We start from the raw sequence: 57,671 nt of genomic DNA on the forward strand, positions 1-57,671 counted from the left end.
AGGCGCCCCCAGGTGCGGACGTCGCTCGCTCCAGTCCGGGCAGGCACAAGCGGTGCGGGCGTTGCGGTGGGCCAGCGCCTGGATGAACAGGCCGTGCCCGGCCAGCTCATTGGCACCTTTGTGAGTCACGATCACCCGCTGGTCGCCCTGCTCGATCCATCCGGCATCCAGCAGGCGCTGATACAGGTCGGCCGCCAGGGTGCCGCCCAGATGGTCTTCGCAAAAGCCTGGCCCGCATCAACGAAGCGGGAGCCGACGGGGCCTTGCCCGGCATGACTCCGCGCTTGAAGACTTCCGGAAGCTGGCGCGGCGTACTGGCCAGGGTCGCGCTGGCCAGCGCTTCGACGGCAGCGCCGATCTCGGGTGCCGCCAGGCGGAAAAACCGTTTGCGGCCACGGGCTTCGACTTTCAACAGGCCACCGGCGGACAGACGGCCCAGATGAGCGCTGGCCGAAGACGGCGACAGCCCGGCCAGCAACGCCAGCTCTTCAGCCTGCCGCGCAGTGCCGTCCATCAAGGCCCACATCATTGCGCTGCGTTTTGGGTCGGCCAGCAGCGTGGCGATCTGGCTGATGCAAGGTGCATGTTCCATGTATTCACTCCCTGTTGAATCATTCGTCTACTGCTCTGGCGCTAGTGACCAGCAATGGGGCCGCCCAAAGCGGCTCGACCGCCGCAAATCGCGCGCCGCTTCAGGCGGCCGCTAGTATAAGCGTGCGGATCGAGGTTTCCTGTCCTCCGGAAACCTTTGGAGGCGATTGTTCGTGAGGGAAAAGTCTCTATTTACGCGCGACTAATGGTCGTCCCCCGTCGAGAGGGCAAATTGTGCCGTCAACCGGCCACAACGCAGCTTGAGCATTTCCCGCAGCAGATTGATGGGTTTGCTCAGTTGCGCTCGGTGAGCACACAGCAGATTGAGCGGCGCGCGTTCGCATTGCAGATGCGGCAGAAGGATTTTCAAACGTCCGGCCAACACATCGGTTGAAACGTCCAGCCAGGACTTGTAAGCGATCCCCGCGCCTGCCACCGCCCAGCGACGCACCACATCGGCATCGTCGCTGAAGCGGTCGCCGCTGACGGTCAGGCTCATTTCCCGTTTGCCGTCATGAAAACGCCAACGGTCATGAACCCGCGTGCCGAGCATGTACAACAGGCAATTGTGCTGGACCAGTTGCTCCAACTGAACAGGTTCGCCATGCCGAGCCAGGTAACTGGGCGATGCACACAGCACCCGGCGGTTATCCGGCGCGACCGGCAGGGCCACCAGGCTCGAATCTTCCGGCTCGCCATAACGCAACGCGACGTCCACCGGCTGCTTGAACAGATCAGCGATGCGATCACCCAGCAGCAGTCGCACGGTCAGCCCCGGATGCTCCTCCTGGAACGCGTCCAGCCAGGGCAGCAGCAGGTTGCGTCCCAAGTCCGAGGGGGCGGACAACTGCAACACCCCGCTGACCTGATCCTGGCCGCTGGTCAATAACCTGCGTCCTTCGTCGAGGCTGCTCAGCGCCGCACGGGCATACTCAAGGAAGCCTTCGCCCTCGGCCGTCAGGCGCAAACTGCGGGTAGAGCGCGCCAACAGCCGGGCGCCCAAGTGTTGTTCTATCCGCTTCAATGCGGCGCTGGCCACCGCCGCCGACAGGTCCATGACCCTGGCCGCGGCAGACAGGCTGCCCAGGTCTGCGGCCCGGACGAACAACTGCAAGTCGTCGAATCGAAGCATGACGGCCTCATTATCAAAAAAACATTGAAAGAGCCTGTTCTTTTAGCCGGTTTTATCTCGGCGATAAATAGCTAACCATTGGCTTCATCGAACTCACTTCAAGGAGCCGCCCTATGAAAGCCATCGCCTACTACCATTCGTTACCGATCACCGACCCGCAATCGCTGCAGGACATTGAACTGCCGGAACCCACCGCCGGCCCTCGGGACCTGCTGGTGGAAGTCAAAGCCATTTCGGTCAACCCGGTCGACACGAAAATTCGTCAGAACGTCCAGCCTGAAGACGGCGCAGCCAAAGTGCTGGGTTGGGACGTGGCCGGCGTGGTCAAGGCGGTGGGCAATGAGGTCACGCTGTTCAAGGCCGGTGACAAAGTGTTCTACGCCGGCTCCATTGCCCGCGCCGGCGGCAACAGCCAATTGCATGTGGTGGATGAACGTATCGTCGGCCAGATGCCCAAGACACTCGGTTTCGCCGAAGCCGCTGCCTTGCCGCTGACGGCCATTACCGCGTGGGAATTGCTGTTCGAGCGCCTGCAAATCCAGGAAGGCCAGGAGGATCAGGGGCAAAGCCTGTTGATCGTCGGCGCTGCGGGAGGTGTCGGCTCGATACTGACGCAACTGGCCAGCCAGCTCACCGCACTGAAAGTGATTGGCAGCGCTTCCCGGCCGCAGACTCAGGACTGGGTAAGAGGCCTGGGTGCCGATCTGGTCGTGGACCATAGCCATCCGCTGAGCGATGTATTAAAGCAGGCAGGCCAGGCTCAGGTGACCCATGTCGCCAGCCTGACCCACACCGATCTGCATCTGGATCAATTGGTGGAAGCCCTGGCGCCCCAAGGCAAACTGGCGCTGATCGATGATCCCAAGGCGCTGGATGTGACCAAACTCAAGCGCAAGAGCCTGTCGTTGCATTGGGAGTTCATGTACACCCGCTCACTGTTCGAAACGGCGGACATGATTGAGCAACATAACCTGCTCAACCGCGTCGCCGCGCTAATCGATGCCGGCACATTGCAGACCACCGTGGGCGAGCACTTTGGCACCATCAACGCCGAAAACCTGCGCCGGGCCCATGCCCTGCTGGAAAGCGGAAAAGCCAAAGGCAAGATTGTGCTTGAAGGTTTCTAACCACCGATAAGGGGGCGGTTTTTGTAGAGGCAAAGCTTGCTCGCGATGAAGGTCGCGCGGTTCCCCGTCAGGCCAAGTCGTCGCGTATCGCGAGCAAGCTTTGCTCCCACAAAAAAAACCTGCACCGTCAGTCTGAGAATTGACCCTTGTCACAATTACGATCGCATTCAGGTCTACACTCGAGGCCTTTGCAGCACAATCTTTTACGTGAGGAGGTCAGCAATGAAGATCCTGATAAAAGAAGTGGCAAAATCCCAGTGGCAAGTGCGTCTTGACCAACACGTCGTGACCTTCCGCACCGAGGCCGAGGCCCAGGCTTTCGCCACCACCCTGCAAGCGCGTATTCACGCACCTCACCGCTACCCTGAACAGCAGCAGCGAGCGGCCGGCTGAATCAGTCCTGGCCACTGGCTTGTGCCAGTGTCCGGGCCTGTTGCAGGCGGCGGGTCAGCATCGCTGCACCCACCACCAATAACCCGCAAAGGCTGATGACCATCGCCATCGGCACGGCACTGCCATCGTGCAGCGCCGCCACCAATGCGGCGGCACCGGCGGCCACCGAAAACTGCAGGCATCCCAGCATCGCCGACGCGCTACCGGCACGAGCACCCTGTCCACTCATGGCACAAGCCGAGGCATTGGGCAGGATGCAACCCAGGCTGGCGATGCAAATGAACAGCGGAATCAATAACGGCCACAACCGCTCAGGGTGCAAGGAACTGACCGCCAACAAACACAGCCCGGCGGCGAGATAGACCCACACCGCGCGCGACAGCAGGAATGCCGGCCCACGTTTGGACAACAACCGGGCGTTGACCTGTGCCACCAGGATAAAACCCGCCGCGTTGGTTCCGAACAGCCAGCCGAAGTGTTCGGCCGGCACACCGTAGAGCTTGATGAAGACGAAAGGCGAACCGGCAATGTAGGCAAACATCCCGGCGATAGCGATGCCTCCCGTCAAGGCATGCCCGAGGTAGACCGTGTCGGTCAACAGTCGACCATATTGGCGCAACGCCCCGGACAATGGTTGACGCGGCACATGGGCCGGCAGACTTTCCGGCAGCCACAATGCCACGGCCGTCGCCGCCAGTGCGCTGAACAGCGTCAGGGCAATGAAGATCGATTGCCAGCCATGCAGGTTCACCAACAGCCCGCCAAGCATTGGCGCGAGGATCGGCGCCAGCCCCATCACCAGCATCAGTTGCGAGAACACCTTGGCCGAGCCCACCGCGTCGCATTTGTCGCTGACCACCGCCCGGGAAATCACCATGCCGGCGCATCCGCCCAGAGCCTGGACGAAACGGGCACCGATCAGCCATTCCAGACTCGGCGCATAGGCACAGGCCAGAGAAGCCAGGGTGAACAGACCGACGCCCGTCAGCAATGGAATGCGCCGGCCGAAGCGATCCGCCACCGGCCCATAAGCCAGTTGCCCGATGGACAATCCGAGGAAATAAGCCGCCAGGGTCAGTTGGATGTGATTTTCGTCGGTGCCGAAGGCAGTCGCCATGGCCGGGAAAGCCGGCAGATAGAAATCGATCGCCAAGGGACCGAATGCGCTCAAGGCGCCAAGAATCAGAATGGTACGGAAGTTCATCGGGCGTCCAGGTTCAGGCGTCAGTCAGCAGCCCGACAGTCTAGCCCTGCCGGGCGCTCTTGAACATTCCGATAGGTCGCTAACTATTAAAAAATCTCAGGCGGGACTGGCCTCGTACCCCTCCTCTTTAATGGCTTGGAGCACGGCATCGACCGACAACGAACTCTGGACCTGAACGGTCCTGGCGCCCAGATCGATCTGCACCTGCGCCGCCGGATCCTTGGCCTGCACAGCCTGGGTGATGGCCTTGACGCAGTGACCGCAGGACATTCCCTGAACATTGAATGTTTGCATGAGATGACTCCTTGGGATTGAGGTTGCCAGCAGTTTCAAGCTTGCCATCATGGAAAGGTCAAGTTCTGACGAAAACTGCCGGGCTGGCAATCGCTGCCAAGCTCGGCCAAGCTGCACACATCAAGGATTTCACACCGGAGGTTCAGCCATGCGCTGGTCAGCGTTCAGCCTGTTTTGCATGCTCGGTTTGTCAGCGGTGAGCCCTCAGGCGTTGGCCGTCGGCGAAGACTACGGCGTGCTGATCATTTCCCGCGAGCGCCTGGAAGTGCCGACTTCCTGCGAAATCGGCATCTATATCGGCGATCAGCTCTCGGGGCGTTTGTTCCAGGAACAGAGCACCTCCTTCAACCTGCCACCCGGAAAATTCTCCTTGCGCTTGAAGCTGCTGCCAGGCCAGGCGCCGGGCTGCAGCCCGGGCATGCTTGCGCCGGGGTCGCAGGATGTGACGCTCAAGGCTGGCGACATACTGAAGTTCCGCATTGCCATGACCCAGGAAGGGATGTATCTCAAGCCGGCTGAGCTGGGTTATTGACCCCTTAGATAAAAAGTGGGAGCAAGCCCGCTCCCACAAAGTGTGTGTGCAAGCGTTTGGATTAGCGCTTGACCTTCCCGGCGTGGCAAGGTTGATCCTGTAGTCATTCACTACAGGGAGCCTGTCCGATGTCTGAATCCACCCTTTTCGATCTGCCGATTGCCGGGATGACCTGTGCCAGCTGCGCCGGGCGGGTCGAGCGCGCCTTGAGCAACGTCACAGGGGCCAGCGCCGTCAGCGTGAACCTGGCGACCGAACAGGCGCGGATCCAGGCGCCCGAGGGCAGCCTGCCAGCCTTGATGCAGGCCGTCGAACAGGCCGGCTACAGTGTCCCCGTCCAGACGCTGGAACTGTCCATCGAGGGAATGACCTGTGCCTCATGCGTCGGCCGGGTCGAGCGTGCCCTGAGCAAAGTCGCCGGGGTGAACCGTGTCAGCGTCAACCTCGCCAACGAACGGGCCCACCTGGACTTGCTCGGCCGGGTCGACCCGCAAACCCTGATCAATGCGGTCAAGGGCGCCGGTTATGACGCCAGTGTCTGGCAGGCCGAGCAACCCCATGACGCACAAAGCAATCGCCTGAATCGCGAGCGCCTGGCCTTGGTGCTGGCGATTTTGCTGTCCGTACCGTTAGTGCTGCCCATGCTTTTGCAACCGTTTGGCGTGCATTGGATGCTGCCGGCCTGGGTTCAATTCGCTTTGGCGACGCCGGTGCAGTTCATTTTCGGTGCGCGTTTCTATATCGCGGCTTACAAGGCCGTGCGTGCCGGGGCCGGGAACATGGATCTGCTGGTGGCCCTGGGCACCAGCGCGGGTTATGGCTTGAGCATTTATGAATGGGCCATTGCCCGCCCTGGCAGCATGCCGCACCTGTATTTCGAGGCCTCGGCCGTGGTGATTGCCCTGGTATTGCTCGGCAAATACCTGGAAAGCCGCGCCAAGCACCAAACCGCCAGTGCTATCCGTGCCCTCGAAGCTTTGCGACCGGAGCGGGCGATTCAGGTCATTGACGGGCAGGAGCGGGACGTCGCCATCAGCGCCCTGCGCTTGAATGATCGGGTGCTGGTCAAACCCGGCGAACGCTTCCCGGTGGATGGCGAAGTGCTGGAAGGCCAGAGTCACGCTGACGAAGCCTTGATCAGTGGCGAAAGCCTGCCGGTGCCCAAACAGCCCGGCGACAAGGTGACGGGCGGTGCCATCAACGGCGAAGGCCGCCTGCTGGTGCGCACCCAGGCCCTGGGCACGGAAACCGTCCTGGCGCGCATCATCCGCCTGGTGGAAGACGCCCAGGCGGCCAAGGCCCCCATTCAAAAGCTGGTGGATAAAGTCAGCCAGGTCTTCGTGCCGGTCGTGCTGGTGCTGGCATTGGCGACGTTGATCGGCTGGTGGTTGTATGGCGCCCCCCTGGAGACGGCACTGATCAACGCTGTCGCCGTGCTGGTGATCGCCTGCCCGTGCGCCCTCGGTCTGGCGACACCCACGGCAATCATGGCCGGCACCGGGGTGGCTGCCCGCCATGGAATCCTGATCAAGGATGCCGAGGCCTTGGAGCGCGCCCATGAAGTCGACACCGTGGTGTTCGACAAGACCGGAACCTTGACTTCCGGCACACCACGCATCGCCCACTTGAGCGCTCTGGACGGTGACGAAGACAAGCTGCTGCAAATGGCCGGCGCACTGCAACGCGGCAGCGAACATCCCCTGGCCAAGGCGGTGCTGGATGCGTGTGCGGAGCGCGGCCTGGTTGTCCCGGACATCAACGACAGCCAGTCGCTGACCGGACGCGGTATTGCCGGCAGCCTGGACGGGCAGCGCCTGGCCCTCGGTAACCGACGTTTGCTGGACGAACTGGGCCTGGCCCCCGGTTCGCTGAGCGAGTCGGCCCAGGCCTGGGAGACCGAGGGCCGAACCCTGTCCTGGCTGATTGAGCAAAACGCCACGCCACGGGTGCTGGGCCTGTTCGCTTTCGGCGACACACTCAAGCCCGGCGCCCTGGCGGCCGTACACGCCCTGAATGAACGCCATATCGGCAGCCACCTGCTGACTGGCGACAACCGCGGCAGTGCCCGGGTGGTGGCCGAGGCATTGGGCATCGCCAACGTTCATGCCGAAGTACTGCCGGCCGACAAGTCCGCCATCGTCCAACAGTTGAAGACCCATGCGGTGGTGGCCATGGTAGGCGACGGTATCAACGACGCCCCGGCCCTCGCCGCCGCGGACATTGGCATTGCCATGGGCGGCGGCACCGACGTGGCAATGCACGCCGCCGGTATTACCCTCATGCGCGGCGATCCACGGCTGGTGCCCGCGGCGCTGGAGATCAGCCGCAAGACCTACGCCAAGATCCGTCAGAACCTGTTCTGGGCATTCGTCTACAACTTGATCGGTATTCCCCTGGCGGCATTCGGCTTCCTCAACCCGGTGCTGGCCGGCGCGGCCATGGCCTTGTCGAGCGTCAGCGTGGTGAGCAACGCGTTACTGTTGAAACTCTGGACACCCAAACACCTGGAGGACAAGCGATGAACATCGGCCAAGCGGCCCGCCAGAGCGGCCTGAGTGCGAAGATGATCCGGTACTACGAATCCATTGGCCTGCTCAAGGCAGCTCATCGCACCGACAGCGGCTACCGGATCTACGGTGCCGATGACCTGCACACCCTGGCCTTTATCAAGCGCTCCCGGGACCTTGGGTTTTCATTGGAAGAGGTCGGCAAATTGCTGACCCTCTGGCAGGACCGCCAACGCGCCAGCGCAGACGTCAAGGCCTTGGCCCGGCAACACATCGACGAACTGAACCAGAAAATCCGCGAACTGGCCGAACTGCGCGACACCCTCCAGGACCTGGTGGAACACTGCCACGGCGACCACCGCCCGGACTGCCCGATTCTCAAGGAACTGGCGTCGGGGTGTTGCGAGAAGACAGTGCATGCTTGAGCGAAGGTGAGAGTGAGCCTGCTCGCGATGACGCCAGCACATCCTACATCCATGCAAGCTGATACATCGCTATCGCGAGCAGGCTCGCTCCCACAGGGGATTTGTGCAGGACGCAGGATCCATATACCCCCGAGAACCAATGTGGGAGCGAGCCTGCTCGCGATGACGCCAGCACATCCTACATCCATGCAAGCTGATACACCGCTATCGCGAGCAGGCTCGCTCCCACAGGGGATTTGTGCAGGACGCAGGATCCATATACCCCCGAGAACCAATGTGGGAGCGAGCCTGCTCGCGATGACGCCGGCACATCCTACATCCATGCAAGCTGATACACCGCTATCGCGAGCAAGCTCGCTCCCACAGGGGATTTGTGCAGGACGCAGGATCCATATACCCCCGAGAACCAATGTGGGAGCGAGCCTGCTCGCGATGACGCCGGCACATCCTACATCCATGCAAGCTGATACACCGCTATCGCGAGCAAGCTCGCTCCCACAGGGGATTTGTGCAGGACGCAGGATCCATATACCCCCGAGAACCAATGTGGGAGCGAGCCTGCTCGCGATGACGCCGGCACATCCTACATCCATGCAAGCTGATACACCGCTATCGCGAGCAAGCTCGCTCCCACAGGGGATTTGTGCAGGACGCAGGATCCATATACCCCCGAGAACCAATGTGGGAGCGAGCCTGCTCGCGATGACGCCGGCACATCCTACATCCATGCAAGCTGATACACCGCTATCGCGAGCAGGCTCGCTCCCACAGGGGATTGGTTCCGAACGCAGGATCCATATACCCCCGAGAACCAATGTGGGAGCGAGCCTGCTCGCGATGACGCTGGCACATCCTACATCCATGCAAGCTGATACACCGCTATCGCGAGCAAGCTCGCTCCCACAGGGAGTTGGTGGCGGACGCAGGTGTTGAGGGCCTCACAAAAAACAGTGTGGGATTTTTTGGGCAGCCACAAAAAACCCGGCCTGGGCCGGGTTTCTGGTCAAGCGCTCACTGCATCCAGGGCGGAGGCGGTTCTTCGGTTTTGCCGGGTGGAGCGTCGTCAGCGGCGCGGACGGCCTGGCGGCGTTCCTCGTCCAGACGGGCAGCCTCGATTTCACGCATGATCCCGCCGACATCCGCCAGTTCTTCCGGCTCATCGAACTCGCCGGTCAGCACGCTGGCCGGGTGCAAGGTGCCGGCCTCATACAACGCCCACATTTCCTTCGCGTACCGGGTGCGCTTGAGCTCCGGGGCAAACCGGCCGAAGTAGGACGCCATGTTGCCCACATCCCGCTCCAGCATGCTGAAGGCGTGATTGTTGCCAGCGGCGTCCACCGCCTGCGGCAGATCGATGATCACCGGGCCCGTCGGCGTAAGCAGCACGTTGAACTCCGACAGGTCACCGTGCACCAGACCGGTACACAGCATCAACACGATCTGGGAGATCAGGAACGCGTGATACTCACGGGCCTGATCCGGCTCCAGTACCACATCGTTCAGACGCGGTGCCGCATCGCCGTATTCGTCTGCCACCAGTTCCATCAGCAGCACGCCTTCGAGGAAGTCGTACGGCTTGGGCACTCGCACGCCCGCGCCGGCCAACCGGAACAGCGCCGCCACTTCGGCATTCTGCCAGGCGTCTTCAGTTTCCTTGCGCCCGAACTTGGAGCCCTTGGCCATGGCCCGGGCCTGGCGGCTGTTACGCACCTTACGGCCTTCCTGGTATTCGGCCGCCTGACGAAAACTTCGCTTGTTCGCCTCCTTGTAGACTTTGGCGCAACGTAACTCGTTGCCGCAGCGCACCACATAAACAGCTGCTTCTTTACCACTCATGAGTGGGCGCAGCACCTCGTCGACCAGACCGTCCTCGATCAGGGGTTCAATGCGTTTTGGAGTCTTCATCAGCTTTTATTGTGGGTCCTTTATTACCGAACACGCGAATGACAGTCGTTATACGGCAATCCTCCCTCCACGGGGAGGGGTTGCCGACTTATGAACCCTTCGATGCACACAATGTGCCGGATTAATCGACCGAGCCGAATCATAGCCGAGACAGCGCATAGCGTTGGCAACTGAATGCAAAGGCATTTGCGACAAGAGCTGACAGCCATGCCCAGTGCAGCTGATTCAATGTTTAAACAACTCCCCCGGGGTCAATCCAAACATCCCCTTGAACGCCACTATGAAAGCGGACGTGGAATCGTAGCCACAGGACAACGCCGCGCCGGTCACGCTATCGCCTTTTTCCAACGACCCCAAGGACGACAACAACCGAGTGCGCTGGCGCCAGGCGCGAAAGCTCAGGCCGGTTTCGCGCTGGAACAGACGCATCAGGGTTTTTTCCGATGTGCCCAGGCGCTCGGCCCACACTTGCAAAGTCACGTTCTGGTCGGGCTGTTCGATCAGCTCGTTGCACAACGCCAGCAGACGCGCATGCCGGGGAAGTGGCAGGCAAAAGCCAACCTCCGGCAGTGTTGCCAACTGGTCCAGCAACACTTGCACCAGTCGCGCTTGCTGGGTATCGCCCTGAGCGTAATCGGCCGGCAACTGACAAAAAGCCTTGATCAGCTCCCGCGCCAGCGGCGTGACCTCCAGCACTCGGCAGCGTTCATCGGCCCACGGACAGGCTTCGCGACGGACATAAAGGCTGCGCATTTCTGCCCGGGTGGAGGTCACCACATGATGCTCCAGGTCGGCAGGAATCCAGATGGCCCATTGTGGCGGGGCGAAAAAACTGCCTTCGGCGGTGTGCACACCCAGCACGCCACTGATGGCGTAGGAAAACTGCACCCAATCATGACGATGGGCCTGGGTCCACGAACCGGCGCTCAAGCTTTCGACACGGGCATAAAGCGGCCTGGGCAATTCCGTCAGGTCGGGAATGCGTCTTTCGAGTTGTTGGTGTCCGTTAGTCGGCATGGATTGGCCTTATGTCGCAAGACGGCTGCAAGTGCCGACGTTAGGCTAAGTCGACTTTTCTTACAACTTGCGGTGCCGTATGCACATTTTCAGACACCTCAAACGCCTGGTAACCGACTGGTTCCTGTGCGGCATGCTGCTTGCCACGTTGCTGGCGTATCTGTTTCCCAGCTTTGGCGCCACGGGTGGCGCCATGCATGCCGAGTGGGTGGTCAATATCGGCATCTTTGTCGTGTTCTTCCTGCACGGGATAAACCTGTCCGGCGAGCAGATCCGCCACGGTCTGAGAAACACCCGACTGCACGTGATGGTGCAGCTCTTTACCTTCGGCGTGTTTCCGTTGATCTGGCTGGTCAGCGATTGGCTTCTGGGCCGCCATGTGCCGTCACTGCTGATGCTGGGGTTCTTCTACCTGTGCGTCCTGCCCTCGACCATTTCATCCTCGGTGGCCCTGACCGGCAGCGCCGGCGGTAACGTACCGGCGGCGATTCTGAACGCGAGCCTGTCCAGCGTGCTGGGGATTTTCCTGACGCCACTGCTGGTCAGTTTCGTGGTCGGCAGCGGCGCCGGGGGTATCGATCTGGGTGCGACTTTGCTCGACCTTTGCCTGATGTTGCTGCTGCCGCTGGTGCTCGGACAGTTACTGCGGCGCTGGCTGGCCGGTTTTTTCGGGCGGTACAAACGCTACACCAGCATCATCGACAAACTGGTGATCCTGCTGCTGGTCTACGCGGCGTTCTGCAATTCGATGGTCTCCGGGATCTGGCAACAACAAGGCAACACTGTGCTGCTCAGTGCATTGCTTGGCAGTGCCGTGTTGCTGGCAATCATTTTGTGGATGACCACCCGCACCGCCCGGGCCCTGCGGTTCAGCAACGCCGATGAGATTGCCGCGGTGTTCTGCGCCAGCAAGAAATCCCTGGCGGCCGGGGTGCCGATGGCCGCGTTGATTTTCGGCAACAACCCCGGCCTGGGGCTGATCCTGTTGCCGATCATGATCTATCACCCGTTGCAGCTGATCGTCTGTTCGATCCTGGCCGAACGCTACGCCAACCGCCAACGGGAACTCATTCATCAACAACGCGAGGCGTCCCTCAACGCTCAATGATTGCCGTCACACCCTGGCCACCGGCCGCGCAGATGGAAATCAGACCGCGGCCCCGCCCCGCCGCGTCCAGCAACTTGGCGAGGTTGGCGACGATTCTTCCACCCGTGGCGGCAAACGGGTGGCCGGCGGCCAGGGAGCTGCCTTTCACGTTCAGCCGGCTGCGGTCTATGCTGCCCAACGGAGCGTCGAGGCCCAGTCGCGTCTTGCAATAATCCGGGTCTTCCCAGGCTTTGAGTGTGCATAACACTTGAGCGGCAAATGCCTCGTGGATCTCGTAGTAATCAAAGTCCTGTAACGTCAGGCCGTTGCGCGCCAGTAACCGAGGCACGGCGTAGGCCGGCGCCATCAACAACCCTTCTGCTCCGTTGACGAAATCCACCGCTGCCGTTTCGCCGTCGCGCACATACGCCAGGATCGGCAACCCCCGGGACTTGGCCCACTCTTCGCTGCCCAGCAACACCAGTGACGCGCCATCGGTCAATGGTGTGGAGTTGCCCGCCGTCATCGTGCCCTTGGCGCTTTTTTCGAAGGCCGGCTGGAGGGCGGTGAGTTTTTCCAGGGTCAGGTCCGGACGCAGATTGTTGTCCCGTGTCAGGCCGAGAAACGGCGTCATCAAATCGTTCTGCCAGCCTTCGGCGTAGGACGCGGCCATTTTCTGATGACTTTCCAGGGCCAATTGGTCCTGCTCCTCCCTGGGAATCTGCCAGGTCTGGGCCATCAGTTCGCAGTGCTGGCCCATGGACAGGCCGGTTCGTGGCTCGCCATTGCGCGGCAGTTCGGGAACGAGGTGCTGGGGACGCAGTTGCAGGAAGGTCTTGATTTTCTCAGCGGTGGTTTTGGCGCGATTGGCTTGCAGCAGGATTCTGCGCAGCCCTTCGTTGACGCCAATCGGCGCATCCGAGGTGGTGTCTACGCCGCCGGCAATGGCACTGTCGATCTGCCCGAGGGCGATCTTGTTGGCCGTCAACAGCACAGTCTCCAACCCCGTGCCGCAAGCCTGTTGCAGATCGTAGGCCGGGGTGGTGGGCGATAGCCGCGAGCCGAGCACGCATTCGCGGGTCAGGTTCAGATCCCGGGAAAGCTTGAGCACCGCACCGGCGGCCACCTCACCGATGTGCAGGCCATGCAGGTTATAGCGCTCGATCAGCCCCTCGAGCGCGGCGGTCAGCATCGCCTGGTTGCTGGCGGTGGCATAGGCCCCGTTGGAGCGGGCGAAGGGGATGCGGTTACCACCAATGATCGCGACGCGGCGTAGCTGTGTCATGAAGAACTCCCTGTGTATGTCCGGATGCGCCAATGGGCCTGCGGAAACCCGGCTCCCGCACAAGCTTAGGCTTTATCTGGCCAATCGAACGACTGATTGCCAATCATGGTCCACACTTTGAACCTCATCAGCCGGAGTGTGTTCCATGTCAGACCGTTATATCGACTTCGCCAATTCGCCCCTGGGCCTGCGTCTGGTCGGTGCGCTGGGCCTGCCATCGCCGGCCCGCCTGGAGCGCTGGCAGGCCGGGCGGCTGCGGCCGATCGAAGGTGCGTTGCTGTTGGGCGGCGGGCCGTTGACCGAACAGATCGGCGCATTTGCCAAGCGCCTGACCGATGCGATCTTCATCTACGGGGGCGAACCGACACTGGCCACCGAATGGATCCCCGGTCACGGTCCGAAAATCAAGGCGGTGGTGTACGACGCCAGTCATCTGGCGCAGGCCGACCAGCTCAAGCAACTGCGCGAGTTCTTCCAACCCCTGATGAAGAACCTCGACCACAGCGCCCATGTCGTCATCCTCGGCCGCGCTCCGGAAGGTCTCGCCGATCCGTTTGCCGCCAGCACGCAGCGGGCCTTGGAGGGCTTCAGCCGTTCCCTGGCCAAAGAGTTGCGCCACGGCGGGACGCTGCAATTGCTGTATGTGGGTGACGGCGCCGAGGCCCAACTGGAAGGTGCGCTGCGGTTTTTCCTGTCGCCCAAGAGCGCCTACGTTTCCGGGCAGGTCATTCGCCTTGATGCCTGCCAGGCCCAGGTCCAGGACTGGACGCGTCCACTCACCGGCCTCAAGGCTCTGGTCACCGGCGCGGCCCGGGGGATCGGCGCCTCCATTGCCGAAACCCTGTCCCGCGATGGCGCCGACGTGATCCTGCTGGACGTCCCGCAGGCCAAGGCCGATCTCGAAGCCCTGGCTGCACGCCTTAGCGGGCGCAGCGTGACGCTGGACATTTGTGCTGAAGACGCCGCTACACAGTTGACTGAACACCTGCCCGACGGCATCGACATCGTGGTGCACAACGCTGGCATCACCCGGGACAAGACGCTCGCCAACATGACCCCGGAGTTCTGGGACGCGGTGCTGGCGGTCAACCTCAACGCGCCGCAGGTGCTGACCAAGGCCCTGCTCGACAGTGGCACCCTGCGGGACAATGGCCGAGTAATTCTGCTGGCGTCCATCAGCGGCATCGCCGGCAATCGCGGCCAGACCAACTACGCAGCGAGCAAGGCCGGATTGATCGGTCTGGCCCAGGCCTGGGCGCCGGTCCTGCAACCTCGGGGGATCAGCATCAATGCCGTGGCCCCGGGTTTCATTGAAACCCGCATGACCGCCGACATCCCTTTCGCCCTGCGCGAAGCCGGGCGGCGCATGAGTTCCCTGGGCCAGGGCGGCCTGCCACAGGACGTCGCCGAAGCCGTGGCCTGGCTCGCCCAGCCGGGGACGGGCGCCGTTACCGGCCAAACGCTGCGGGTGTGCGGGCAAAGCCTCCTGGGAGCATGACCATGACGATCCAATGGCATGAAGTAAACGCCGCGCCCGGTATGTCCTCGCTGTACGTGAAAGCCGCGACACGGCGCAAGGTCACTGGAAAAACCTTGCCCCAGGACGGACTGCGCCAAGTGATACAGGTCGATCCGCAACGCCTGGCGGCCTATCGCAAGGTCTGCGGTTTTGCCGAAAACGGACTGCTGCCGCCGACCTACCCCCACGTACTGGCGTTTGCCCTGCAGATGCAATTGCTCACCGCCCGGGACTTTCCGTTCCCGTTGCTGGGGCTGATCCACTTGAGCAATCGCATCCGTGTACTGCGGCCCATGGGCGGGGTCAGCCAAGTGCAGGCTCGCGTCAACGTGCAGAATCTGCAAGCTCACCCCAAGGGCGCGGTGTTCGACCTCGTGACACGCATCGATGATCAATTGGGGCCGTTGTGGGAGGCTGAGAGCCAGATGCTTTGCAAGGGCGTCCAGCTTGACGGCGCGTTGGTGGAAGAGCCGCTGCAAGAGATTCAGGCATTGACTGAAGTGGCGCACTGGACCGCGCCGGCTGACATTGGCCGGCAATATGCCAAGGTGTCCGGCGATTACAACCCGATCCACCTGAGCGGCCTCAGCGCCCGGCTGTTCGGCTTCCCTACCGCCATCGCCCACGGCCTGTGGAACAAGGCCAGGACCCTGGCGGCGCTGGACGAACACTTACCCGATGCCAACGTCGAGATCGATGTCACCTTCAAGAAGCCGGTGCGCCTGCCCAGCGAAGTGACACTGCTGGCGAGTGCCGCGGGGTCCAGTGGGGACTTGCGATTGATCGGTTCGGGGGAGTTGGAGCATATGGTGGGGAGCTGGCGGCCGGCTGGCTGAGGACCGGCATCTTTGTTGAATGTGCGATGGCTATCGCGAGCAGGCTCGCTCCCACATGGGTTCTCGGGCGTTCATGGGGCCTGCGTTCGAAACAAATCCCCTGTGGGAGCGAGCCTGCTCGCGATAGCGGTGGGTCAGCTTGCATCGATGTTGAATGGGCCGCCGTCATCGCGAGCAGACTCGCTTCCACATGGGTTCTCGGGCGTTCATGGGGCCTGCGTGCGACACAAATCCCCTGTGGGAGCGAGCCTGCTCGCGATAGCGGTGGGTCAGTTGGCGTCGATGCTGAGTCCGCCTACCGCGGCGGATAGTTCGCCAGGATCCGCGCAACCGTCTCACGCACTGCGGTGCTGCGATCCGTCGGATTGGGCGAGTTGCTGAGCATTCGTTCATCACTGCCACGCCACACCAGCTTGCCGTCCTTGCCATCGAGCAGGTCAATCTGCACCGTGGCGACCTTGTAGCTGATGTTGCGGGTTTCGTTGTACATCGGCCCGCCCCAATAGCCATTCCAAGGGCTGCCCCAACCACCGCCGTAGTTGGTCGTAATCTGTTGCTGGCGATCCTCGACGATCAGGTAGGCCTGGACCATCACATCCCCTCGCCCGCCAGCCTGGGCCGGGCGCAGACCGCGCTGGTCGAGTTGATCGGCAACCGCCTGGCGGATCCGCTGTTCGGTCAGGTCGCTCTTGATGCGCGGATCATCGGGACGATATTGCAGCGCCGGCTCTTTCCAGCTCCAACTGCGGTAAGCCGAGAAATCCCGGCTGGTGTCAAAGTCGTGGTTGACCGGGGTACCCGCACAGGCGCCGAGCAACAGGGTAAAAGCCAGTAGAGCGATACGGCGAAACATGGTTTTTCTCCGTTGCGTAATCAACTTGGAGGATAAGCCGACAGGGCTTTTTCCACCGCTTCGCGAATGGCATCGGTGCGCGCGCTCTGACTGCCGCGCTGGCTGGTCTCGGCGCTGGCGCTCCACACCGGCTGACCATTACGGGCATCGAACAGGTCCACTCGCACCACCACGACCTGCTCCCGATAAGTGCGCACCACCGGCACCGAGTGATACATGCCATAGCCGGGGCCGTAGCGGTCGTAACGGTTATAGCCGCCGTAGTAACCGGAATCATAGTCGTCCCGAACCTGACGCACGCGCGTTTCCAGGCGCAGGTCGGCACTGACGAACAGGTCGGCCGGGCGGTTGTCATGCAATGGACGCAGGCCGCGTTGATCCAGGGCGTTGCTCACCGCTTCAGCCACCTGGGCCGAGTCCGCCCAAGCGGTGCCCGGTGGCAGTCGCCCGTTGAGCCAGGCCCAACTGCGATAGCGCCCGTAGTCACGGGGTGGCGCGGGGTAAGCGCTGCGGTCAAACACCGTGGCGGCCTGCGGCGGCGCCGGTGGCAGCGGGTTAGACGTGGCGACATACGGGTTGCTGCCCTGGCAGGCAGCCAGTCCCAGGCACAACACCAACAACCCTGAACGACCTTTCATTTCGCGCTCCGATTGCTCTTTCAGATCAGAGGGGACGGCAGACCCAGTGCAGATAACGCCCCAACCCGGCAAACGCCGGATGGCGGCGGTGAGCCAGCTCCATCTCCAGCAACTGCGCCAGCTCCACGCGGCCCTGGAACTCCACCGGCATGTAGTCATGGAAAACCCGCACGCCACTTTGAGTTTCGACCTGCCACACGCCTTCAAGTTGCGCCGCCAATTCCCGCGGATCAAGGGGTTGTTGCGGGGTCAGGCTCTGTTTTTCACCGGCCATGTCATTTTTGCGCAACTTGCGAAAATGCCCCTTGAGCAGGTTGCGATAAACCAGCGCGTCGCGGTTGTAGAACGCCAGGGACAACCAGCCGCCCGGGACCGTGAGTTGATGCAGCACCGGCAGGATCGCATGGGGTTCGGCCAGCCATTCCAGCACCGCGTGGCACAGCACCAGGTCGTAAGGCTCAGTGAGCTGGTCAGGCAGCGCCTGCCACGGCGCCTGGATGAACGTTGCGCTCTGACCGGCATCGGCGAATCGCTGACGGGCACCTTCGAGCATGGGCTCGGCTGGCTCGGCCAGGGTCACTTGATGGCCGCGCTCGGCCAGCCACAACGACATGTGGCCCAAGCCGGCGCCTATGTCCAACACACGCAACGGACGCTCAGGCAAGGCTTCAAGCAGATCGGCCTGCAGCACCGCCAGGCGGATCGCACCTTTGGCCCCACCGTAGATTTTTTCAGCAAAGCGCGTGGCGAGCTGATCGAAATGGCGATCGCTCATTGGCCGAACCGCCGCTCGCTGTCGGCCAGCTTGCTGCGCACCACAGCCTCCATATCCAACCCCAGCTCGCTGCACAGCAGCAACAGGTACAACACAATGTCACCGACTTCCTGCCCAGCGTGGGCCAGCTTGTCCGCCGGCAACTGGCGCGACTGGTCCTCGGTCAGCCACTGGAAAATCTCCACCAGTTCGGCCATTTCCACACTGGCGGCCATGGCGAGGTTTTTCGGGCTGTGAAATTGCCGCCAATCGTTATGGTCACGAATGGCATGCAGGCGTTCGGTCAGTTCAACAAGGTTCATCGGGGTCTCCTGAATGCGCATAGCTTCGGGGGGATGACGAGGGAAGGCAAGCGTCTCGGTACGAAGCGGCGTTTTGCCCCATAATCGAACGATCTTGGCCTTCAGCCGCTCTTACAACCAGAAGCCCAAGGCTCGATTCCGATCTCTCTCATCAGGATGTACACATGCAGGTAGAAAGCTTTTTCGAATGGCTCGGCCAGGCGCTCGGTTCGGTGATCCGGTTTATCGTCGACCTGCTCAGCGGCCTGTTCAACACCCTGGCCAATGCTGGCGGCAACTTTGTCGATGGCCTGTCGCGCACACTGGGCATGGACACCTCGATCATCAGCATCATTGCGCTGATCCTCGGGCTCATGCTGCTGTACTCGGCAATCCGCGCCTTCATGCGGGCATCGATCATCCTGGGCATTATCTGGTTGGTGCTGGGGTTGTGGTTGTTGAGCTGGATCATTCACTAGGGCCGAGAGCACTGTGTGGGAGCAAAGCTTGCTCGCGATACAGGCGCCTCGGCGCCCTGAAAGACCGCGTCATCTTCATCGCGGGCAAGCCTTGCTCCCACAGAGTTTTTTGAGATCGAACGTGGAGCGTCCCTAGAGGCATTCCCACGCGGAGCATGAGAACGATCATGCTAGAACCCGCTACAATCGCGCTCCGCCAAGGAGCTCGCATGTCCAACCTGATCACCGACTGGCGCGACCGTCTTACCCACCGCCGGGTATGGGCGCTGGCCGCGCCGATGATTCTCTCGAACATTTCCGTGCCGCTGGTGGCGCTGGTGGACAGCACCGTCATCGGCCACTTGCCCCATGCCCATCAGTTAGGCGCGGTGGCGGTCGGGGCGAGTTTGTATACGGTGCTGGCCTGGGCCATGGGTTTCTTGCGCATGGGCACCACCGGGTTCGCCGCCCAGGCAGCCGGGCGTGGGGATGGAGCGGCGTTGCGGCAGGTGCTGCTGCAAGGTCTGCTGCTGGCGATGGGGTTGGCGCTGGTGCTGGGGGCGGTCGGCGTGCCGTTGAGTGGCGTGGCGTTGCATTTCATGCAGCCATCCGCCGAGCTTGAGCTGCTGACCGGGGACTTTTTCCACACCCGGCTGTTTGGCTTGCCAGCGGCGCTGGCCAGTTATGCGCTGGTGGGCTGGTTTCTCGGTGCTCAGAATGCCCGGGCGCCGTTGGCGATCCTGCTGGTGACCAACCTGGTGAACATCGCCCTGAACCTGTGGTTCGTGATCGGCCTGGACTGGGGCGTGACCGGTTCGGCCCGGGCGTCGGTGATTGCCGAGTGGACCGGCGCCCTGGTCGGTCTGATCCTGGCGCGCGACACGCTGCGGGCCTGGCCGGGGCAGATCGCCTGGGCGGCCCTGGGGGTGTGGCAAAGCTGGCGTCCGTTGCTGGCGGTGAACCGGGACATTTTCATTCGCAGCCTGGCGCTGCAAGCGGTGTTCTTCCTGATCACGGTGCAAGGCGCGCGTCTGGGGGATGCGACCGTGGCAGCCAACGCGCTGCTGCTCAATGGTCTGCTGCTGACAGCCCACGCCCTGGACGGTCTGGCCCATGCCGTCGAAGCGCTGTGCGGTCACGCCATCGGCGCCCGCGACCGCCTGGCCCTGCGCCGCTCGCTGGTGGTGGCCTGCGGATGGTCATTGATTGCCAGCGTAGGGTTTGCCCTGCTGTTTCTGCTCGCCGGCCACCTGTTCATCGATATGCAGACCGATATTCCGGACGTGCGCGACACCGCTTACCGCTACCTGCCTTACCTGGCAGCGCTGCCGTTGATTGCGGTCTGGAGTTATTTGCTCGATGGCCTGTTCATCGGCGCCACTCGTGCCAGGGAAATGCGCAACGGCATGCTGTTGACCCTGTTGCTGGTGTCGCCGTTTGCCTGGGTACTGCAAGCGCTGGGCAACCACGGGCTGTGGATCACTTTCCTGCTGTTCATGGCTTTGCGCAGCCTGACCCTGGGTGCTTTCGCCTGGCGCATGCAACAGCGCGATAGCTGGTTCGGTGCCGGCGCCCATTGACCTTTTCAACCTTGATTGTCCTGCCACAGCCGCCGCAGGTGATCCAGGCGTTCGCGCTGCGAACCGCCTTTGAGCCCCGGCACGGGTCGGGCATTGGGGTACTGCAGGCGCAGCCATAACCAGTCGTCGAGTACCGGTCGTTCGGTGAACCCCAGGGTCAGCCCTTGCTGCAAGTCCTCCCAGAGCAGGCGGAAATCCCGTCCGGTAGAACAAGACCACTGCCAGACGTGGCGTTCCAGCAGACATCGCTGCAACTGACTCTGCTGCCAATGGCTGAGACTGTGTTCATTTTCCAGTGCCGGTACTGCCAGCCCCGGATTGCAGAGTTGCTGCCAGCCTTGGCTGCCGATGGTCCTGTCGCCCCAGGTCCCGCCGAACCAGCGCACCAGGCTGATCGGCCCCAGCCAGCAAGTGAGTTCCCGAGGATCGCAACCGTCGAAGAAATAACTGGCCGTGTGAGGGTTGTAATAGTTCAGCAAGGCCTTGTGATGCAGGCCTAACGTCACCGTCAACATGCGCCGCAGATGCGCCAGTAATTGCGCCTCTGACGCTCCGCTGACCAACAACAGCCCCGGCCAGGCGCCGGCATCCAGGTGACACAGGCTGGCCAGTGCCGGCGATTGCTGCAAATCCACCAGCAACGGACCATGCTCCCTCAGCCCGTGCAATTCGGTGCCTTCGAACAAGGCAAAGCGCCGGATCTCGGCGAACTGCTCCTGCAAACGCTGCGCGGTGTCCGGCGCACCGGGTACGTCGAGCAGCAGCCATTGCGGCGCTGATGCAGACATGGCGGCAGCACTCATGGAGCAGCGCCCGCGCCAAGCTGCGTGAGCATGCGGCAGGTGCACAACGGCTGGCTACAGGGGTTGAAGCTGCCGCCTCCGGGCAACAGACACAACAACACCAACGGCTCGGCACTCTGGATCGCCGCCAACAGAAGCGGGTCGAAGCCAGAGCCCTCATGGACTGGTTGGGACGTTTCACTCAGGGGGGATTCATCCGCGTCTTCCCGAGATGCCGGCGCGTCGAGCAATGCGCTGATCAATGGACGGTCCGGGTCGCCCTCGATAAAACTCACCAGCACCTCGGTACCCTTGCCAATGGCGTGCCCCCAAGCGGCCAGCTCAGGGGCCAACGGCAGCCAGCAATGACTGGGACTGGCTCCCTCCCCCTGATAGACCCAGTCGAACTGCACCGCCACTCGCCCCGCCACCTGCATCTGCGGCTCATCGACCGTGACCACCCAGCCGCGCTGCCGACTCAGCATGCGAGGTTTTGCCGCAACCCCGGTCGCCACGAACGGCCATCCCGCAGGAATGGCGCGAAAATGGTTGCCATATACGCCGGCCTGCGCGCGATGCTCGACTTTCGTCAACAGCCAGGGCTGGTTCCAGCCTTCGACAGGGTGCCCTGCCAGCGACAGCGTCCGGCCACAATGCAGCCCCATCAGATCGCTGCGGCCCAAGGCTACCTGCTCCCCCGAAACATCGCTTTGTACACGCCAGTTGCGCACCGCCGGAGCCGTTCCCTCGAGCCTGTAAAGCGTCTCGCCATCGGGCAGGGAATCGTCCGTGCTGTCAGCAAAAACCAGACAATGCCCATCCCGAGCCTGCTCGAAATGGAAGTAAATGCCCGCCTCGGCGCACACGCGTTGGAGAAATTGCAGATCTGACTCCCGATATTGGGTACAGAAATCGCGCAGCGGATAATCACCACTCAAAGCCAGGCACACCTGGCGTCCGGCAATGCCGTGGGCCTTGAGCACCTGGCGAATGATTTGCGGCACTGAGCGGGCACTGAACACCCGCTGGCTGAATCGTTGCGCCAGGCACGCCAGCTTCGGCCCGATGCGTACCCGGCAAGCAGCGCCCTGACGATGCTGGACAAGCTCGTGAATCTGCCCATGGATGCCCCGCCCTCCAGCGTCGAAACTCAACCAGACGCTGCGGTAGAGCAACCCGGCAAGGTCCAGGGGCGTATCGCCGATCAACAACTCCACATCAAAGACAAAGGGTTCGCTGATGGCTTCGCTGCCCGTGAAGGCCACGACAACAAAGGATTCGGGCAGACCGGCTATCTCCAGACGAAATGACGGCTCGCTGGCTGGATCGGACATCGGCGTTTCTCTACAGGAGGGGCGGCTGAGGATTCTCGCTGAGAGCCATGGCCGAGTAGAGAGCCCAAGTACAAGTTAGGAAAGGGACTACACGAAATAAGGACACCACCGGTTAAATGCACCAGTGTTCGGAAATAACAGCGGCACAAATAAAAACGCCCTCCGGGACTATCCGAAAAAACCCGCAGCACACGGTGTATTTTCTGACAGTCCCGGAGGGCGTTCAGGCCGCCATCAGGAAGACAGGTAGGACGACCGCGTCAACCCCAGGCGCAGGGCATCCAGGAACTGGGTGCGTTCGGCGGCGCTGATACGGGCGCTGGCGCATTTGTCGCGGTAGTGGGTCATCAACTCCTCCGGCGACAGGTGCACGTAGCGCAGCATGTCTTCGATGGTGTCGTGGGTTTCGATACCGGCGTGGTACACGCTGCCGTCGGCATTCTGGTAGATGTTCACCGAGTCGGTGTCACCGAACAGGTTGTGCATGTCGCCAAGGATTTCCTGGTAGGCACCCACCAGGAAGATGCCCAACAGGTAATCTTCGCCCGGATTGAGGGAATGCACCGGCAGGCTGGTTTCGATGCTCTGCTCGTCGACGTACTGCTTGATCTTGCCGTCGGAGTCGCAGGTCAGGTCTTGCAGCACGGCGCGGCGCAACGGCTCTTCATCGAGGCGATGCAGCGGCAGGATCGGCAGCACCTGACCGATGGCCCAGGTGTCCGGCAGGCTCTGGAACACCGAGAAGTTGCAGATGTACTTGTCGGCGAGCTTGTCGTTGAGCTCATCCAGCACCTGACGGTGGGAGCGCTGGCGGGCCTTCAACGAGTTATGCAGGCGACGGCACACCGCGAAGTAGCACTGCTCGGCCAGGGCTTTTTCCGCCAGGGTCAGCTTGCCGTCGGCGTACTGGGCGGCCACGTCACTCATGTAGTGGGTGGCGCGCCAGTAGGTCTCGGTGACCATCTCGATATCGGTCGGGCCCAGCAGGTCAACCAGCCACTGCACGGTCTCCGGCAGGCTTTCCTTGTTTTCGATCACCGGCACGTCGTCGTGGTGCTTCTCGACGTCGGTCACCTGCACCACCAGCATCGCGTGGTGGGCGGTCAGGGAGCGACCACTTTCCGAGAAGATGTGCGGATGCGGCAGGCTCTGGGCATCGCAGAACTCCTTGAGCATGCCAACCACGACACCGGCGTAATCGTCCATGTCGTAGTTGATCGAACTGGCATTGCGCGAGTGCGTACCGTCGTAGTCCACGCCCAGGCCACCGCCAACATCGATGTGATCCACCGGCAGGCCGAGGTTGCGCAGCTCACCGTAGTAGCGGATCGCTTCCTTGAAGCCATGCTGGTAGTCCGCCAGGTTGGCGATCTGCGAGCCCATGTGGAAATGCAGCAGGCGGATGCCCTGATCCAGGCCAGCGGCGCGGAAGCGCTCGACCACCGACAGCAGTTGCGCGGCAGACAAGCCGAACTTGGACTTTTCGCCACCGGTATCGGCCCACTTGCTCGACGCCAGGGACGACAGGCGTACCCGCAGGCCGACCTGTGGCTTGACCTTGAGCGACGCGGCTTCTTCGATCACCAGGCCGACTTCGGATTCTTTCTCGATCACGATGAAGACGTTATGGCCCAGTTTCTGGCCCATCAGCGCCAGGCGAATGAACTCGCGGTCCTTGTAACCGTTGCAGACGATAGTCCCGCCCTTGGGCGCCAGGGCCAGCACCGCCAGCAGCTCGGGCTTGGAGCCGGCCTCAAGACCGATGGAAACGTTCTGGGTGGCGATGATGTTTTCGATCACCGCTTCCTGCTGGTTGACCTTGATCGGATAGAGCGCGGTGTACTGGCTCTGGTATTCCAGGCGCGCGATGTTGCTGTCGAACGCTCCGGTGAGCTGGCGCACGCGGTCTTGCAGGATGTCGGGGAAGCGCACCAGCAAGGGCAGCGACAGGCCGCTCTGGCGCAACTGGTCGACTTGCTCGAACAGGTCGATGGGCGAACTGCCTGGACCGTTCGGACGGACTTCGACGCGACCGGCGTCATTGATCGCGAAATACCCGGCCCCCCAATGGCGGATCCCGTAAACACTGCGGCTGTCCGCAACTGTCCATTGGCTGCCATCGTCTTTGCGTGTGCGTCGTACGGACATCGAAGTCCCCTATAAAGAAGTCAAAATGCACCATCCGGTAGGAGGCTGGAGCAGTCTAGAGAATGGAAATGACGATTTGCCTGTAAGCAAGGTAGACCCTGCTCACAGCGCTGAGTTTAGAAACCCGTTCAGAACAGGCTCTGTGAAAACCATGTGGGCGACTTCGAACCGTGCTTCGTAGAAAGGGTTCGAATCAAGCCGAGGGTGGTTTTCACAGAGGCTGCTAGCCGCCGGACTTTTTCGCCTTGAAGCCGTGTCGGGTCAGTTCCGCCAGCAGCAGCTCGACGTGATCGCCCTGGATCTCGATGATGCCGTCTTTCAAAGCACCACCGGTGCCACAGCGTTTCTTCAACGTGGTGGCCAGTTCCTTGAGCGCGTCCTCGGCCAGCGGCACGCCAGTGATCGTGGTCACCGTCTTGCCGCCGCGACCTTTGCTTTCACGGCGCACGCGAGCGATACCGTCACCTTCCGGGATGGTGGTCTGTTTGCAGATGCAGGCATCCACCGGCTGGCGGCAATCAGGGCAATGACGACCGGCGTCGGTAGAAAATACCAGGCCGCCCAAGGCGGCGAAGGATGCGGCTTTTTTGGCCACCGGCAATCCTCTTGGGAGGACAAAGACTGGCCGGGCAAAAGTAAGTGCCCCGACCGCGAAGCCCCACTCAGGCAGGGGCAGCGCTACTGGATCGCAGACAGCGATTCAGCTTGAAAAGTCGCGCAGTGTAACGGCAAAAAGCTAACTTGCTAAGGGCCAATCGGCGCCAATTTAGCGCTTCTTTGCGACATCATCGCCATGGGCTCGCAAATAGCGCTCCAGTGCCGCCAGAGAGTCCGGGCAGTAAGGCTTGTGCTGGATTTCATCGAGCACCTGGTCGACCGCCAGGAAACGCGCCTCGAGTACCTCTTCAGGTTGCAGAATCAGCGGCCCGTCCCACACGGCCGAGAACGCCGAGCACCACAGGCGACTGCCGCTGTCTTCGAAATAAAAATGGTCATGGGCCGTCAGTTCGACGCCGCTCACGCCCAACTCTTCCGCCAGCTCTCGAGCCGCCGACTCGGCATAGGTCTCGTTGGCCTGCACCATCCCGCCGGCCGCCACGTCCCAGAAACCCGGATAGATTGCCTTGCTCAGGGTCCGCCGATGAACGCACAACTCACCGGCCGAGTTGAACAGCATGATGTAGGTGCCGCGCCCGATCAGACCGCGCTCACGCAGGTCCGAACGCACCAGGCTGCCAAGCAGGTTGTCGTCTTTATCGACCCAAGCGATAAGCTCGGCATCCGAGGCCACTCGATGAGCGACCTCCCGCGGACTTTCTTCCATCTGTCAGCCCTGGTTCAGCAGTTGCCGCAAGTCGATCACCGCCGCGTTGGCGCGGGAAATGTAGTTGGCCATCACCAGCGAATGGTTCGCCAATACACCGAAGCCGCTGCCATTGAGGATCATCGGGCTCCAGACCGGCTCCTGGGAGGCTTCGAGTTCACGAATGATCTGCCGCACGCTGACCGTGGCGTTTTTCTTTGCCAGCACATCGGCGAAATCCACTTCGATTGCGCGCAGCAAATGCGACAGCGCCCAGGCCTGGCCGCGAGCTTCGTAGAACACGTTGTCGATTTGCATCCACGGGGTTTCGACCACCTCCTCGTCCACTTGCGGTACCTGGCCCGGGGCCGTGACTTCGGTTTTCAGCGAGGTGTTGAGCTTGACCCGGCCCACGCTGGCCGACAGGCGCTGGGACAGCGAACCCAGACGAGTGCCGACATCGCCCAGCCAATTATTCAGGTTATCGGCGCGGGCATAGAACAGCGCGCTTTTCTGGTTCGGATCGGACAGGCGCGCCTGATAGCGGCTCAGCAGAGTGATGCCTTCCTGGTACTCCGACTCACTGGAGGGCAGCACCCAGCTGCGGTTATCGAAGTTGAAGCGCGGCTCGGCCTTGGCCAGGTCGGCGTCCTCGGCGGACTGGGACTGGGATCGGGCGAAGTCCTTGCGCAGAGCGCGGCTCAGGTCGCGTACCTGCACCAGCACGCCATATTCCCAGCTCGGCATGTTGTCCATCCACAGGCCCGGCGGGAACCGGTCGTTGGAAATGTAGCCACCTGGCTTGGTCAGCAGCGTTTCGGCCACGGTCTTGAGGGTCTCGACGGTGGTGTAGCCGATCACCATTTGCCGGCCTTCCTTCTCCGCGGCCGCCTGGGCGTTCTGCTGCACGGGGAACAGGGCGGGCTCCTGGCTCCAGTACCAGCCGACGGCAATGGTCACCAGCAAGTACAGGCCGACCAGGGTGGCCAGTGCCCGGCTGAAAAAAAGCCCACCCAGGTAGCTGCGGGTGGCCGATTTCGGCTCGGCGGCACGTTCAGGCGCGCTGCCCGCGCGGTTTTTCCAGTCCAGCATGGCGATGTCCCTTCAATCACTTGAGTTCACGGTTCGACCACAACCCTACGCCATCGTGCCTGATTTGAAACGCGATAATGCGGCGCAAATCATGCCGACCACGACAGGGCAATCGAACGGCCACTATAAAGGAAGCGCTGTCACCAGCCTACGAAACTGACCGGTCATAAACTGAATACCCTCCCAAGACAGATTATTGACGTATGACACTCATGCGAATGAAAAGAGGTGCTAGCATAGAGCCACCAGTCGATCTCAGCATGCACCCTAACTAGTAGTCAGGATATGACCGAGCCAGAAGACCCCAGCCGTGAGCGCCTCAAGCACCACTTTGCCCAGCGGGTAATTCACCAGGCTCGTCAGATCCTGGAGATCTGGCAGCGCCTGCAACGCAGTGAATGGTCAGGCATCGACCTGTCGGAGCTCAGCGAAGCCAACCTGCGTCTGCTGCGCTTTGCCGAGCGCTTCGAGCAACCGGAGCATTGCCAGCTCGCCCAGGGCATCAGTCAATCGCTGCAAGCGGTGGAAGCCAATCGCGGGCGTCTGAGCAGCCACCTGATCACTGAAATCAATCGACTGATGCAGCGCCTGTCCCGCACCGGCCTGCGCCATGGCGATCAGCTCGAACAGACCTTCCTGCCGCCGCTGCGCAAACCCATCTACGTGATGTTGCAGGACCATGACCGCGCCGAGCGGCTGGCCAAGCAGTTGGAGTTCTTCGGCCTCAGCGCCCAGGCGCTCGACAGCGTGGCGGCGTTTCGGGCTTCGATGGTCGAGCGCCTGCCGGCCGCGATTGTCATGGACGTGGACTTCAGCGGCCCCGGCATCGGCCTGAAACTGGCCGCCGAAGCCCAGGAAGGTCTGGAGCAGCCGTTGCCGCTCTTGTTCTTCAGCCTGCTGGAAACCGACACGCCGACACGCCTGGCGGCGGTGCGCGCCGGCGGGCAGGAGTTCCTCACCGGCACCCTGGAAGCTTCGAGCCTGCTGGAAAAGATCGAAGTGCTGACCTGCGTTGCCCAGTACGAACCCTACAAAGTGCTGATCATTGATGACTCCCGTGCCCAGGCCCTGCACACCGAGCGCCTGCTCAACAGCGCCGGTATCGTCACCCGCACGCTGATCGAACCGATCCAGGCCATGGCCGAGCTGGCGGATTTCCAGCCTGATCTGATCATCCTCGACATGTACATGCCCGCCTGCACCGGCACGGAGCTGGCGAAGGTGATCCGCCACAATGACCGCTATGTCAGCGTGCCGATCATTTACCTGTCCGCCGAAGACGACCTGGACAAACAGCTCGACGCCATGAGTGAAGGCGGCGACGACTTCCTGACCAAACCGATCAAACCCCGGCACCTGATCACCACCGTGCGCAATCGCGCGGCCCGGGCGCGCAACCTCAAGGCGCGGATGGTCCGCGACAGCCTCACCGGTCTTTACAACCACACCCATATCCTGCAATTGCTCGAAGACTGCTGCTTCCGCGCTCGCCGCGAAGGCAAGCCGTTGAGCTTTGCCATGCTGGACATCGACCATTTCAAACGGGTCAACGACAGCCACGGCCACCCCATGGGCGACCGGGTGATCAAAAGCCTGGCGCTGTTTCTCAAGCAGCGTCTGCGCAAGACCGACTTCATCGGCCGTTACGGCGGTGAAGAGTTCGCCATCGTCATGCCGGACACGGATATCGATGCGGCCTACAAGGTACTGGATGAAATCCGCCAGCGTTTTGCCGAAATTCACTACCCGGCGCAGCCCCAGGACCTGTGGTGCACCTTCAGCGCGGGCGTGGTGCAGATGAGCGAAGAGTCCGACAGCCTGATGATGGCCAGCCAGGCGGACGAAGCGCTGTACCGCGCCAAGCACGCAGGGCGCAATCGGGTACAAAGCGCGCGGCAGTCAAAGCAAAGTGCCACCTTTTCATCGGAATCCACCGATTCAGTCATAAACCTGTAACCCAAACGCAATAACTTCAAGCACTTACGATTCTGCCCTTGGTAGACCCTTGATGCGCCTGAAGCTGCTGACCAATCTCAATACCCTTCTTTTAGTTGCCGTGTGCCTTGGCCTGGCTTGCACCCTGTGGTGGTCGCAAATCGCCCTGGAGCGCCCCTATCTGTTGATGGAGCGCTACCTGAGCCTGTCGCGGCAGTTCCAGGGCGAGGTGGCGCGCAACATCGAAGATTACCTGGCCAGCGGCGACGCCTTGCGCCTCAGCGCAGCGACCCAGTCCATTGATACCTTGCAAAAGGACCTGGACCTATTTCCGCCCGAACTGGCCAAGAGCTTGCGCCCAAGCCTGTCCAGCCTCGACGGCTTCAGCAAGACCGATCTGCTGGCCGCCGGTAAGCTGGCGGGCGATCCGCAAGCCCTGCTGTTGCAGGCCGAACGGGAGCTGAGCGCGAGCCTGGACCGCCTTGCGCAATACGCCAATGGCGCCCCGGCCTACCTGCCGCCGTTGTTCGCCGCTTCGCAACATCTGGGCCGACTGTCCCTCGCCCGGGACAAACTGGTCAGCAGCGGACGCAGCGAATTGGCCGCCGATGTCGAACGGGAACTGCAGAGCATCCGCACACAGGCCGAGAGCCTCGACAGCCTGCCGCTGCTGGGCGTGACAGCCAGCAACGAAGCGCAGGGCGATGATTTCGCTGCGCTGATGGGCTTGCAGACCCAGGAAGAAACCGTCGCCGAAGACGCCGGCATCGCCCTCAAGCGCGAACTCAACAGCCTGCTCGGCCGCTATCCTGCCGAACTGGGGCGCACTCGCGCATTGATCCAGAAGCGCACAGAACTGAGCAGCGCCACACACTTGAAAATCGCCGATGTGCAACAGGCGATCGATGCCATGGAGTCGGCGGTTCGCGCCCAACATGGCCAGATCCAGGGCGAAGTTCGGCTGATTCAGGGATTGATGATCGGCCTGATCCTGCTGATCGCATTGCTCATCGACACCTTGCAGCGGCGCCTGGCCCGGACTTTGACGAATCTGGCACCCGCCCTGTCGACTTGGGCCGAAGGGGATTTCAGCCGCGACATTCATGTGGGCGCCAGCAACCGCGAGTTACAAGACATCCAGGCCTCGCTCAATCGCTTGCGGGCGTATCTGGTGGATCTGGTCGGCACCATTCGCCTGAATGCCGAGCAGGTCGCTGGCAGCAGCCGGGCACTGGCCGAGCTGAGTGGAGAATTGCACAGCGGCGCCGAGCACCAGGCCGGTGACACGGCGCTGATCCGCGACTCTCTCAGCGAACTGGAAGCGACCATTCAACAAGTGGCCGGTGACGCCAGCCAGGCCGCCGACGCCAGCCGTAGCGCCGGGCATGCTGTGGAGCAAGGGCAGAAAGTCATCGGCCTGAGCCTCACCGGCCTGCATGCGCTGGTGGGCGAAGTGCAAGGCAACGCACAAATGATCGAACAACTGGCCGAGGAATCGGCCACCATCGGCGGCGTGCTGACAGTGATTCGCTCGATTGCCGATCAGACCAACCTGCTGGCCCTCAACGCCGCCATCGAAGCCGCACGCGCCGGAGACATGGGAAGAGGTTTCGCGGTGGTGGCCGAAGAAGTCCGCTCCCTGGCCCAACGCACGGCGGGCGCCACTGCCGAGATCCAGGAACTGATCGCCCGCCTGCAACTGGCCGCGCGCCAGTCGGTGGACGGCATGCGCGCCCAGGTCGAACACGCCGAAGCCACCGCCAACCAGGCACAAGCGGCCGACGGCGCACTGGATAAAATCGTCGGGGCCATCCAGACCATTTCCGAAACCGCAGTGCGCATCGCCGACGTCACCGCCCAACAAAGCGGCGCCGTCAGCGAAATCCGCGATCACAGTGAGCGGATTCATCAACTGGGTGGGGATAATCTGCTGCGCATTGGTCAGGGGCGGGAACAGGGCGACAACCTGCTGGTGCTCGGTGGGCGCTTGCACACGGCAGTTCAGGCATTTCGGGTTTAAGCAGCACAGATCCCCTGTGGGAGCGGGCCTGCTCGCGATTGCAGTGGGTCAGCTTGCAGAAATATTGAATCTATCGCCGCCATCGCGAGCAAGCTCGCTCCCACGCGGGTTTCGGGTTATTCCCAACATTGATGTTCACCACAGATCCCTGTGGGAGCGGGCTTGCTCGCGATAGCGGTGGGTCAGCTTGCATCAGTGCTGAATGTGCCGCCGCCATCGCGAGCAAGCTCGCTCCCACGCGGGTTTCGGGTTGTTCCCAACCTTGATGTTCACCACAGCCCCCCTGTGGGAGCGAGCCTGCTCGCGATTGCAGTGGGTCAGCTTGCAGAAATGTTGAATGTATCGCCGCCATCGCGAGCAGGCTCGCTCCCACAGGGTTTAGCGCAGGCATCCCAGGGGCGGGTGACCGGATCTTGGAGCATGGTCACAAATTTCGCGCAAACATCGGTCATCGTGCTGGCTATTGCAGAGAACTGGACAGTCATAAAGGCTTTGCGGCATAGTCGCCGGGTTCTGACACCTGCTCACAGATAACAAGGAACAGCAGATGGCGACCCTATTGGTCCTGCACGGACCCAACCTGAACCTGCTGGGCACCCGCGAACCGGGCGTCTACGGGGCCGTGACACTGGCCCAGATCAACCAGGACCTGGAACAGCGGGCCCGCAATGCCGGCCATCATTTGCTCTACCTGCAAAGCAACGCCGAATATGAATTGATCGACCGCATCCATGCCGCGCGTGGCGAAGGTGTGGACTTCATTTTGATCAATCCCGCTGCTTTTACGCACACAAGCGTCGCATTACGTGACGCGCTGCTGGCAGTGAGCATCCCATTCATCGAAGTGCATTTGTCCAACGTGCACAAACGCGAACCTTTCCGCCATCACTCCTACTTCTCCGATGTAGCGGTGGGAGTGATCTGCGGCCTTGGCGCCAGCGGTTACCGACTGGCTCTGGAGGCCGCCCTAGAGCAGCTTGAAAAACAGGCAACAGCTTGAACAACAAGCGTTAAACGCCCCTGACCGACCCTTGGGAGTTGATGATTCATGGATATCCGTAAAGTTAAGAAACTGATCGAATTGCTGGAAGAGTCCGGCATCGACGAGCTCGAGATCAAGGAAGGCGAAGAGTCCGTACGCATCAGCCGTCACAGCAAGACCCCGGCCCAGCAGTTCTACGCGCCGGCACCGATGCAGGCCCCAGCCGCCGCGCCTGCTCCGGCAGCAGCGCCAGTTGCCGCCGCTCCAGCAGCACCTGCCGCGCCAACGCTCAACGGCACCGTTGCCCGTTCGCCAATGGTAGGCACGTTCTATCGCAAGTCTTCCCCGTCCTCGCCGTCCTTCGTTGAAGTCGGCCAGACCGTGAAGAAAGGCGACACCCTGTGCATCGTCGAAGCCATGAAGATGATGAACCACATCGAAGCTGAAACCAGCGGTGTGATCGAATCCATCCTCGTTGAAGACGGCCAGCCGGTTGAGTACGACCAACCGCTGTTCACCATCGTTTGAACCGCGGAGAGCCTTTGATGACTGCGAAGTTGGAAAAAGTTCTGATCGCTAACCGCGGTGAGATCGCCCTGCGGATTCTGCGTGCCTGCAAAGAGATGGGCATCAAGACCGTCGCCGTTTACTCCAAGGCCGACAAAGAACTGATGCACCTGGGCCTGGCGGACGAATCCGTCTGCATCGGTCCGGCGTCGGCTGCGCACTCTTACCTGCACATCCCGGCGATCATCGCCGCCGCTGAAGTGACCGGCGCCACCGCCATTCACCCTGGCTACGGTTTCCTGGCGGAAAACGCCGACTTCGCCGAACAGGTCGAAAACTCCGGTTTTGCCTTCATTGGTCCGAAAGCCGACACCATCCGCCTGATGGGCGACAAGGTATCGGCCAAGCATGCCATGATCGCCGCCGGCGTACCTACCGTTCCAGGTTCCGACGGCCCGCTGCCTGAAGACGAAGAAACCGCCCTGCGCATTGGCCGCGAAGTCGGCTATCCGGTGATCATCAAGGCTGCCGGTGGTGGCGGTGGTCGCGGCATGCGTGTGGTACACAAGGAAGAAGACCTGATTTCCTCGGCGAAACTGACCCGCTCCGAAGCGGGCGCGGCGTTCGGCAACCCGATGGTCTATCTGGAAAAGTTCCTGACCAACCCGCGTCACGTCGAAGTCCAGGTGCTGTCCGACGGCCAGGGCCAGGCCATCCATCTAGGCGACCGCGATTGCTCGCTGCAACGTCGTCACCAGAAGGTCCTCGAAGAAGCACCGGCACCGGGCATCGACGAGCAGGCTCGCGCGGAAGTCCTGGCACGCTGCGTCAAGGCCTGCATCGACATTGGCTACCGCGGCGCCGGCACCTTCGAGTTCCTCTACGAGAACGGTCGTTTCTACTTCATCGAAATGAACACCCGTGTTCAGGTGGAGCACCCGGTTTCGGAAATGGTCACCGGTATCGACATCGTCAAGGAGATGCTCAGCATCGCCGCCGGCAACAAACTGTCGTTCACCCAGGATGACGTGGTGATCCGCGGCCACTCGCTGGAATGCCGGATCAACGCCGAAGACCCGAAAACCTTCATGCCAAGCCCTGGCACGGTCAAGCATTTCCATGCTCCGGGCGGCAATGGCGTTCGCGTCGACTCGCACCTGTACAGCGGTTATGCGGTTCCGCCGAACTATGACTCGTTGATCGGCAAGCTGATCACCTACGGCGCAACCCGTGACGAAGCCATGGCGCGCATGCGCAATGCGCTGGACGAAATCGTGGTGGACGGGATCAAGACCAACATCCCGCTGCACCGCGACCTGGTCCGCGACGAAGGCTTCTGCAAAGGTGGCGTCAACATCCATTACCTGGAACACAAGCTGGCTGATCAGGCTTGATGTCCCGAGTGATGTAAAAAAGACCCCGGTCCATTGGCCGGGGTCTTTTTTTGCCTGCCTTTCACAATGGCGGCGAATGACTCAGCTCAGCGCTACCGTAGGGAGTGCCTGTGCTTCGATCTGCGCCCTCGTCGCCGCCCTGCCCTGCTGGGTGCGAACGCTACCGTTGGCATTGGCTACCAACGGCTCACTACGCAAGCGCGTCATGAACCCACGCGCACGCACCGACACCGGGTCGGAACTCTGTTTCGCCCTCGCCAGCACCGGTATGTAGTAGCGCTCAACCTGACTCTGTGATGTCTTGAACACCGACGTCACCCCAGTGCGCAGATCCAGCGACACACCATAGGTATTACCGAAGCAGGAAGAATACGACCAGTGATCCCAGGTTGGCTGCAGCCCCTGGCGCCTCATCACCGATCTGACCGGCTCGCCAATATCAGCGCCTGTCAGCCAATCGCCGCCCACCAGAATGGCGCGAATATCCTTCGCTGCCCCTCCCAAACGCTGCTTCACTTCGCGAACACTGCGCTCGATCAGTGCGCGGATGTTGTGATCGAAATGAATGACCGCCCCGACCTTGGTGGTCGGGTTGTACAACGAAGCGATCACGCATGTCTGGGCGTTCAGGGAGAACAGATAGTTGTCTGCCGCCGTCTCGCTGAACCTGGCGACCACCGCCTCGCCCTGCAACGCGCCCCGCGCCACGTCCGGGAAGACATGCCCGGGAAACGCTTCGCGAAGATCGCTCACTCGCCCAAGGTTACGCACATCATCATTGCCGCCACTCATTCCAACGGGTTTACGCGCCCACTTGCCATTCGCCATCCTGTACACAGGCGGTTTGTAAAAGGCGCCGGGATAACGGGCATCCACCAGGCACAGACCATCGAAGTAGATATTCCCCCTCACCTGGTAGTACCTGCCCTTGTCGAGTATGTAGAAAGCATTTCGCGGCTGCGTAGCGCTGGACGGGCTGAGATAGGTGCCTTTGAAAGCCCCCTCGGTCACCTGCTGCAAATTCTTCGGCGTTTCCCTGACCGCCTGTTTCGGATCGAAACGGATCGGCTGGATCAGCGGCCCGCTCTCCCTGGCAGCGACTGATGTCACCTGCCTCAGGCGCTGAGCGGCCAAGGACATGGGCCTTACGGCGAGCTTCAGACTCCTGACAGCCTGACCGAGCAGCCGGGTCATGCTCATTGCCCCAAGCATGCCGAACAACGCGCCCCAGGTCGCTTGCAGCCAATGGCCGAGGGCGCGATCCGTGTCGCCCTGCCCATGCGCCTCGATCGCCTGCCTGGAACTGAGGGCAATGAAGCCGGCATCCAGCAACAGGGCAAAGGGCGGGTAAACCATGCACACCGGCGCGGAGGCGAAGAGCAGGCCCTTGAGCACCTGATCCCTGATCACCTCGCCGCGACTTTTCGTGACATCTTCCACGTCCGTGACAGCACGCTCGATGTAGGCATCGAACTGCGACGAGATATCCATTACCCGATTGAATTCGCGCAATACTTCGAGGCCACGGGTCGTGGTCGCCAAAGCCGTCAGCGAGCGCCTTACCGCGGCACGAGCACCAACGGCCACCCGCTCCAGTACGTAATCACGCAGGCGTGCGGCGACCGCCCCGGGGAAGTCCTGGTATGGGCGAAATGTGACGCCGTCGGGAGCGTCGGGCGTGTACAGCCAATAGGCGCCTTTGGGATCAAAGTAGGCAAAGACATAGACGCCCAATACCACATGACCGCCGACGGTAAACCGGATCAGACCTTCGCGCTGCACCACTGCCTGCGAACTCACTGAGCCGGTCACCGGCGTCGACTCACTCAGCAGCGTGATTTGCCGGGTGAGCCACCAGAACTCACGGGCGTTCAACAAGGACTTGCCCGTCGCGATCCGCAGGTCGCGATCCATCCGGGTCAGCAACAGGTTGCGGTAGGCATTGCGCCGCTTGGTGTATTCGGCAGCGCTGGCATCAAGGAACCTGGCGCGGATCTGCCGCGCATACTGCTCGCCCACGTAGGCCCGCCGGATGTAGGTCGCCAGCTCCGCACTGCGAACCTGCCCCAGGTCCTGCCCGATCGATGACCGCACGCCTTTTCTGGGGTTGTCGATGCCCGAGTTGTCGTCATACCCATGGATGGCCAGCTCCAGCAAGCTGGCAACCTGGGTCTTGCCACTCGCCAGCCCGGGTGTGTAGTCGATGAGCACCGTGGCAGGATCGACCGGTTCCTGCACCCCCTTGCTACGCATGTACGGTGCAATGGCTTGGGTGACGGTACGTTTGGCGAAGTCCACAAAGACCTCATAGCCGGTGATCTGCTCGTTGAAGACCTGCTGATGAACCAGGAGCTCCTGGCTCAAGCTGCTGATGATACGTCGGGAGTCAAGCGGCAGGGCCGCGTACCACCGGGGCGATTCGTCCTGCTCAACCTGCGCCAGGTTGTTGGCCAGGCCCATTGCAACAGACGCCTCAAGGCAGGCTTTGAAGGCCATCGCAGTGCTCCTGAGGTCTTTGTTCAGATCCCATGCCGTCGGCTTGTCCGCCACGCCGGCAAAGTACTCCCGAGCCACATCACGCCCGGCTGCAGAGAGTTGTTGCAACAGGTATTCGCGACCCGCTTCGCTTTCAATCCAGGCGCCTATCTCTGCATTCACGGACCGAAGCGAGGGCAACTCGATCCACTCCTGCCCATCTGGCTTGCCGGGGGCGTACAACAACAGATCACTGACCTCGCCCGACCGGTCCTCGCGGTAGAACAACAGAAGATCGGAACACTTCAGTGCGTTTGGAAGCGCAAGGCAGGCCACACGCCAGGCACTGGCCGATTGCGCCGACGTCTCGTTTGCCCATAAGGTTTTGAGCGCCTCGTGATGGCTCACCTTCAAATGGCCCGCACAACGTGCCACGAACGCGCTTTGCTCCAGGCGCGCCACGAACCAATCGAGCATGGCGTCCTTCAGGTCTGCCCGGCCATATTGGCTGACCAATGCTGCCCCATACCCAGCGGGGGCATCCACGTCTGCCAGCAGTTGGGTAATGAACGCCGGCGAAAGAGGCTGGTTGCGCAGCATGGCGCCATTTTCCACCAGGAACACCGATATAGCGTCCGATCTTATCGGACCTGCCGCCAGCAATTCGCTCAGGCTATGGGTCTGCACCGGCTGGTCAATGATCCCTCGCCACTGCAACTGCACTCGAATGCCGTCAGGCTCGACTTCCATGTCCAGTTCACGCCTGACATAGTCCCTGGCCAGCCGCCGGGCAAACGCCTGCAGCGAGCCCAGGCCGTCGAGCAGCTCATCCACCAGCGCCTGCGCCTGCGAGGTCCGTGCCTCAAAAGCCTTCAACTGTTTACGCTCGACTTCACTCAGCGCCTTCAGCCAGCCAGGCAATTGCCCCCCAGCGATTGCCTGAAGACTCCGCCGTTCCTGAGCGGTTGCCAACGAGGTGATCTGGTTAGTGAGACGCCAGTGCGCCTGAAGGTTTTCAAGCTTCTCCCTCAGCTCATCGACGTCCACCCCCGCCAGTTGCTCCGGCTGGAAAATCCTATCGATCCGGGCCAGGTATTCAGCGAGCCTGTGTTTGATCACCTCCTCAAGAGAGGCGTCGCTCCCGGCCATGCGCCAGTGACGTTGCAGATAGTCTTTGTAGTGATGGGTAAAGCCCGCAGCGCTTGCTTCCACCACCTGCACGATGACTTCCCGACGCTCAGCCGCAAACCCCGGATCAGTCCCGCCGGGCCAGCGATAAGGAGCATCCTGTTCTTCATCAAAAGCCACCGGCGTCTGGTCGATCATCCGTTGCAGCACCGCATCGAGCAGGGTGCCGATGAAGTATGGATCGATGTTGCCCTGGTAATAATGGGTGCGCAGTTGGACCAGCAGGTACTCTTCCAGCACCTCCAGCAAGGGCATCTGAGCGTGTAATCGCTGGTCGATAGCCGCCTGCCAACGTGCCAACTTCTCCAGAATGACTTGTGCTGTTTCCGCCTGCGGGGAAGAGACCGTCCCCGCGCCGCTCGTGTTGCTGTGCCGTTCGGCAGTGTTGTCCATCACATTCCTCCCTGTTGTGTGGACCCGCACCTTATCCGTCCTGCATTGCCCCCATGTCATACATATATATATCGAAACACCACGCCGGCGGCACGAGACTCGCTTATCCACTTTGATGGCGACCTGGCGTACACTGCGCGCCTTTGCAGCCCTGCGCTGCCTCCTGTAGATTTTTTTCCAAAGGTGCCCGCCATGCCTTGGCTGCAAGTACGTCTGGCCATCAGCCCGGAACAAGCCGAAACCTACGAAGACGCGTTTCTTGAAGTAGGCGCCGTATCGGTAACCTTCATGGACGCCGAAGACCAGCCGATCTTCGAGCCGGAACTCAATACCACGCCGTTATGGTCCCACACTCACCTGCTGGCCCTTTTCGAAGGTGGCACCGAGCCGGCCAGCGTGCTGGCACATCTGGAGCTGCTCACCGGCAGCCCGTTGCCCGAGCATCACAGCGAAGTGATCGAAGACCAGGATTGGGAACGCAGCTGGATGGATAACTTCCAGCCGATGCGCTTCGGTCAGCGCCTGTGGATCGTGCCGAGCTGGCATGCCGCGCCGCAGCCGGATGCGGTGAACCTGCTGCTGGACCCAGGGCTGGCGTTCGGCACTGGCACGCACCCGACCACCGCGCTGTGCCTGGAATGGCTCGACGGCCAGGACCTTAAAGACTGTAACGTGCTCGACTTCGGCTGCGGCTCGGGGATCCTGGCCATTGCCGCGCTGCTGTTGGGCGCCAAGGAAGCGGTCGGCACCGACATCGACGTCCAGGCCCTGGAAGCCTCCCGCGACAACGCCGGGCGCAACAACATTGCCCCAGAGCTGTTCCCCCTGTACTTGCCGCAAGACCTGCCACAGGTTCAGGCCGACGTACTGGTGGCCAACATCCTGGCCGGTCCGCTGGTGTCCCTGGCGCCGCAGTTGTCGAGCCTGGTCAAGCCGGGCGGACGCCTGGCGCTGTCGGGCATCCTGGCCGAACAGGGTGAAGAAGTCGCTGCGGCCTATGCCGCGGACTTTGATCTGGACCCCATCGCCAATCGCGATGGCTGGGTGCGCATCACCGGTCGTCGGCGCTAGAATGGCCGCCTGTATCAACCGGATTGCCGCATGACTGACAGTTTCGTCACCCAGTGCCCGCATTGCCACACCAGTTTTCGCGTCAGCCATACTCAATTGAGCGTGGCCCGCGGGGTGGTTCGCTGTGGCTCGTGCCTGCAAGTGTTCAATGCCGCACGGCAATTGCTGGAACAGCACACTGCCAAGGAAACCGTCACGCCCCTGGCACCGCCAATCAAGACGCCCGCCGCCGAATCCCCGCCCCGTGCGATCAGCCAGAAGCAATGGACCGCCGCCGAGCTGGACCTCGATGATCTGGACAAGGAACTGGCTCGACTGGAGCGGCGTGACAAGCGTGCGCCGGATACCTTCGGCCGACGTCGTGAAGACAACCTGAGCGCGCAACGCGACCCGCTCTCGAACGATCAGGAGCCTTGGTCCGACAGCCTGTACAGCGAATCCGCCAGCGAGCGCGACGAAACGGCCCTACAAACCCCGGTCGAACCGTTCGAGCCCCATGAACCGGCCCGCCCACCGCGCACCGAACCGTCCTTGTCCTTGTCCTTGCCCCTGACCCTGGAACCGCTGGAACCGGACGACGAGCCGGTCACCCCGCTACGCCTGGAGCCGGACGACGAGCCCCACGAACACCTGGAAAGTCTGTCTGCCAGCGATGATCACGATGATCACGACGAAGCACCGTTGCAAGCGGTGCCGACGCGCAAGGCACGCGAGCGCCATGAACCCGGATTACGCGCCGAGGCCCTTCAGGACCTGGATGACGATCCGCTGCAACTGGACTGGCGCAAGCGTCGCTCGCCCTGGGGCCGGCGTTTGCTGTGGGGCCTGTTGATCCTGTTCGCCGCCGCGGCCCTGGCCGGCCAGTACATCGCCTACCACTTCGAAGAACTGGCCCGTCAGGATCAGTATCGCCCGTGGTTCCTGCAGATTTGCCCGACCATCGGCTGCGACGTGCCGTCCAAGGTCGACATCGGCAAAATCAAAAGCAGCAACCTGGTGGTGCGCAGCCATCCGGAGTTCAGCGGCGCCCTGGTGGTGGACGCAATCATCTACAACCGTGCGCCGTTCTCCCAGCCTTTCCCGCTGCTGGAGCTGCGTTTCGCCGACCTCAACGGGCATCTGATCGCCAGTCGCCGTTTCAAGCCCGGTGAATATCTGGGCGGCGATGTCGAAGGCCTGGGGGAAATGCCGCCGCAGACGCCCATTCATATTGCCCTGGATATCCTCGACCCGGGACCTAAAGCGGTGAACTACAGCCTGAGCTTTCATTCACCAGAGTGATGCACACCCGGGCCGGGCGATTGGCGGCAGCTTTCTGACTCAGCGCACCCGAACCAAACCGCTGGCGATAACAAAATAGCTGTTCAGATTTTATCCAATTCGACCTTTATCCAGTCATCGAGAGCGGGTATCATGCCAACCCTTTTTCGAAGTCTCATGATCCGGCCCCACTTCAGGGAAGTCCTATGTCGGCGGTACGCATCGGCCCATATACATTACAGAACGGCCTGGTTCTCGCCCCAATGGCGGGCGTCACCGACCAGCCCTTTCGTCAGCTGTGCAAGCGACTGGGCGCCGGGCTTGTAGTTTCGGAAATGGTCAGCAGCGACATGAGTTTGTGGAACACCCGCAAATCGCGTCTGCGCATGATCCACGAAGGCGATCCCGAGCCCCGCTCGGTGCAGATCGCCGGTGGCGATGCCCAGATGCTGGCGCAGGCGGCCCGGGCCAATGTCGAGCTGGGCGCACAGATCATCGACATCAACATGGGCTGTCCGGCGAAGAAGGTCTGCAACAAGGCTGCAGGCTCGGCACTGTTGAAGGATGAAGCGCTGGTCACCGAGATCCTGCAGGCGGTCGTCGCCGCAGTCGATGTGCCGGTGACCCTGAAGATCCGCACCGGCTGGGACCGGGAGAACAAGAACGGCCTGACGGTGGCCAAGATCGCCGAACAGGCAGGCATCACGGCGTTGGCGGTGCATGGCCGCACCCGTGCCGACCTGTACACCGGCGAGGCCGAGTACGACACCATTGCCGCGATCAAGCAGGCGGTGTCGATGCCGGTCTTTGCCAACGGCGATGTCGACTCGCCCGAAAAGGCCCGGTACGTGCTGGACGCGACGGGTGCCGACGGGTTGTTGATCGGCCGGGCTGCCCAGGGGCGGCCATGGATTTTTCGTGAAATCGAACACTTCCTGCGCACCGGCGAAAAGCTCGCTGCGCCGCAACTGTCCGAGGTGGAACGTATTCTGCTAGAGCATCTGGCCGCGCTGCATGCCTTCTACGGAGAAGTCATGGGTGTACGCATCGCTCGCAAGCATGTGGGCTGGTATCTCGCAACCCTGCCGGGCGCCAGGGAGTTTCGCGCCCGTTTCAATCGTTTGGATGGTACGCAAGCACAATGCGCCGACGTTCAGGCGTTCTTCGCTGAGCGTTACAAGAGCCTGACAGGGGACGAAGGGGTGGCCGCATGACGATGATGACCGAGACTTTAGTGAGTGGAATAACACCCGTGAGCGACAACGTAAATTTGAAACAGCACCTCAATACGCCCAGCGAAGAAGGTCAGACCCTTCGCGGGAGTGTCGAGAAGGCGCTGCACAATTATTTCGCCCACCTTGAGGGCGCTGCCGTCACGGATGTGTACAACCTGGTGCTTTCGGAAGTCGAGGCACCTCTGCTCGAGAGCGTGATGAACTACGTCAAGGGCAACCAGACCAAGGCCAGTGAGCTGCTGGGCCTGAACCGCGGCACCCTGCGCAAGAAACTCAAGCAGTACGATCTGCTGTAAGCATTCAATCAAACCAGAAAGGCGCCCGCGTAAAAAACGGTCGCCTTTTTTGCTGACTTCCCTTGCTTTTGATGGAAATTGAAATGACCGACCAGACCACCCGCCTGCCGATCCGCCGCGCCTTGATCAGCGTTTCCGACAAGACCGGGCTCCTCGAATTCGCCCGCGAACTGCAACAGCTGGGCGTCGAGATACTCTCCACCGGCGGGACCTTCAAGCTGCTGCAGGACAATGGCGTCGCCGCAGTGGAAGTCGCGGACTACACCGGTTTTGCGGAAATGATGGACGGTCGGGTCAAGACCCTGCACCCGAAGATCCACGGCGGGATCCTGGGTCGTCGCGGCATCGACGACGCCATCATGAACGAGCACGGCATCAAGCCGATCGACCTGGTGGCCGTCAACCTCTACCCGTTCGAAGCCACCATCAACAAGCCAGGTTGCGACCTGCCGACCGCCATTGAAAACATCGACATCGGCGGCCCGACCATGGTCCGCTCGGCGGCCAAGAACCACAAAGACGTGGCCATCGTGGTCAACGCCAGTGACTACGCCAGCGTGCTGGAAAACCTCAAGGCCGGTGGCCTGACCTACGCCCAGCGTTTCGACCTGATGCTCAAGGCCTTTGAACACACCGCCGCCTACGACGGCATGATCGCCAACTACATGGGCACCGTGAACCAGGCCGCTGAAACCCTGTCGACCGAAGGCCGAAGCGAATTCCCACGCACCTTCAACACCCAGTTCATCAAGGCCCAGGAAATGCGCTACGGCGAGAACCCGCACCAGAGCGCGGCGTTCTACGTGGAAGCCAAGCCGGCCGAAGTCGGTATCGCCACCGCCACCCAGTTGCAAGGCAAGGAACTGTCGTTCAACAACGTGGCCGACACCGATGCGGCGCTGGAATGCGTCAAGAGCTTCGTCAAGCCCGCCTGCGTGATCGTCAAGCACGCCAACCCGTGCGGCGTGGCCGTCAGCCCGGACGCCGAGGGCGGCATCCGCCAGGCCTACGAACTGGCCTACGCCACCGACACCGAATCGGCCTTCGGCGGCATCATCGCCTTCAACCGTGAACTGGACGCCGAAACCGCCAAGGCCATCGTCGAGCGTCAGTTCGTCGAAGTGATCATCGCCCCTTCGGTCAGCGAAGAAGCCCGTGCCATCGTCGCCGCCAAGGCCAACGTGCGCCTGCTGGCCTGCGGTCAATGGTCGGCCGACCGCGCGCCGGCCTGGGACTACAAGCGTGTCAACGGCGGCCTGCTGGTACAAAGTCGCGACATCGGCATGATCGGCAGCGAAGATTTGAAAGTGGTGACCAAGCGCGCCCCAAGCGAGCAGGAAATCAACGATTTGATCTTCGCCTGGAAAGTCGCCAAGTACGTCAAGTCCAACGCCATTGTCTACGCCAAGAACCGCCAGACCATCGGCGTCGGCGCCGGCCAGATGAGCCGCGTGAACTCGGCCCGCATCGCCGCGATCAAGGCTGAACACGCCGGTTTGCAGGTACAGGGCGCGGTCATGGCCTCCGATGCGTTCTTCCCGTTCCGCGACGGCATCGACAACGCGGCCAAGGTCGGCATCACTGCGGTGATCCAGCCGGGTGGTTCGATGCGTGACGCTGAAGTGATTGCGGCGGCTGATGAAGCCGGCATCGCCATGGTATTCACCGGCATGCGCCACTTCCGTCACTAACAAGACAACGGCCGCACTGAAGCCGGCATCTGCTGCGTTGGAGCCGACCTCGATGATGCTCATTGCCAAAAGGCAACTCCGCTCATCAAGGTCGACTCCGCCTTGCATCTACCGACTTCATTGCGACCTCCTATGGCGCAAAACGCCCTAGGCTCCAAACAGAATCAGCGTCATCCGAGGTTTTTGAAATGAATGTTTTGATCATTGGCAGCGGTGGCCGTGAACACGCCCTGGCCTGGAAAGTGGCTCAGGATCCGCGTGTGCAGAAGGTTTTCGTGGCACCGGGCAATGCCGGTACCGCCATCGAAGCCAAATGCGAAAACGTCGCCATCGACGTGCTGGCCCTGGAACAACTGGCCGACTTCGCCGAGAAGAACGTCTCGCTGACCATCGTCGGCCCGGAAGTGCCGCTGGTCGCCGGCGTGGTCGATCTGTTCCGTTCCCGTGGCCTGGACTGCTTCGGCCCGACGTCCGGAGCCGCACAGCTGGAAGGCTCGAAAGCCTTTACCAAGGATTTCCTGGCACGTCACAAGATTCCGACCGCCGACTACCAGAACTTCACCGAGATCGATCCGGCCCTGGCTTACCTGCGCGAAAAAGGCGCGCCGATCGTGATCAAGGCCGACGGCCTGGCCGCCGGTAAAGGCGTGATCGTAGCCATGACCCTGGCCGAAGCCGAAGACGCCGTGCGCGACATGCTGGCCGGCAATGCCTTCGGGGACGCCGGTTCCCGGGTGGTGATCGAAGAGTTCCTCGACGGCGAAGAAGCCAGCTTCATCGTCATGGTCGATGGCAAGAACGTCCTGCCAATGGCCACCAGCCAGGACCACAAACGTGTTGGCGATGGCGACAGCGGCCCGAACACCGGTGGCATGGGTGCCTACTCCCCTGCCCCGGTGGTCACTACCGAGGTCCATCAGCGGGTCATGGACCAGGTCATCTGGCCGACCGTGCGCGGCATGGCCGAGGAAGGCAACGTCTACACCGGCTTCCTGTATGCCGGCCTGATGATCGACAAGGCTGGTAACCCAAAAGTCATCGAATTCAACTGCCGTTTCGGCGATCCTGAGACCCAGCCGGTGATGCTGCGCCTGCAATCGAGCCTGGTGCTGCTGGTCGAAGCGGCCCTGGCCCAGGCTCTGGACAAGGTCGAAGCCCAGTGGGATCCGCGTCCGAGCGTCGGTGTGGTACTGGCAGCCGGGGGTTATCCGGGCGACTACGCTAAAGGTAATGCGATACAAGGCCTGGAGGCTGCAGCCGGGCTTGAAGGCAAGGTTTTCCATGCGGGGACCGCGCTGAAGGATGGCCAGGTGGTCACCGCCGGCGGTCGCGTACTTTGCGCCACCGCCATGGGGTCCAGTGTCGACGCGGCTCAGCAGCAGGCCTACAAGCTTGCCGCCGAGATCGACTGGGAAGGCTGTTTCTACCGCAAGGACATTGGCTACCGTGCCATTGCCCGCGAGCGTGGCGAAAATCTGGAATAACCCGGCCATTCAGACCGGCAAGCGCCCATGGCCCTTGCCTGTCTGCTCCGGCGCCGCGCATAGTTATAATCTGGCATCAACCTACGAAGGGATTTCGCCGTGCGCTGGCTCAGGATTGCCATAGGTTTAACCGTCACCCTGCTGACACTGCTCTGCACGCTCCCGGCTCAGGCCGCGCCAGGCAGTGGCTGGGCGGTATTGCTCGACGAACAGGGCGACCTGAAGCTGAGCGACATCCGTTCTGCCCGCTACACCAATCAATTCAGCCCCATCGACCTGGACCGCCTGAAGGCCGCCGAGCCGGGTGGGGCATTGTGGTTGCGTTTCCGGCTGGCCCCCGACCCACATGAACAAATACTGCGTATCTTTGCACCCGACCTGTCTCGCCTGAACCTCTATGTGCTGGACGGCGATACCCTGGTGGACCAACAGGTCGGCGGCGATGCCCTGCCCCGTATCGAACAACCCCTGCCCAGCAGCGATTACATGCTGGCCCTGCCGCGCAGCGACAAACAGCTGGACGTCTACCTGCGCCTGGCGTCCCGGCACGAACTGCGGCCCTATGTCACCCTGGAAACGGCGATTCAGGCGGCGGCCAACCAGAACCAGACGCTGATCTACGGGTTGCTGTTCGGCTGCATCGCGATGCTGATCCTGCACAACCTGACCCGCTACGCCTATACCCGCTCACGCAGTTGCCTGTGGCTGGCGGCCTGCGAAGGGTTGTTGATGCTCAGCCTGGTGCTGCTGTTGAACCTGGCTGGAGCCTGGCTGCCCGACTGGCCGGCCATTCAGACGCCGGGGGCCTATCTGGCCCTGCTGCTGACCGCGCCCTGCGGCCTGATGTTCGCCTACCGCTTCTTCGCCCCCCTGGGGCCGCACCCGTTGAACCGGCTGCTGCTGGGAGACATCGTGTTCATCACGCTCTGCAGCCTGCTGCTGTTGTTCGTGAACACACTGCCGCTCAATATCATGACCTATGCCCTGGTCGCGCTGGCCGGCCTGAGCATGCTGTTTGTCAGCGCCTGGCACTGGCAAAAGGGCTATCGCCCGGCACGGCTGTTTGTCGCCGCCATGGTGGTTTTCAACCTGGGCACGCTGATCATCCTGCCGGCCCTGCAAGGGCTGACGGAAGTCGCTCCCCAGGGCCTGATCATCACCCTGCTGGGGTTCATCTGCGTCAGCGGACTGCTGATGAGTGTCGCCCTGGGTGAGCGCCAGCGCTCGATCAACGAGAGCCGTTTCAGCATCAGCCGCGACCTGGCGGCGAGCAATGCCGAGATCAATGCCAAGGCCGAGTTCCTGGCCAAGATCAGCCACGAGATCCGTACGCCGATGAACGGCGTACTGGGCATGACCGAACTGCTGCTGGGCACGCCGCTGTCGGTCAAGCAGCGCGATTACGTGCAGACGATCCACAGCGCCGGCAACGAACTGCTGACCCTGATCAACGAGATCCTCGACATTTCCCGGCTGGAGTCCGGGCAGATCGAACTGGACGACGTGCAGTTCGACCTCAATGCGCTGATCGAGGACTGCCTGAGTATCTTCCGCGCCAAGGCCGAACAGCAGAATGTCGAACTGATCAGCTTTATCCAACCCCAGGTGCCGCGAGTGATCAGCGGTGACCCGACACGGTTGCGCCAGGCGCTACTGAGCCTGCTGGAAAACGCCCTGAAAAAAACCGACGAGGGCGAAGTGTTGATCGTCGTGGCGCTGGACGAGCGCAGCAATCAGCCGCGCCTGCGCATCGCGGTGCAGGACAGCGGAACACCCATGGACGCCGAAGAGCGCGACACGCTGATGCATGCCGAATTGCACAGCAAGAACTTCCTCTCGGCCACCCGCCTGGGCGGCAACCTGGGCCTGGTCATCGCCCGTCAATTGATCATGCTGATGCACGGCGAGTTCGGCATCAAAAGCGGCAGCAACCAGGGCAGTACCTTGTGGCTGACCTTGCCCCTGGACCCGGATCGCCTCGAACATCCGACCTCCGACCTCGACAGTCCGCTGCAAGGGGCGCGGGTGTTGATCGTCGACGACAATGACACCTGCCGCAAAGTGCTCGTGCAGCAATGCAGCGCCTGGGGCCTGAACGTCAGCGCCGTACCATCGGGCAAGGAAGCCCTGGCGCTGCTGCGCACCAAGGCGCACCTGCGGGACTACTTCGACGTGGTGCTGCTGGACCAGAACATGCCCGGCATGACCGGCATGCAACTGGCGGCCAAGATCAAGGAAGACCCGAGCCTGAATCACGACATCCTGTTGATCATGCTCACCGGCATCAGCAACGCGCCGAGCAAGGTCGTGGCACGCAACAGCGGGGTCAAGCGCATCCTCGCCAAACCGGTGGCCGGCTATACCCTCAAGACCACCCTGGCGGACGAACTCAACCAGCGCAACAAAGGCCAGGCGCCGAGCATTCCGATGGGCGCCGGTCCTGTCGTTCCGGTAAAAGTGCCCAGCGACTTCCGCATCCTGGTGGCCGAAGACAACAGCATTTCCACCAAGGTCATCCGTGGCATGCTCGGCAAGCTCAACCTGCAACCCGATACCGCCAGCAACGGCGAGGAAGCCCTCAAGGCCATGAAGGAGCAGCGCTACGACCTGGTCTTGATGGACTGCGAAATGCCGATCCTCGACGGCTTTTCCGCCACGCAACAGCTACGCGCCTGGGAAATGGGTAACCAGCGCACCCGCACCCCCGTGGTCGCGCTCACCGCGCACATCCTGGCCGAACACAAGGAACGCGCCCGTCAGGCCGGGATGGACGGCCATATGGCCAAACCGGTGGAACTGTCGCAACTGCGCGAGCTGATCGAACACTGGGTGGCCCAGCGCGACCAGCAGAATCGTACAGCGCAGACGTCCTGAGCCGACAGACACCAAAACGCCTGATAGACTCCCCGACGTCTTTCTCCGCCTTGAGCCTCGACCATGCTTCATGTGTTGTTCAGCGTTTATCTGAAGATGCTGGTGCTCTACAGCCCCTTCTTCGTGCTGTCGTGTTTTATCAGCCTGACTCGCGGCTACTCGCGCAAGGAACAACGGCGCCTGGCCTGGAAAGTCGCGATCGCGACGCTGGTGTCCAGCGTATTGCTGTATTTGTTCGGACGGGTGATTTTCAGCGTGTTCGGCATCACCGTGGATGCGTTCCGAATCGGCGCCGGCAGCGTGCTGTTCATTTCGGCGCTGGGCATGGCCCAAGGCAAATCAGCCGTACAGACAGATAATGTTCAGCAGGACGTGACCATTGTCCCGCTGACCATTCCGTTGACGGTCGGCCCCGGCACCATTGGCGCCCTGCTGGTGATGGGCGTGAGCCAGCCGCACTGGGACGACAAACTCATGGCCATCATCAGCATCGCCCTGGCCAGCTTTACCGTCGGCGTGGTGCTTTACCTGTCCAGCCGCATCGAGCGGATTCTCGGTGACCAGGGCTTACAGATTGTCAGCCGCCTGATGGGGTTGTTTGTCTGCGCGTTGGCCGCGCAGATCATCTTTACCGGGGTCAGAGGCTATCTGGTGCCCTGACACAGCAGCGGTCTGCTTGCGACGTAAGACCCCAGCGCGAATATCGGACCGTGGTCAACTCACCAGATTGCTTTCCTCCTCATACGATACGTGTGACAACTCTTTGAGCGCGACACCGTTGCTGGCATTCTGCAAAGCACCCAACTGCTCAATCAGTGTCGAGACGGTGTAATGCCGGTTTCCTCCAAAGCTGAGCACGACTTCTCCGCGCAAGTTGACATCCGCCGCATACACTTCACGAAAAATCACACTGTGCCCACTGTTCGGGTCGATGATCACCAGATGTTCATGGATGGGGCTCAGCAACAACTGGTCAGGCTCATCGTGCTCCCAGATCAACTTACCGGGGATTGTCTGCGCGCTGCCCAGCGAGTGCCGGCAATCGAGAATGACCGACTTGACTCTCAACCAGGCCGCTTTCGACAACCTGTAACTCACCGCGCCTTGCCCCATGCGCAGGACCAGAGTCGTAACATCATCCGGCATCAGCGCAAGAAGATCATCGATCTTCATCTGGCCCTCAATGGCCAGAACCTCGGCATCACGCCGGATGTAACTGAGTGGCCCAAGATGCTCCATACCCGGCAAGGTCAGCAGCTTTCCGTTCCTGCTTTCATGAAGCAGCACGTTGCTCCGCTGCTGGGTACCCAATAGTTCAAAGGACTCTGGAATGGCCGTCTTGGGAACCCGAATCACACGCTCGGTCTCGGCGACGAACCATTGCAGGTTACCGGGCTCCTCCACTGACAGCAGTGCGCTGCGAAATGGCTGGGCCGCCAGCTGTTTGAGGCCCTCGAGCTTCCGGCCACCTTGTGCGACGACCCATTCGTGAGTGACGCCGGTAATCAACGCCGGCTCCCGGTCTCGCAGCACAACCACCACGCCCTCGAATGTCACGCCACGCAGCCCCACTCCTTCGACCGTCAGTTCGACAAACTGCCAGGGCGCCCACGCACGCTCCGCGGCGGGTAACGCATCAGCCTGCAGCAACTGCGAACCCTGGCCAAAAGCGGACTCCAGTTTCTGCGGATCAATGAATGCCTGGCGATAGACTTCGCCACTCGATACATCGAACAGCCAGGCCGCTTCGCTATCCGGGGTAACGCCGAGCAGGCGCACTTGCTTTGCATGCCCCCATTCAGCCAGCAACAATCGGTTGCCGACGTACCAGGCACACAACCTCGCGTCACCGTTCAAGTGGGTCAAGCCGATCAGGGCAAAGCTGTCGGTTGCGTATTGCCGGGCCAAGGGCTCCAATGCGGACCACCAGTGCGCCCGATCCTTGAGCCACACTTCACTCAAACCGCCCAAGGCCAGTCTGCCCTGGCTCGTCAGGTTGAAGAACAGGCCCTCTGACGTCAGGGCGACGTAGCCGCCGTCAACCGCCATGACGTTTTCCAGCTTCTGCGGGCGCATCCATGTTTCGGACCAGTGTCCCTTTCCCGCCACCTCGGTACGTTGCTTGCGACACAGTTCCTGTCTGAGCCGGTCATAGATGACAAACACATCGCTGTCGCCCGCCGGTGTCAGCAACGTCAGGTCAGTCATGTGCTTGATCGAGTCGGCCCAGCCACGGTGATGATTGCGGCGAGGTGAGGGACGGATGATCAAGTGATCGCCGCGGCGAACCCAGGCCATGTCCCGCCACTGCGCCTCGGGCTTCCAGCAAACCGAAACAAAGGGGGCAGGCCGCCAGTTGACGGTGATGAAGCTGTCCTTTTCGCTGGCGGATGGGGTAAAGGGGTAGCCGTTACCAAGGATCAGCGACCAGTCGGCCAGTGTTTCGCTGGCACTCAGGACCGACTCCAATGCCAGGTCCAGGTCCCGAGTGATCGAACTGAGCAGCAGTTGCCCCTCATGTATCACATAAACGAGAACATCGCGGGCCTGATCCTTGCGGGTGATTTGCTGAACGACATGAATCACCCCCTGTGCATCCACCTCGACGCGCTTGATGGTGCTTGCGACATTGCTTGCGCCCCACAGCCAATAACGATGGCTCAACAGCCCGGTCACCGCGTCGACTTGCCAGATGATCAGGTTCTGCGGGTCGTAGAAGTAACAGGAAGCACCCGCCACCGCTCCCAACACAGCGCCATCGACACCCGGCATATCGTCACGGATGTACAGGAAGCGGTCCTCCTTCGCGTCATACCAGGCCGTAACGTAGCGGGGCTCGTCCGGTGCCTCGAACGGAATCAGATAATGGTGCACCGCCGTATACGGCATCACCAGGCGGTGCTTTTGAGCCAGAGTCTTGAGGTGCCCCTGCAACGCCTGTCGACTCATGCCCGGTGGCACATCCTGCTCGACGAGGGTGAGTTTGCGCGCCTGCAGCTCAACCTGAAACACTTGATTGTCGGAGATCTTGAGCACAATTTCATGGCTCCCCGTTCCCGTGAGCGTCACCTGGAGCTCACCGATAAACAGTTTCCCTGAACCCTCGAAACGGATGTCGCTCTCGCCGACCCAAGGGGCGTCCAATACCCAACTGGACTTCTGCGCAGGCCCCGACTCAAGGATCAGGCCCACGCCGGGATTGAGTCCCAACGCGCAGCGTTTTCCGGCACCCCGAATCCGATAGGCTACCTTTGCGTGCCAGACGGCAGGGAGAACGGGCACCACCAGCGAGCGATCGACGGAATCGAGCCACACATCGATCACTGTTGGCCGATAGTCAGGCACCATGCGGTAGAGGATGTAGTCGCTGGGAAACGAATAGAACGAAAACAGGAACAGCCAGCCACCATCCGCTTTCCTTTTTTCCAGACGCCGGGCCGTGTCGAAACCGGTGTCATGGCGCAGGCTCGCGAAGGGCAGCGCCTTGTACTCGTAGCGATAACAGGTTTGCGGTGTGCAAGGCAGGACGACCTGGCCTGCCGGCGGCGTGAACTTGACCCGACCTGGCAGATTCAGCTCTCGACGGATATCGATTGCCCGGCGGTAATCGTCATCAAAGGTCGGCACGCCGAAATGATCACGTAGCGGATACAGCCTGGGGCTGTCCAGCACGAGCTCGGAGCGGGTCAGGTCCAGCGTCTGAACGATCAACGAAGAACGCGGCAGCCATGCCCCACTGGGGACATCAAAGTGATAAGGCTGAAGATGAGCTTTTGTAGCCTCATCGAAGAAAAGCCCGACTTGTTTGGCTTCTTCAGCAATGGTGGCGAACCCCTGGGCCAGCGCGGCCACCCCCACCGCCAGCCCGCCCAGCATCACCGCGGCGCCGCCCAGAAACGCTCCGGCGGTGGTGGCACCGGCGGCGTAAGCGCCTACCGACAACGCCAGACCGGCCGAGTCGAACGCCAGTTGGGTGCCGAACTGCGCGCGTTCCACTTCGTTTCGGGCAGTCGACAACTGATAGATGTCGAAGCCGACATTCGCCAGTTGCAGCAGCCCCCCTGTCGCTTCGCTCACGCTGCTTCCCACCGCCGCCTTCACCACTGGCGCGACGGTACGGGCAATCAGTTTTTCTTCAGCCAGTGCCTGACGCACCAGCCCCACCAGGCCCGCGATATCCACCACGTTGCCGTGAACCAATTGCGCGTAATTGACATAGCCATGCAAGCGCACCGCCAGCGTCAGGGAGCGATCAGGCCCTTCCTGCCGTCTCAATGCATTCATCAATGCTTGTATGGCGAAACCGGCGTTCAGGGTATGGACGCTGCCCACTTCGGTGGGATCGCTGGGCACGGACGGTTTATTGGCCAAGGCTGAAAAACGTTCCGAGAGGTAGCTTTTTATACGCAAGAGTCGATGGTCGTCAGTGACGACCCGTACCAGTTGCTCGGGACTCTCAGGATCGATCAGGCTTATGCGGTACGATCCGTTCGACATGACCTCCAGGGTTTCGAACAACGGCACCAGGCCTGATGCCAATTGACCCGCCTGCTGAAGATGGGCCGTTGCCTGCGCGATCTGTTGCCCCCACCACTGGCCATCCAGCGCCAGCAGACAGTTGCCCAATCGAGGATTACTCTGCAGCGACTGCCCCCGGGCATTGGCCAGGCGCTGTCTGACCGGGCGCTGCGCCTGCCCGGGCAGCGCGCCGGGTTGCAGCAGTTTGGAAACTTCAATTGCACCAGACAATGCCAGGCTCGCCACCTTGGCACCGTCCAGGTCGATGAGATCGAAGGTCGGGCGCGCCGCATCGCCATACGCGGCGTAATAACTGGCCATCTCGTGCTGAAGGAAGAACTGCTCCAAGGCTTGCCTGAAGCGTGTCGCCTGCTGGAACTCGAATACGCCAAAATTCGGATCGTAGAAGTGATACGTACTGCGCTCCCCCTCTAGGGTCTTGGCCACCAGCATGGCGTGATTGTCGGAGTTGAGCATCAGCGTGCTGGTCGTTGTCCTGGCTTGCAGAATGTCCACCACCGCATTCAGATCCGAGCGCGCCAACCCACGGCCGACGTCGCCGATCTGCACATCGCGCAACGACTCCACGCAGTTGAGGAACGTCTGCGAATCACTGGCCTGAGGCTCGATCACCCCCAGGTAGAACCGCTCACGCAAGGTGTTGACCGCAACCTTGTCCTGCGACAAGGCTGCCGCCATTGCCAGGGCCAAGGGATAACAACGTCCGCCCACCCTGTCGCCATCGCCCTGGAGCAGCAGATCCTGAGGTACAAGCTTGATTGTGTCGGCATCGAAATCGTCCAGGACAGTACCGAGGCGTTCAACGACCCGGACACGGTATTCAAGCTTCGCCACCTGGCGGATCCGCGCGACGTGCTGGCCCCATTGGCACAATGTCAAAGGCTGCTCCAGGGCGTTTTTCTTCAGGGCCAGGGCGGTTTCCTCATGCCCTGGCGGATACTCGGCCGCACTGGCAAGCCCGGCCAGAAAAGCCGGCGCCTTACGTTGGTACAACGCATGCTCGATCGTTGCATAGCCGCCAGCGCTTCCCTGGTTCGCGACGTTGTTGGCCAGGTTATCCAACTGCGGGCGTACCGCATCGAAGCTGCGATTATCCAAGGCCGTCGCACCGGTCAAGCCCCCCAGCAGCAGACGTTGCAGGGGACTCAATTGAGCGACTTCAAAATCACCTTTGGCGAGGCGCTCCAGAAGCTCAACGACGGACAACCGGCGCGTTTGCTGATCGCTCAACGATGCTGGCGGCAACGCACTGGCGCTTTGGGCGAGGATCGACTGACGTTCATCAAAACCCAGCGGTATCGCCTTGTCGAAAATCACCGTCCCGTCATGGCCCAGACTCATCATCTGCATGAACGGCTTACCCAGCTCATCGGCCAGATGCTGCAAAAGCTCGGTGGACAACACATGTCGCCCCTCGATCACCGGCCAGCCTTCATCGAACTGGAGCGTACGGTATTTGAGCAGCTCGGCCATATCGCCGGCATAACGAGCCTTGAACCGGCCCTCTTGCCAGCGTTTTTTCTCGTTAACGAGCCATTGCCCGGTGTCACTTTCGTTTTCCTTCCAGGAGTGATCCAGCTCCTCCTCGGTGGCCCCATTGACGCTGCCGACGGCGGCGATGACCGCCTCCGCGCGCCACTGCTCGGCGGTTCGCGGGGTGAAATGCGCCCGGTGGAAATCGGCCATCCCCTCGCGCATGGCGGCTGGGCCGGTCAGGTAGATCGTCACTTCGCTCTGGGGGCGGATACCGTCGCTGTAGTAAGTGGCGGCCGCCTCCACCAGAAACGCCGCGGCCATTTCCGCTTCCGGCGACAGCTCGTGAAACGCACCGAAAATCTGCGTTGCGGCCTGACGCGCAAGGCCGATCATGCTCTGGGCATCGGTAAGGGCAACGTTTTGCTCATCGGCCAGGCGCGCGGTGGCATCGACGATTTCATAGTTGAGCCTGAAACGCTCGAGCACGGTTTTGAGCATCGCCGCCCCAGGGTGGCCCATCAAAAAAGCGTTGCTCAACGAGTTTCGCGCGGCAACAGCGCGCAGCTCGTACGGACGCGCCAGACGCTCCACCGGCGGGCGAAAAACGCGGTTCAACTCGGGCTGGCTTTTAGCGAACCGCTCCAGCGCATCGCGATGCTGCGACGGGATCGCGTGGAGATAATCCGTGTACTGGCTGCGCAATGCCTGACGGCCGGGCATCCAATCCGGGTTTCGATCAAGCAACAACTGCAACACCCCCAGGCGCGCGTCGGTCTTGAACTCACGAATGTCCACCTCCCCCAGTTTCTCCAGCAAGGGCGGCAGGTGATCGATATCGACATAGCCGCCCCCTTCGGCGAACAGGGCTTCGACACGCACAATGTCGGAGCCCCCGGCAAACATGCCACGCAGACTGATCTCGCGTTCGTAGATATCCCGCAAGTGAAGGGGTGCTTGACCGGCGGCAACGTCGCGCAGGCTCAGGCAACCCTCAGCCAAGGCCGTGAGGCTGAGGCGGTTATCGTTCATCAGGGTATTGAGTCGCGCCTTATCCTGGCCGTAGGCGCGAACCAGCAGATCGATTCGAGCCTCATCGGCACTGCCGCCGTTCTTCACAACCTTGGTGATATGCGCATACATCTGCTGCTTCAGGACGATGGCGCGTTCTTCATAACGGTCGCCCAACTCCAACGGATCGACACTGGCCTGCCCGCCATTGAGCATGGCATCGGCCTTCGCGGCTTCGACAATGATCCGGTTGGTCTCATAGGCCAGCAGCGCGTCGCTGTCATACCAGAGACTGAGGCGATAGCCCTGCGGGCCCATCACCTTTTTCCAGATATTGATGTAATCACGCTGAATCGCCCCGACGCCGCCCCCAAGCCAGACAAAATGCAGGTTTTTCGGCACTTCGGTAGCGGGTAGTTTCAACTGCTCGAAGCTGTTGTGCAGGCGCGCTTCGAAACCCTCGATTTTGTTTTGTATCTGCGCCAGGTTCGCAGGCCCGGCGCCATCGGTGCTCAGCGGCTCCGGCGCACGACGGCGCCGGCTGTTTCCCTGCAAGGTTCCCACCGCCTGCTTGAGCAGCCCCAACGGTTCCAACATGCGCGCAGAATCCAACAAGGCGATACAACCAAAGTAATACCGAAGTACCGAATCATATTGTTCGGAACCCTTGTACGGCATTAAGGCCCGTTCAAGATCCTTTAGTTTCAACAAACTCACAAAATCGACGTAGTCATCCGCCGATGAACGCTCAGATTCACTCATAAACAATACTTCCATTTATCGTATATAAATACAGGACAGCCTTGCACGATGACCGCCCACAAGCGCTTCCAAGCACTCGGGCAGCCTCTGCATCAAGTCATCTAAAGAAATACTCTTGTCAGGAGAAATTGCGCGCTCTCTCCTGCAATAGATAAGTAGCAGCCATCCCCAGTGCGCCCCAACAACAGCGTTCACTCAGGCCGCAAACAGCACTTTACAGTCCCAATCAATTTCAAAGCGGAAGCAAACATAGCCCACACTTCGAACGCTGTTCAACTCACAAGGAATTCAATAAGTTTCCGAACACAATGACTTAGCGCTCGCGCATCGAATATTTATTTCATTATTCAAACAAACAGGTATTCGCGACGTCTACAGCGTCAAACAGCGGGTCGTCTTTTACCCACGCAGTCTCGAACATGACGAAGTCAGATAGAGGCGGCCCAGGCGGGCCGCCGGGTTTTATCAGAGCGGTTTGCTGCCATACCAACGCGGCGTGTACACCCAGTCGCCCCCTTCGGCGCGCGGGAATACACACGTGGTGGAGGAACCGATCAGCACCATGGTGCGCATATCCACCTGTTCCGGGGTCAACTGCCCCAAAGTCGTGACCCGCAGGGTCTGGCCCGGACGACCGATATCACGCCCCAACACCACCGGCGTGTGCGGCGTGCGATGTTGCGCAACGATCTCCAGCGCTCGCCCCAGCTGCCACGGTCGGGAACGGGAGATCGGGTTGTAGAACGCCAGGGCCAGGTCTGCTTCAGCCGCCAGATCCAGGCGTTTCTCGATGATCGACCACGGTTTGAGATTGTCCGACAGCGACATCACGCAAAAATCATGACCCAGAGGCGCACCGGCCTGGGCGGCGGTGGCGAGGGAAGCCGAGACGCCCGGAAGGATTTGCAGGTCGACGCTATGCCAATGGGCATCCGTCGACTCGTGCAGCGCTTCGAGCACCGCGGCGGCCATGGCGAACACGCCTGGATCGCCGGACGACACCACCACCACGGATCGCCCTTGGGCTGCCAGCTCGAAGGCATGACGGGCACGCTGCATTTCCTCGCGGTTGTCGGTGCAGTGCTGCACCTGATCGGGCCGGAAGGGACCGGCCATGCGCACGTAGGTTTCGTAGCCCAGCACATCGGTGGCGCGGTCGAGTTCGGCGCGCACGGCCGGCACCATCAACTCGGCAGCGCCGGGGCCAAGGCCGATCACGGCAAGACGCCCGCGCGGGCGGCCGATCTGTTCGGGGTCAAGGGGCTGCTCAGTCACGGCGATGGCATGGCTGCCCATGACCTGTAGCGATGCCGGTTGGCCGAGGGCATCGCTCAACGCTGTTTCGAGGTTGCCATTGATTGCGGCAAAACGCAGCGGCACACCCAAGGCCGATGCCGTTTCGTGCAGCTCAGGACGGGCCATGTCGCTGTCCGCCGCCAACAGGCACGCCAGCGACTGCGGCGCGAGGCCGGCCTGCTCCAGTATCGCGCCGATGTCCGCCGACGCCCCTGCACTCAACGCCACCAGCACATTGCGCGGATAAATACGCAGCTCATCCGCCGCCGGTGTACCCGCAGCACTGTCGATACGGATCGCCAACCGTGCCCGTTCATCCTCGGGTAACTGCGCCTGAGCCAGCCACGGCGCGGCGCCTTCGATGCGCACCGATTCACCTGCCAGCAGATCGGAGACAAAACGCTTGCCTTGCTCCAGATCGCCGAGGCTGTAGCCACTCGGCGGATTGAGCAGGCAGGTGCCGAAACGCAATTCGCCGCTGGTGGTGATCGCCGGGGTGACTTGCAGTGCTGTGGCGATATCACGGGCCATGACATTGACCCCGCCCAGCCCGCCAAGCAGCGGCACCACCGCGCTGCCGTCCTCGGCCACCGCCAGCACCGGCGGCTCGACGCCTTTTTCCAGCAGCAGCGGCGCCAGCGTGCGGATGACGATGCCGGCCGCGCACAGGGCGATGATCGGCGTGTC

Annotated in this window: 41 protein-coding genes and 2 pseudogenes (1 of these 43 running past the window's edge); 23 read left to right on the top strand and 20 right to left on the bottom strand. The window is 61.6% G+C overall.

What is annotated here, in order from left to right; all coding sequences use genetic code 11:
* Positions 1 to 6 precede the first annotated feature (6 nt).
* Together BW979_RS00005 and BW979_RS00010 are read right to left on the bottom strand one after the other, a co-directional pair.
* Positions 7 to 592 (bottom strand): annotated as a pseudogene (locus BW979_RS00005) (ArsR/SmtB family transcription factor); the annotation flags it as partial.
* 201 nt (positions 593 to 793) lie between these two features.
* Positions 794 to 1,723 carry a LysR family transcriptional regulator gene (locus BW979_RS00010; protein WP_076382804.1) on the bottom strand — a complete coding sequence of 310 codons (930 nt, stop codon included), beginning with the start codon at positions 1,721 to 1,723 and terminating at the stop codon, positions 794 to 796.
* Between the two features lie 113 nt (positions 1,724 to 1,836).
* Here BW979_RS00010 and BW979_RS00015 point away from each other — a divergent pair, with 113 nt between their 5' ends.
* A complete protein-coding gene (locus tag BW979_RS00015; protein ID WP_047227417.1) occupies positions 1,837 to 2,850 on the top strand; it encodes a zinc-binding alcohol dehydrogenase family protein in 1,014 nt (337 codons plus the stop codon).
* A 222-nt stretch (positions 2,851 to 3,072) separates the two neighbouring features.
* Positions 3,073 to 3,243 (top strand): hypothetical protein, encoded by a 171-nt coding sequence (locus tag BW979_RS27550; protein ID WP_171061426.1) that lies wholly within the window; start codon positions 3,073 to 3,075, stop codon positions 3,241 to 3,243.
* Position 3,244: 1 nt separating this feature from the next.
* On the opposite strand, the gene BW979_RS00020 is transcribed toward BW979_RS27550, so the two are convergent.
* Both BW979_RS00020 and BW979_RS00025 read right to left on the bottom strand, forming a co-directional pair.
* Positions 3,245 to 4,447, bottom strand: a complete 1,203-nt coding sequence (locus BW979_RS00020; protein WP_076382806.1) for a multidrug effflux MFS transporter — start codon at positions 4,445 to 4,447, stop codon at positions 3,245 to 3,247.
* 96 nt (positions 4,448 to 4,543) lie between these two features.
* Positions 4,544 to 4,741: a heavy-metal-associated domain-containing protein gene (locus tag BW979_RS00025; protein WP_047227415.1), complete on the bottom strand. Its 198-nt coding sequence runs from the start codon at positions 4,739 to 4,741 to the stop codon at positions 4,544 to 4,546.
* A 148-nt stretch (positions 4,742 to 4,889) separates the two neighbouring features.
* On the opposite strand from BW979_RS00025, the gene BW979_RS00030 reads away from it, so the two are divergent.
* From BW979_RS00030 to cueR, 3 genes are all read left to right on the top strand, one after another.
* Entirely contained in the window at positions 4,890 to 5,273 is a 384-nt protein-coding gene (locus BW979_RS00030) for a hypothetical protein (RefSeq protein ID WP_047227414.1), read from the top strand.
* Positions 5,274 to 5,401: 128 nt separating this feature from the next.
* Positions 5,402 to 7,795, top strand: a complete 2,394-nt coding sequence (locus BW979_RS00035) for a heavy metal translocating P-type ATPase (protein WP_076382808.1) — start codon at positions 5,402 to 5,404, stop codon at positions 7,793 to 7,795.
* Complete coding sequence (cueR, locus tag BW979_RS00040) at positions 7,792 to 8,205, top strand: Cu(I)-responsive transcriptional regulator (RefSeq protein ID WP_047227412.1); 414 nt, start codon at positions 7,792 to 7,794, stop codon at positions 8,203 to 8,205. The genes BW979_RS00035 and cueR overlap by 4 nt, the downstream gene beginning before the upstream one ends.
* A gap of 1,011 nt (positions 8,206 to 9,216) precedes the next feature.
* Here cueR and BW979_RS00045 read toward each other — a convergent pair.
* Both BW979_RS00045 and BW979_RS00050 read right to left on the bottom strand, forming a co-directional pair.
* Positions 9,217 to 10,110: a PA4780 family RIO1-like protein kinase gene (locus BW979_RS00045; protein ID WP_047227411.1), complete on the bottom strand. Its 894-nt coding sequence runs from the start codon at positions 10,108 to 10,110 to the stop codon at positions 9,217 to 9,219.
* 225 nt (positions 10,111 to 10,335) lie between these two features.
* Complete coding sequence (locus tag BW979_RS00050) at positions 10,336 to 11,127, bottom strand: AraC family transcriptional regulator (RefSeq protein ID WP_076382810.1); 792 nt, start codon at positions 11,125 to 11,127, stop codon at positions 10,336 to 10,338.
* 79 nt (positions 11,128 to 11,206) lie between these two features.
* Here BW979_RS00050 and BW979_RS00055 point away from each other — a divergent pair, with 79 nt between their 5' ends.
* A complete protein-coding gene (locus tag BW979_RS00055) occupies positions 11,207 to 12,235 on the top strand; it encodes a bile acid:sodium symporter family protein (RefSeq protein WP_076382812.1) in 1,029 nt (342 codons plus the stop codon).
* Here the strand turns inward: BW979_RS00055 and BW979_RS00060 are convergent.
* Entirely contained in the window at positions 12,222 to 13,499 is a 1,278-nt protein-coding gene (locus tag BW979_RS00060; protein ID WP_047227408.1) for an acetyl-CoA C-acetyltransferase, read from the bottom strand. The genes BW979_RS00055 and BW979_RS00060 overlap by 14 nt on opposite strands.
* 145 nt (positions 13,500 to 13,644) lie before the next feature.
* Here BW979_RS00060 and BW979_RS00065 point away from each other — a divergent pair, with 145 nt between their 5' ends.
* Together BW979_RS00065 and BW979_RS00070 are read left to right on the top strand one after the other, a co-directional pair.
* A complete protein-coding gene (locus BW979_RS00065; protein ID WP_076382814.1) occupies positions 13,645 to 14,997 on the top strand; it encodes a 3-oxoacyl-ACP reductase in 1,353 nt (450 codons plus the stop codon).
* A gap of 2 nt (positions 14,998 to 14,999) precedes the next feature.
* Complete coding sequence (locus tag BW979_RS00070) at positions 15,000 to 15,854, top strand: MaoC family dehydratase (protein WP_047227406.1); 855 nt, start codon at positions 15,000 to 15,002, stop codon at positions 15,852 to 15,854.
* Between the two features lie 295 nt (positions 15,855 to 16,149).
* Here BW979_RS00070 and BW979_RS00080 read toward each other — a convergent pair whose 3' ends face one another.
* Genes BW979_RS00080 through BW979_RS00095 form a run of 4 tightly spaced genes read right to left on the bottom strand, consistent with a single transcriptional unit; the run spans position 16,150 to position 18,422 of the window.
* Positions 16,150 to 16,707 (bottom strand): DUF4136 domain-containing protein, encoded by a 558-nt coding sequence (locus BW979_RS00080; protein WP_047227405.1) that lies wholly within the window; start codon positions 16,705 to 16,707, stop codon positions 16,150 to 16,152.
* Positions 16,708 to 16,727: 20 nt separating this feature from the next.
* Entirely contained in the window at positions 16,728 to 17,345 is a 618-nt protein-coding gene (locus BW979_RS00085) for a DUF4136 domain-containing protein (protein WP_076382818.1), read from the bottom strand.
* A 25-nt stretch (positions 17,346 to 17,370) separates the two neighbouring features.
* On the bottom strand, positions 17,371 to 18,120 hold the full coding sequence (locus tag BW979_RS00090) for a methyltransferase (RefSeq protein ID WP_047227403.1): 750 nt from the start codon (positions 18,118 to 18,120) through the stop codon (positions 17,371 to 17,373).
* Positions 18,117 to 18,422, bottom strand: a complete 306-nt coding sequence (locus tag BW979_RS00095) for a MazG-like family protein (RefSeq protein WP_076382820.1) — start codon at positions 18,420 to 18,422, stop codon at positions 18,117 to 18,119. Before BW979_RS00095 ends, BW979_RS00090 begins: the two co-directional genes overlap by 4 nt.
* 164 nt (positions 18,423 to 18,586) lie before the next feature.
* Between BW979_RS00095 and BW979_RS00100 the strand changes: the two genes are divergently transcribed.
* Both BW979_RS00100 and BW979_RS00105 read left to right on the top strand, forming a co-directional pair.
* Complete coding sequence (locus tag BW979_RS00100) at positions 18,587 to 18,880, top strand: hypothetical protein (protein WP_047227401.1); 294 nt, start codon at positions 18,587 to 18,589, stop codon at positions 18,878 to 18,880.
* 209 nt (positions 18,881 to 19,089) lie between these two features.
* Positions 19,090 to 20,439 (top strand): MATE family efflux transporter, encoded by a 1,350-nt coding sequence (locus BW979_RS00105; protein WP_076382822.1) that lies wholly within the window; start codon positions 19,090 to 19,092, stop codon positions 20,437 to 20,439.
* Positions 20,440 to 20,444: 5 nt separating this feature from the next.
* Here the strand turns inward: BW979_RS00105 and BW979_RS00110 are convergent, their stop codons facing one another.
* The 6 genes from BW979_RS00110 to BW979_RS00135 form a co-directional block, all read right to left on the bottom strand.
* Positions 20,445 to 21,242, bottom strand: coding sequence for a DUF4123 domain-containing protein (locus BW979_RS00110; RefSeq protein WP_076382824.1), 798 nt, complete (start codon positions 21,240 to 21,242; stop codon positions 20,445 to 20,447).
* Positions 21,239 to 22,555, bottom strand: a complete 1,317-nt coding sequence (locus BW979_RS00115) for a type VI secretion system Vgr family protein (RefSeq protein WP_076382826.1) — start codon at positions 22,553 to 22,555, stop codon at positions 21,239 to 21,241. Before BW979_RS00115 ends, BW979_RS00110 begins: the two co-directional genes overlap by 4 nt.
* Positions 22,556 to 22,789: 234 nt before the next feature.
* Complete coding sequence (gene speA, locus BW979_RS00120) at positions 22,790 to 24,703, bottom strand: arginine decarboxylase (protein WP_047227397.1); 1,914 nt, start codon at positions 24,701 to 24,703, stop codon at positions 22,790 to 22,792.
* Between the two features lie 223 nt (positions 24,704 to 24,926).
* Entirely contained in the window at positions 24,927 to 25,298 is a 372-nt protein-coding gene (locus BW979_RS00125) for a translation initiation factor Sui1 (RefSeq protein WP_047227396.1), read from the bottom strand.
* Positions 25,299 to 25,469: 171 nt separating this feature from the next.
* On the bottom strand, positions 25,470 to 26,027 hold the full coding sequence (locus BW979_RS00130) for an NUDIX hydrolase (RefSeq protein ID WP_076382828.1): 558 nt from the start codon (positions 26,025 to 26,027) through the stop codon (positions 25,470 to 25,472).
* A 3-nt stretch (positions 26,028 to 26,030) separates the two neighbouring features.
* Complete coding sequence (locus tag BW979_RS00135; protein WP_047227394.1) at positions 26,031 to 27,098, bottom strand: DUF2333 family protein; 1,068 nt, start codon at positions 27,096 to 27,098, stop codon at positions 26,031 to 26,033.
* 285 nt (positions 27,099 to 27,383) lie between these two features.
* Between BW979_RS00135 and BW979_RS00140 the strand changes: the two genes are divergently transcribed.
* From BW979_RS00140 to accC, 5 genes and pseudogenes are all read left to right on the top strand, one after another.
* The gene (locus tag BW979_RS00140; protein ID WP_076382830.1) at positions 27,384 to 29,054 is read left to right on the top strand and encodes a diguanylate cyclase; all 1,671 of its coding nucleotides are present in this window, start codon (positions 27,384 to 27,386) and stop codon (positions 29,052 to 29,054) included.
* A gap of 1,492 nt (positions 29,055 to 30,546) precedes the next feature.
* Positions 30,547 to 31,053, top strand: a pseudogene (locus BW979_RS28025) (methyl-accepting chemotaxis protein); the annotation flags it as partial.
* 547 nt (positions 31,054 to 31,600) lie between these two features.
* Positions 31,601 to 32,053 (top strand): type II 3-dehydroquinate dehydratase, encoded by a 453-nt coding sequence (gene aroQ / locus BW979_RS00150; protein ID WP_018605716.1) that lies wholly within the window; start codon positions 31,601 to 31,603, stop codon positions 32,051 to 32,053.
* A 48-nt stretch (positions 32,054 to 32,101) separates the two neighbouring features.
* A complete protein-coding gene (accB, locus tag BW979_RS00155) occupies positions 32,102 to 32,563 on the top strand; it encodes an acetyl-CoA carboxylase biotin carboxyl carrier protein (RefSeq protein WP_047227391.1) in 462 nt (153 codons plus the stop codon).
* Positions 32,564 to 32,580: 17 nt separating this feature from the next.
* On the top strand, positions 32,581 to 33,936 hold the full coding sequence (gene accC, locus BW979_RS00160; RefSeq protein ID WP_047227390.1) for an acetyl-CoA carboxylase biotin carboxylase subunit: 1,356 nt from the start codon (positions 32,581 to 32,583) through the stop codon (positions 33,934 to 33,936).
* A gap of 81 nt (positions 33,937 to 34,017) precedes the next feature.
* Here accC and BW979_RS00165 read toward each other — a convergent pair whose 3' ends face one another.
* Positions 34,018 to 38,199 (bottom strand): dermonecrotic toxin domain-containing protein, encoded by a 4,182-nt coding sequence (locus BW979_RS00165; RefSeq protein ID WP_231990600.1) that lies wholly within the window; start codon positions 38,197 to 38,199, stop codon positions 34,018 to 34,020.
* On the opposite strand from BW979_RS00165, the gene prmA reads away from it, so the two are divergent.
* The 8 genes from prmA (at position 38,185) to BW979_RS00205 (ending at position 48,563) form a co-directional block, all read left to right on the top strand.
* Complete coding sequence (gene prmA / locus BW979_RS00170; RefSeq protein WP_047227388.1) at positions 38,185 to 39,063, top strand: 50S ribosomal protein L11 methyltransferase; 879 nt, start codon at positions 38,185 to 38,187, stop codon at positions 39,061 to 39,063. The genes BW979_RS00165 and prmA overlap by 15 nt on opposite strands.
* A 30-nt stretch (positions 39,064 to 39,093) precedes the next feature.
* Positions 39,094 to 40,344 (top strand): DUF3426 domain-containing protein, encoded by a 1,251-nt coding sequence (locus tag BW979_RS00175; RefSeq protein ID WP_076382836.1) that lies wholly within the window; start codon positions 39,094 to 39,096, stop codon positions 40,342 to 40,344.
* A 185-nt stretch (positions 40,345 to 40,529) separates the two neighbouring features.
* On the top strand, positions 40,530 to 41,537 hold the full coding sequence (dusB, locus tag BW979_RS00180; protein ID WP_047227386.1) for a tRNA dihydrouridine synthase DusB: 1,008 nt from the start codon (positions 40,530 to 40,532) through the stop codon (positions 41,535 to 41,537).
* Complete coding sequence (gene fis / locus BW979_RS00185; protein WP_025211617.1) at positions 41,534 to 41,854, top strand: DNA-binding transcriptional regulator Fis; 321 nt, start codon at positions 41,534 to 41,536, stop codon at positions 41,852 to 41,854. Before dusB ends, fis begins: the two co-directional genes overlap by 4 nt.
* A gap of 83 nt (positions 41,855 to 41,937) precedes the next feature.
* Positions 41,938 to 43,545: a bifunctional phosphoribosylaminoimidazolecarboxamide formyltransferase/IMP cyclohydrolase gene (gene purH, locus BW979_RS00190; RefSeq protein WP_076382838.1), complete on the top strand. Its 1,608-nt coding sequence runs from the start codon at positions 41,938 to 41,940 to the stop codon at positions 43,543 to 43,545.
* Between the two features lie 188 nt (positions 43,546 to 43,733).
* Positions 43,734 to 45,029 (top strand): phosphoribosylamine--glycine ligase, encoded by a 1,296-nt coding sequence (gene purD / locus BW979_RS00195; protein WP_047227384.1) that lies wholly within the window; start codon positions 43,734 to 43,736, stop codon positions 45,027 to 45,029.
* Between the two features lie 99 nt (positions 45,030 to 45,128).
* Positions 45,129 to 47,903: a hybrid sensor histidine kinase/response regulator gene (locus tag BW979_RS00200; protein WP_076382840.1), complete on the top strand. Its 2,775-nt coding sequence runs from the start codon at positions 45,129 to 45,131 to the stop codon at positions 47,901 to 47,903.
* A 63-nt stretch (positions 47,904 to 47,966) separates the two neighbouring features.
* A complete protein-coding gene (locus tag BW979_RS00205; protein WP_076382842.1) occupies positions 47,967 to 48,563 on the top strand; it encodes a MarC family protein in 597 nt (198 codons plus the stop codon).
* Between the two features lie 54 nt (positions 48,564 to 48,617).
* Here BW979_RS00205 and BW979_RS00210 read toward each other — a convergent pair whose 3' ends face one another.
* Both BW979_RS00210 and cobJ read right to left on the bottom strand, forming a co-directional pair.
* Positions 48,618 to 55,688, bottom strand: a complete 7,071-nt coding sequence (locus BW979_RS00210; protein WP_076382844.1) for a TcdA/TcdB pore-forming domain-containing protein — start codon at positions 55,686 to 55,688, stop codon at positions 48,618 to 48,620.
* 465 nt (positions 55,689 to 56,153) lie between these two features.
* Positions 56,154 to 57,671, bottom strand: partial view of a precorrin-3B C(17)-methyltransferase gene (gene cobJ, locus BW979_RS00215; protein WP_076382846.1) — the 3' portion only. It continues 174 nt past the right edge of the window; the window shows 1,518 of its 1,692 coding nt (coding positions 175-1,692); its start codon lies off the right edge, out of view — the gene reads right to left on this strand; the stop codon is at positions 56,154 to 56,156.

It is taken from the genome of Pseudomonas sp. A214 (assembly GCF_900156295.1).
Taxonomy (GTDB): Bacteria; Pseudomonadota; Gammaproteobacteria; order Pseudomonadales; family Pseudomonadaceae; genus Aquipseudomonas; species Aquipseudomonas rhizophila.

Excerpts from the sequence above, each read along its gene's own strand:
- fis (WP_025211617.1), top strand. The coding sequence starts at position 41,534 with ATGACGATGATGACCGAGACTTTAGTGAGTGGAATAACACCCGTGAGC.
- BW979_RS00010 (WP_076382804.1), bottom strand. The coding sequence starts at position 1,723 with ATGCTTCGATTCGACGACTTGCAGTTGTTCGTCCGGGCCGCAGACCTG.
- BW979_RS00100 (WP_047227401.1), top strand. The coding sequence starts at position 18,587 with ATGCAGGTAGAAAGCTTTTTCGAATGGCTCGGCCAGGCGCTCGGTTCG.
- cueR (WP_047227412.1), top strand. The coding sequence starts at position 7,792 with ATGAACATCGGCCAAGCGGCCCGCCAGAGCGGCCTGAGTGCGAAGATG.
- BW979_RS00135 (WP_047227394.1), bottom strand. The coding sequence starts at position 27,098 with ATGCTGGACTGGAAAAACCGCGCGGGCAGCGCGCCTGAACGTGCCGCC.
- BW979_RS00115 (WP_076382826.1), bottom strand. The coding sequence starts at position 22,555 with ATGTCCGATCCAGCCAGCGAGCCGTCATTTCGTCTGGAGATAGCCGGT.
- purD (WP_047227384.1), top strand. The coding sequence starts at position 43,734 with ATGAATGTTTTGATCATTGGCAGCGGTGGCCGTGAACACGCCCTGGCC.
- BW979_RS00080 (WP_047227405.1), bottom strand. The coding sequence starts at position 16,707 with ATGTTTCGCCGTATCGCTCTACTGGCTTTTACCCTGTTGCTCGGCGCC.
- BW979_RS00030 (WP_047227414.1), top strand. The coding sequence starts at position 4,890 with ATGCGCTGGTCAGCGTTCAGCCTGTTTTGCATGCTCGGTTTGTCAGCG.
- accC (WP_047227390.1), top strand. The coding sequence starts at position 32,581 with ATGACTGCGAAGTTGGAAAAAGTTCTGATCGCTAACCGCGGTGAGATC.
- BW979_RS00110 (WP_076382824.1), bottom strand. The coding sequence starts at position 21,242 with ATGAGTGCTGCCGCCATGTCTGCATCAGCGCCGCAATGGCTGCTGCTC.
- dusB (WP_047227386.1), top strand. The coding sequence starts at position 40,530 with ATGTCGGCGGTACGCATCGGCCCATATACATTACAGAACGGCCTGGTT.
- BW979_RS00205 (WP_076382842.1), top strand. The coding sequence starts at position 47,967 with ATGCTTCATGTGTTGTTCAGCGTTTATCTGAAGATGCTGGTGCTCTAC.
- BW979_RS00085 (WP_076382818.1), bottom strand. The coding sequence starts at position 17,345 with ATGAAAGGTCGTTCAGGGTTGTTGGTGTTGTGCCTGGGACTGGCTGCC.
- purH (WP_076382838.1), top strand. The coding sequence starts at position 41,938 with ATGACCGACCAGACCACCCGCCTGCCGATCCGCCGCGCCTTGATCAGC.
- accB (WP_047227391.1), top strand. The coding sequence starts at position 32,102 with ATGGATATCCGTAAAGTTAAGAAACTGATCGAATTGCTGGAAGAGTCC.
- BW979_RS00140 (WP_076382830.1), top strand. The coding sequence starts at position 27,384 with ATGACCGAGCCAGAAGACCCCAGCCGTGAGCGCCTCAAGCACCACTTT.
- BW979_RS00175 (WP_076382836.1), top strand. The coding sequence starts at position 39,094 with ATGACTGACAGTTTCGTCACCCAGTGCCCGCATTGCCACACCAGTTTT.
- prmA (WP_047227388.1), top strand. The coding sequence starts at position 38,185 with ATGCCTTGGCTGCAAGTACGTCTGGCCATCAGCCCGGAACAAGCCGAA.
- BW979_RS00210 (WP_076382844.1), bottom strand. The coding sequence starts at position 55,688 with ATGAGTGAATCTGAGCGTTCATCGGCGGATGACTACGTCGATTTTGTG.
- BW979_RS00055 (WP_076382812.1), top strand. The coding sequence starts at position 11,207 with ATGCACATTTTCAGACACCTCAAACGCCTGGTAACCGACTGGTTCCTG.
- BW979_RS27550 (WP_171061426.1), top strand. The coding sequence starts at position 3,073 with ATGAAGATCCTGATAAAAGAAGTGGCAAAATCCCAGTGGCAAGTGCGT.
- BW979_RS00050 (WP_076382810.1), bottom strand. The coding sequence starts at position 11,127 with ATGCCGACTAACGGACACCAACAACTCGAAAGACGCATTCCCGACCTG.
- aroQ (WP_018605716.1), top strand. The coding sequence starts at position 31,601 with ATGGCGACCCTATTGGTCCTGCACGGACCCAACCTGAACCTGCTGGGC.
- BW979_RS00015 (WP_047227417.1), top strand. The coding sequence starts at position 1,837 with ATGAAAGCCATCGCCTACTACCATTCGTTACCGATCACCGACCCGCAA.
- BW979_RS00130 (WP_076382828.1), bottom strand. The coding sequence starts at position 26,027 with ATGGAAGAAAGTCCGCGGGAGGTCGCTCATCGAGTGGCCTCGGATGCC.
- BW979_RS00070 (WP_047227406.1), top strand. The coding sequence starts at position 15,000 with ATGACGATCCAATGGCATGAAGTAAACGCCGCGCCCGGTATGTCCTCG.
- BW979_RS00025 (WP_047227415.1), bottom strand. The coding sequence starts at position 4,741 with ATGCAAACATTCAATGTTCAGGGAATGTCCTGCGGTCACTGCGTCAAG.
- BW979_RS00095 (WP_076382820.1), bottom strand. The coding sequence starts at position 18,422 with ATGAACCTTGTTGAACTGACCGAACGCCTGCATGCCATTCGTGACCAT.
- BW979_RS00020 (WP_076382806.1), bottom strand. The coding sequence starts at position 4,447 with ATGAACTTCCGTACCATTCTGATTCTTGGCGCCTTGAGCGCATTCGGT.
- BW979_RS00060 (WP_047227408.1), bottom strand. The coding sequence starts at position 13,499 with ATGACACAGCTACGCCGCGTCGCGATCATTGGTGGTAACCGCATCCCC.
- BW979_RS00045 (WP_047227411.1), bottom strand. The coding sequence starts at position 10,110 with ATGAAGACTCCAAAACGCATTGAACCCCTGATCGAGGACGGTCTGGTC.
- BW979_RS00035 (WP_076382808.1), top strand. The coding sequence starts at position 5,402 with ATGTCTGAATCCACCCTTTTCGATCTGCCGATTGCCGGGATGACCTGT.
- BW979_RS00090 (WP_047227403.1), bottom strand. The coding sequence starts at position 18,120 with ATGAGCGATCGCCATTTCGATCAGCTCGCCACGCGCTTTGCTGAAAAA.
- BW979_RS00105 (WP_076382822.1), top strand. The coding sequence starts at position 19,090 with ATGTCCAACCTGATCACCGACTGGCGCGACCGTCTTACCCACCGCCGG.
- BW979_RS00065 (WP_076382814.1), top strand. The coding sequence starts at position 13,645 with ATGTCAGACCGTTATATCGACTTCGCCAATTCGCCCCTGGGCCTGCGT.
- speA (WP_047227397.1), bottom strand. The coding sequence starts at position 24,703 with ATGTCCGTACGACGCACACGCAAAGACGATGGCAGCCAATGGACAGTT.